Here is a 40,590-nt window from a genome sequence, read left to right on the forward strand (position 1 = left end):
ACCCCGGACAGGCACCCGGACAGGGCCCCGGATCCGGGCGCGGGGTCGAAGCCGCCGGGGTCGCGGCGGCGCTGGTGCGGCTGCCCGGCCGGGTCGCCGCCGACACGGCCCGGATCACGGTGCGCGGCGCGTCCGGCGGGGCCTGGACACCGCTGCCGGTGGCGCCCGGCCCGGCCGCACGCGGAGCCGCCACGCTGCTGATGTCGGTCGCGCCCGGCACCTACGTCGGCGGGATCGACCCCCGCCGCGGGCTGCTGCGCGTCCACCGCCTGGTCCCCGCCCCGTCCCCGTTCGAGCGGCGGCTGCGCGCCGCCGGGCTGGTCGGCGGCCCCGGGGAGGCGCCGTGACGCCCGACGTGCTGAACACCGCGGTCCCCGCCCTCGCCGTCATGGTCGGCGGGCTGCTGCCGGCGCTGTCGGCCATGCTGCGCGGCCGCCCCGCCGGGCGCCTGGCGGGCCTGATCGTCACCGGGCCGCTGGTCACCCTCGTGCTGGTGCTGCTGGCCGCCGCCTACGGCCGCCCCGCCTACCTGGACGTGGCGCTGGTGCTGGCGCTGCTGTCGTTCGCCGGGTCGCTGGTGTTCGCCCGGTTCCTGAGCCGGACCCTGTGAACCCTTCCGCGGAGGAGGACCCACGATGAGCCTGGACGTGCTGGCCGACGTGCTGACATGGGCCGGTGCCGCGGTCGCCGTCGCCGCCGGGCTGCGGCTGCCCTTCACCCGCGGCGCCGCCGCCCGCCTGCACGCCGTCGCGCCCGTCACCGTGCTCGCCGCGCCGCTGCTGATCGCCGGGACGGCGCTGCGGCCGTGGTCGTCCTGGCACGACGTCGCCAAACTCGCCGTCATCGCCGTGCTGCTCACCGCGACCGGCCCGCCCGCCGTGGTCACCGCCGGGCAGGCCGTCGAGCGCGCCGCCGGCGGATCGGAGTGACCCCGCCATGACCACCGTCTCCCTGGACGCCCTGTCCTTGAGTGCGCTGGCGGGGCCGCTCGCCGACGCGCTCATCGCCGCCGCCCTCGCGCTGGCCGCGCTGATGGCCACCGCGGTCGTGCTGACCCGCGGCACGGTCCGGCAGGCGATCGTGCTGTCGGGGTACGGGATGGTGCTGGGGCTGCTGTTCCTGATCCTGCAGGCCCCCGACGTCGCCATGTCCCAGATCGGTGTCGGGACCGTGCTGCTCCCGCTCATCGTCGTGCTGGCCCTGCACGCCACCCGCCGCTACCGCGACGGCGGCGAGGACGGCGCGGGCCGCGGCGAGGACGGCGACGGGGACGGCGACGGGGGCGAGCGCCGCCCCGGCGCCGGGGAGGGGGTGCGCCGGTGAAGCCGTCCCCCCGCATCCTGCTGTTCGCCGCGGGCGCCGCCGGAACCGCCGCGCTGTTCACCGCCGGCGTCCTCGGCCTGCCCGATTTCGGCGGCGGCCTGCACCCCTACGCCGACCGGGCCGTCCGGCACGCCGTCCAGCAGGGCACCCCCAACGCCGTCGCGTCGGTCACGTTCGACCAGCGCGCCTTCGACACCCTCGGCGAGGAGCTGATCCTGCTGTCGGCCGCGCTCGGCGCCGTGGTGCTGCTGCGCGTCGTGGACGGCGAGCGGGAGGACGAGGGCGGCGCGCACCGGCACGGGCCCGCCGAGGTGCCGGACGCGCTGCGGATCGCCGGGCTCCTGCTGCTGCCCCTGACCCTGCTCGCCGGCGTCTACATCGTCGCGCACGGCCACCAGTCCCCCGGCGGCGGCTTCCAGGGCGGCGTCGTCCTGGGCACCGCCGTCCACCTGCTCTACCTGGCCGGGGACTACCGCGCGCTGCAGCGGCTGCGGCCCATCCCGCTGCTGGAGTCCGCCGAGGCCGTCGCCGCCGCCGCGTTCGTGCTGCTGGCCCTGGCCGCCGCCGGGCAGGCCGCCGCCGGCCGCGTCCCCGCCCTCAACACCGCCGTCGGCGCCGAGGTCGGCTGCGCCCTGGTGCTGCTCCTCGGCAAGTTCTTCGACCAGGCCCTCCTCGTCCGCGGCACCGGCACCGACACCGGCTCCGGCGCCGGACGCGGCGGGGGCCGCACCGGGGAGTCCCCGTGAGCGCGCTGCCCTACCTCACCGCCGGCTGGATCATGCTCGCCGGCATCTACGGGATCGTCACCAGCCGCGACCTGATCCACGCCGTGGTGTGCCTGTCGGTCACCCAGTCGGGCACCTACGTGCTGCTCCTGGCCATCGGCCACCGGTACGGGGCCACCGCGCCGGTGTTCTCCGACCGGCCGCCGCCGCCCGCCGGGCGGCCCGTCACCGACCCCGTCGTGCAGGCCATGACCCTCACCGACATCGTCGTCGGCGCCACCGTCACCGCGCTGCTGCTCGCCCTGGCCGTGCAGGTCGCCAAGCGGCGCGGCACCCTGGACCCCGGCGCGCTGCGCTCTCTCGAGCCGTGATCCTGCAGGCCGCGATCGCGCTGCCGGTCCTGGTGGCGGCGCTGCTGGCCGCCGCCGGGCGGTGGCTGCCGCGGCGGGCCGTGGACACCGCCGCGCTGCTCACCGCCGCCGCCGTGACCGCCCTCACCGCGCTCACCCTCGCCCGCTCCGGCCGCGCCCCGCAGGTCGCCTGGCTCGGCGGCTGGGGGCCCGGCACCGGCGTCGGCATCCCGCTGGCCGCCGATCCCCTCGCCGCCGGGCTCGCCTGCGTCACCGCCGCGCTCACCCTGGCCGCGCTGGCGTTCTCCTGGCGGTACTTCACCGAGATCCAGGCGATCTTCCACGCGCTGATCCTGCTGTTCCTGGCGGCGATGTGCGGGTTCGTGTACACCGGGGACCTGTTCGACGCGTTCGTGTTCTTCGAGCTGATGAGCGTGGTGGCGTTCGCGCTGACCGGGTACCGGTCCGAGGAGCCCGCCACCGTCCACGGCGCCCTGAACTTCGGGATCGTCCAGTCGATCGGCGCGTACCTGGCCCTCGCCGGGATCGCGCTGCTGTACGGGCGCACCGGGCAGCTCGGCCTGGCCGCCATCGGACGCCACCTGGCCGGCACGCCCGCCGGGGACGGGCCGGGGGACGCGCTCGTCACCGCCGCGTTCGTGCTGGTGTGCACCGGCTACCTGGTCAAGGCCGCCGCCGTCCCCTTCCACTTCTGGCTCGCCGACGCCCACGCCGTCGCGCCCACCCCCGTGTGCGTGCTGTTCTCCGGCATCATGGTCGAGCTCGGCGTGTACGGGGTGGCGCGGACGTACTGGGCGGTGTTCGCCGGGCTCGTCCCGCTGCGCGCCGTCGCCGTCCTCGGCGCCGCCGCCGCGCTGCTCGGCGCCGTCATGTGCCTGCTGCAGCACCACATCAAGCGGCTGCTGGCCTATTCCACCGTCAGCCACGTCGGGCTGATGCTGGTCGGCGTCGCCGCCGGCACCCCCGGCGCGCTCGGCGGCACCGCCTACTACCTGGCCGGGCACGCCGGGGTGAAGGGCGCGCTGTTCCTGGCCGCCGGGGCGCTGCTGAACCGGCACGAGACCGTCGACGCCCGCGAGCTGCGCGGACGCGGCCGCGGCATGCCCGTCACCGGCGCCACGTTCCTGGCCGGGGCGCTGTGCCTGGCCGGGCTGCCGCCGTCGGGGCTGTTCGCCGGGCACGCGGTCACCGAGCACGCCGTCCTGGAGCTGGGCTGGTGGTGGTACACGCCGCTGTCGGTCGCGGCGTCCGCGCTCACCGCCGGCGCCGTCCTGCGGGTCTGGCTCACCGTGTGGCGCGGCACCCCCACCGAGCAGGGCTCCGGTTCGGGCGGGGACGGCGGGCACGAGGACCCCGAGACTCCCGGCGGGCTGCGGTCGGTGCCGTGGACGATGGTGCTGCCGGGGGCGGTGCTGCTCGCGGCCGGGGCCGTGGCCGGGCTGATGCCCGGCGGGTGGGTCGCCGCCGCCGCGCACGTGTTCGCCGACCGGGACGCCTACGCCGGGCTCGTCCTGGACGGTGTCGTCGCGCACCCGCACGCGCCGCCCGACGCCCCCTGGACCCTGCCCGGGTTCGCCGGATTCGCCGGCACGCTGCCGCTGGCCGCCCTGATCGCCGCGTCCGGGATCCGGCATCCCGCCGTCCTGTGCGTCCGCGCGGCGGTGCGGACCGGCGGCGGCCGGATAGTGGGACGGGCCGCCGGCGCCGTCACCGCGCGGCTGCACGCGCTGCACTCGGGGCACATCGGCGACTACGCGGCCTGGCTCACCGCCGGCGTCGCCGTCCTGGCCCTGCTCACCGCCCGGCTGTGACCCCGCCTCAGGTGCTCCACAGGCGGCGCTTGCGGTAGCGGGGCTCCCACATCACCCGGTTGCGCTCGCGGACCGGCCCCGGCAGCGAGGTCAGGAACCGGCTGCGCGCCACCGGCGCGATCCCGTCCACGACCCACGGGACGAACAGCGGCGCGCCCGCCTCGCAGCGGCGCTCGGCCTCGGCGGCCAGCTCCCGCCACTGCGCCGCGTCCAGCACCGACTCCGCCAGCGGCAGCGCCGTCGCCTCCTCGTGCCGCAGATGCGCCTCCAGCACGTCCCGCAGCGCCGCCACCGCCGCGACCGCCGCCCCGCCCGCCGCCGCGACCGCCGCCTGGGCCTTCGCCGGGGCCGCGCCGCCGGGGCCCGCCAGCGCCGCGTCGACGCGGGCGGACGGCGGCCCGATCCGGGCGTGCTCGGCGCGCATCTCCGCCAGCACCGCCAGCTCGGCCGGGCGGCCCGCCACCGCCCGCTCCACCCGCGGCCACAGCACCCGGTCCTCAAGGTCGTGGTGCATGCGCAGCTGGTCCTTGAGGTTGTCCCAGCCCGCGCGCACGTGCGCGGCGCCGCCCTTGCCCGCCGCCACCGCCGCTGCGAGCCGGTCCAGGTCCCGGCGGAACGCGTCGTGCGGGGCGTACAGGAGGGTGCGGCAGGTCGTGTCGCGTGCCCGTCCTACGGAAACTCCCATGCCCACAGGACGGCGCGGGCCGGGTCGGATGTGACGCGCCGGGACCGGGAAGAGACCGCTCTCACACCCCGGCGGGCCGCGCCTTGGCCAGGATCTCCAGGTAGTGGGGGTTGGACATCACGCCGAGGACGTTCCCGAACGGGTCGGCCACCGACGCCGTCACGAACCCCGTCCCCTCGCCCCGCTCGGTGGTCTCCTCGTGCACGCGGGCGCCCATCGCCAGCAGCCGCTGCACCGCCGCGTCCAGGTCGTCGACGTGCCAGTACACGATCGCGCCGCCCGGGCCGGCCTGGCCGCCCTCAGGGCCGCCGCCGGGGCGGAAGCGGGCGTCGATCAGGCCGAGCTCGTGCTCGTAGTCCCCGATGCGGAACTCGTAGTAGCCGGCGCGGCCGTCCGGGCCCGGGACGCTGAAGTAGGGCGCGACGCCCAGCAGCTCGGCGTACCAGTCCTTGGCGGCCTCCAGGTCGTCGGCCCACAGGCTGATGGTGGCGATTCCGCGCAGCATGTCCGTCCTCCGTTCGCGAGGCCCGGGACGTCCGGCCTCGTTTCCCGACGCTAGAGGGCCATTAGGTCACCCGAAGTCCTAAAAGGACGGCAGGATGCCGGTCATGCGCGATCCGTCCGGGCGGCTGCTCCGCCTGCTGTCCCTGCTGCAGACGCCCCGCGACTGGCAGGGCGGCGAACTCGCCGAGCGGCTCGGCGTCACCGCCCGCACCGTCCGCCGCGACATCGACCGGCTCCGCGGGCTCGGCTACCCCGTCCGCGCCACCCGCGGCGGCGCCGGCGGGTACCGGCTCACCGCCGGCGCGGCGATGCCGCCGCTGCTGCTGGACGACGACGAGGCCACCGCCATCGCCATCGGCCTGCGCACCGCCGCCGCCGGCGCCGTCACCGGCGCCGAGGACGCCTCGCTGCGCGCCCTGGCCAAACTCGAGCAGGTCCTCCCCCACCGGCTGCGGCCCCGCGTCGCCGCGCTCACCGAGGCCGCGGTGGCGCTGCCCGCGCAGGACCCCGCCCCGCCCGCCGCCGACCCCGGCGTGCTGGCGCTGCTCGCCGCCGCCTGCGTCACCCGCGAGCACGTCCGCTTCACCTACACCGCCGCCGGCGGCCGCGAGACCCGGCGGCTGGCGCAGCCGCACAAGCTCGTCGCCGCCGGCCGCCGCTGGTACCTGGTCGCCCACGACGAGGACCGCGGCGACTGGCGCACCTTCCGCGCCGACCGCATCACCGGCCCGCACCGCACCGGCGTGCGCGGCCCCGAACGGCGGCTGCCCGGCGGCGCCGACCCGGCGGCGTGGACGATGGACGCCCTCGCCGGCGGATCCGGGACGATCCGGGCGCGGCTGCTGCTGCACGCCCCCATCGCCGAGGCCGCCGCGCAGATCACCGCCTGGCACGGCGTCCTGGAACCGGACGGCGCGCACACCTGCGTCCTGCACACCCGGTCGGACTCGCTGCACCACCTCGCCCGCCGCGTGGCCCTGCTCCCGGTCGACTGCACGCTGCTGGACCCGCCGGAACTCGCCGGGCACCTGGCGGCCATCGCCGCCCGCCTCACCCGCGCCGTCCGGGACATCCCGTACTGACCCGGCGGGCGCGTCAGTCCAGGGAGGTGTCGCCGAGCGACTCCAGCAGCGCGCGCAGCGCCCCGGCCAGCCGCTCGCGGGCCGCCGGGTCCAGCGCGGCCAGCAGCCGGTCCTCGTTGGCGGCGTGCAGGCCGACCAGGTCGTCCACCGTCTCCAGGCCGAGCGGCGTCAGCCGGACCCGCACCGACCGGCGGTCGCCGGTGTCGCGGACCCGCTCGACCAGGCCCTTGGCCTCCATCCGGTCGATCCGGTTGGTGATCGCGCCCGAGGTCACCATCGCGGCGCGCAGCAGCGCCCCCGCCGTCAGCTCGTAGGGGGCGCCGTGGCGGCGCAGCGTCGCCAGGACGTCGAACTCCCAGCTCTCCAGCCCACGCTCGGCGAAGAACGCCTTCAGCCGCCGGGCCAGCAGCAGCTCCGCACGCGAGATCCGCCCGATGACGCCCATCGGGGACACGTCCACGTCGGGACGCTCCCGCCCCCACTGCGCCAGGATCGCGTCGACCGCGTCCGCCATCGCCCCTCCCCGCATCTCAACATTGAGATTATCAACGTCCAGCGTTCCCGGGCGGCGGACCGGGCGGCGCGCGGGTGCCGGGGCGGTGCGGCGGTATGGCACGATTCATCGGGTGAGCAGCAGATCGGGCGGGGCCGAGCACCTGCGCGACCTGGCGCGGCTGCGACGCGTCCGCGACCGGATCGACCGCGAGTACGCCCGGCCCCTGGACGTGGAGGCGCTGGCCCGCGGCGCGCACATGTCCGCCGGGCACCTCAGCCGCCAGTTCCGCCGCGCCTACGGCGAATCCCCCTACGGCTACCTCATGACCCGGCGCATCGAACGGGCCATGGCGCTGCTGCGCCGCGGCGACCTCAGCGTCACCGAGGTCTGCCACGCCGTCGGGTGCGCCTCCCCGGGCACCTTCGGCACCCGCTTCACCGAACTGGTCGGCATGCCGCCCGGCGCCTACCGCCGCCGCGCGGCCGCAGCCGCAGCCGCCGCCGCGTCCGACGCCTGTTCCGATGCCCCGTCCGGCACCCGGGCCGATGCCCCCTCGGGCATGCCGGCGGACGTCCCCTCCGGCGTCCCCTCGTGCATCGCCAAGCAGGTGACCAGACCGGTCAGGAATCAAGAAGCACCCGCCGGGCGGCCCCGGCTAGCCTGATCGCCACGGCCGCCTCCCCCGCCCGCCGGCACCGGCACGGCGCGGCGCCGGGGCGCCCGGCCGCACGGGGTGATCGCCGCGCAGACACGACACAGATGGAGTAGAGGATGAGCATGGCCACGGGGACCGACGCGCGACCGCCCGCGCCGCACGCCGCCGACAGCCACGACCTGATCCGCGTGCACGGGGCGCGCGAGAACAACCTCAAGGACGTCAGCATCGAGATCCCGAAACGCCGGCTGACGGTGTTCACCGGCGTCTCCGGCTCGGGCAAGAGCTCCCTGGTGTTCAACACGATCGCCGCCGAGTCGCAGCGGCTGATCAACGAGACCTACAGCACCTTCGTCCAGGGGTTCATGCCGACGCTCGCGCGGCCCGAGGTCGACGTCCTGGAGGGGCTGACCACCGCGATCATCGTCGACCAGCAGCGGATGGGCTCCGACCCCCGCTCCACCGTCGGCACCGCCACCGACGCCAACGCCATGCTGCGGATCCTGTTCAGCCGGCTCGGCGAGCCCTACATCGGCCCGGCCAAGGCGTTCTCCTTCAACGTCGCCTCGATCAGCGGGGCGGGCGCGGTCACCATCGAGCGCGGCGGCACGACGGTCAAGGAGAAGCGCGCCTTCAGCATCACCGGCGGCATGTGCCCGCGCTGCGAGGGCCGCGGCTCGGTCACCGACTTCGACCTGACCGCGCTCTACGACGACGCCAAGTCGCTGCGCGAGGGCGCCCTCACCATCCCCGGCTACAGCATGGACGGCTGGTACGGCCGCATCTTCATGGGCTCGGGCTTCCTGGACCCCGACAAGCCGATCCGCGAGTACACCGGCACCGAACTGCACGACCTGCTCCACAAGGAGGCGACGAAGATCAAGGTCGACGGCATCAACGTCACCTACGAGGGCCTGATCCCGCGGATCCGCAAGTCGTTCCTGGCCAAGGACCGGGAGGCGATGCAGCCGCACATCCGCGCGTTCGTGGACCGGGCGATCACCTTCACCTCCTGCCCCGACTGCGGCGGCACCCGGCTCACCGAGGCCGCCCGCTCCTCCAAGATCAAGGGGATCAGCATCGCCGACGCCTGCGCGATGCAGATCAGCGACCTCGCCGACTGGGTGCGGGAGCTGGACGAGCCGTCGGTCGCGCCGCTGCTGGCGACGCTGCAGCACACCCTCGACTCGTTCGTGGAGATCGGGCTCGGCTACCTCAGCCTGGAGCGCCCGTCGGGCACCCTGTCGGGCGGCGAGGCGCAGCGCACCAAGATGATCCGCCACCTCGGGTCCTCCCTCACCGACGTCACCTACGTCTTCGACGAGCCGACGATCGGGCTGCACCCGCACGACATCCAGCGGATGAACGGCATGCTGCGGCAGCTGCGCGACAAGGGCAACACCGTCCTGGTCGTCGAGCACAAGCCCGAGGCGATCGCCATCGCCGACCACGTCGTCGACCTCGGCCCCCACGCCGGCACCGGCGGCGGCGAGGTCGTGTTCGAGGGCACCGTCGACGGGCTCCGCGCCAGCGACACCCTCACCGGGCGGCACCTGGACGACCGCGCCTCCCTCAAAGCGTCCGTGCGGACCCCGTCCGGGACCCTGGAAGTGCGCGGCGCCTCCACCCACAACCTGCAGGACGTCGACGTCGACATCCCCCTCGGCGTGCTCGTCGTCGTCACCGGCGTCGCCGGGTCCGGCAAGAGCTCGCTGATCGGCGGGTCGGTCACCGGGCGGGACGGCGTGGTGTCGGTCGACCAGACCCCCATCAAGGGGTCGCGGCGCAGCAACCCCGCCACCTACACCGGGCTGCTCGACCCGATCCGCAAGGCGTTCGCCAAGGCCAACGGGGTCAAGCCCGCCCTGTTCAGCGCCAACTCCGAGGGCGCCTGCCCCGCCTGCAAGGGCGCCGGCGTCGTCTACATGGACCTGGCGATGATGGCGGGCGTCGCCACCACCTGCGAGGAGTGCGACGGCAAGCGGTTCCAGGCGGCGGTGCTGGAGCACCGCTTCGGCGGCCGCGACATCAGCGAGGTCCTGGCGATGCCGGTCGCCGAGGCCGAGGAGTTCTTCGGCTCCGGCGAGGCCCGGATCCCCGCCGCCCACAAGATCCTGCAGCGGATGTCCGACGTCGGGCTCGGCTACCTGCGGCTCGGCCAGCCGCTGACCACCCTGTCCGGCGGCGAGCGGCAGCGCCTCAAGCTGGCCACCGAGATGGGCGGCAAGGGCGGCGTCTACGTCCTGGACGAGCCCACCACCGGCCTGCACCTCGCCGACGTCGAGCAGCTCCTCGGCCTGCTCGACCGGCTCGTCGACTCCGGCAAGTCGGTCATCGTCATCGAGCACCACCAGGCCGTCATGGCGCACGCCGACTGGATCATCGACCTCGGCCCCGGCGCCGGCCACGACGGCGGCCGGATCGTGTTCCAGGGCAGCCCGGCCGACCTGGTCGCCGGCCGCTCCACCCTCACCGGCCGGCACCTGGCCGACTACGTCGCCACCTGACCGCCCCTGACCGACACCTGACCGCCCCTGACCGACACCTGGCCGACATCCGTCCCCCGGGCGCCGCGCACCGCCGCCCCCGGGGATCCGGCTGCCCGGCGGAGAAGGGGCCGGCGAACGCCCGCCCGCCTGCGCTTATCCGGACATATAGGGTTGGTTCGCATGGCGCTGCAGCTCGTACAGGTGAACGTCAAAGCCCGCGACGACGCGGCCCTCGGCCGGTTCTGGGGCGACGCGCTCGGCTGGGGCCTGTCCAGCGAGGGGCCCGGCGTCACCAACGTCGAACCCGTGGGGTTCGACTGGCCCGACCCCACCGCGGTGTGCATCGACGTCGTCGCCGTCCCCGACCCCGAGACGGTGAAGTACCGCACCCACCTCGACCTCGCCACCACCTCCGCGGACCACCACGCGGAACTGGTCGCGCGCCTGCAGGACCTCGGCGCGGTGCCCGCCGACATCGGCCAGGGCGACGTCCCCTGGACGGTCATGGCCGACCCCGAGGGCAATGTGTTCTGCGTGCTGGAGCCCCGGGAGATCTACCGGGACACCGGCCCGATCGCCGCGGTCGTGGTCGACTGCGACGATCCGCGGGCCATGGCCCGGTTCTGGCACGAGGCGATCGGCTGGACCCTGCACGAGGCGGCCGACGGCCACGCGCGGCTGCGCTCCCCCCAGGGCGTCGGGCCCTACCTGGAGTTCGTCCGCACGCCCGGCGCCGAGCCCGTGTGGAAGCGCGTCCACATCGACCTGCTGCCCGACCCCGTCGAGGACCAGGCCGCCGAGGCGGCCCGGCTGCGCGCCCTGGGCGCCCGCGACGCCGACGTCGGCCAGGGCGACGTGCCGTGGATGTGCCTCGCCGACCCCGAGGGCAACGAGTTCTGCGTCCTCGGACGGGGCTGACGCCGTCCCGGGTCCGGCCGGAAAACCCGTTGAGCCCGCCTCCCGCGCTCCCGTAGGTTGCCTGCGGCCCCCGCCACCACGAGGACAGAGGACGAGACCGCGTGACCCCGCCTGCTCTGCGGACCTGACACCTTCTTCCGCTCACCCGTAGCCGGCCCTCCCGCCGGCTCTGCCGGGCCGCCCTCGCGCGCCCGGTCACTCAGCGTTGGAGGCCGCGCGCAATCGGCCTCGTGTCAGGTCCAGAGGGATCATGTCCTCACAACCTCATACCGTGCTGCCCTGGGTCGTCCGCCGGACCAGGCTGCCAATGCTGTCGCTGCGCTGCGGCGACTGCCCGTCGGAGTCGGCCACCGCCGGCGCCGGCCGGTTCCGCGTCAACGCCAACGGCAAACAGCTGTCGGTGTGGCTGCTGGCCCGCTGCACCGCCTGCGACCGGACCGGCAAGCTCACCGTGCACGAGCGGGTCCCGGTCAGAGCCTTCGACCCCGCCCTGCTGGACGGCTACCGGGCCAACGACCCGGACCTGGTGGCGGCCGCGCTGCTGGATCCGCTGCTCGCCCGCCGCAACCGCTTCACCCTGGACTGGCGGGGAGCCTGGCGGCTGCACACGCCGCCGGGCACCCCGCCGGTGCGGCCCGACCGGGCGTGGCCCGTCCGGGTCGAGGTCGTCTTCGACGACCCGGTGCCGGTGCGTCCGGACCGGCTCATCGCCCGCGCACTCGAACTCAGCAGGAACGAGGTGCTCCGCCGGATCACATGCGACATCCCGCTGCGCCGCCCGACCAGTACCGGCTTCGCCTTCACCGTGATGCCCGGCGACTAGCGGCGGCGTGACCGCGGGCCGCGCCGCCCCGGCGAACCCGCCGGGGCGGCGCGGCCGGCGTCACGCGACGGCCGTCCCCTCCAGCTCGACCATCAGGGCGGGGATCGCCAGCCGCGTCACCCCCAGCATCGTGGTGGCCGGCGCCGCCCCGGCGGCCCCGAGCCGCGACGCCAGCACACCGTAGTGCCGGAAGAGCAGGTCGACGTCGGTGGTGTAGACGTTGAGCCGGACCAGGTCCGCCAGGGACATGCCGGCCTCGCCGAGGACGGCCTCCAGGTTGGCCAGGCTCAGCGCCAGCTGCGCCTCCATGTCACCGTCGTGCTGGGGCTCGCCGTCGCCGCTCATCGCGGTCTGCCCGGAGCAGTACAGGGTCCGGGTGTGCCCGGAGACGAGCTCGCCCTGGTTGAATCCCATCTCGACCGACCAGGTCACCGGGTTGACCGCCGTTCGTTCCATTGCCGTGTGCACTCCGTTCGATTCGTTCGGCAGGACGGGCGCCCGCCGGCACGGTGACCGCGCTCCCGGACGCCCTGGTGACGAGCCTCCCAGCGAATCACGACATCCTCTGTCGTGTATTTCAGTAGATTCCTCGCATGCGCGCCGACCGGCTGGTCTCACTCGTCCTGCTGCTGCGGCAGCACGGGCGGCTGACCGCGGCCGTGCTGGCCCGCGAACTGGAGGTGTCCACCCGCACCGTCCTGCGCGACATCGAGGCGCTGTCGGCGGCCGGCGTCCCGGTCTACGCCGAACGCGGCCGGCACGGCGGCTTCGCGCTGCTGCCCGGCTTCCGGACCGAGCTCACCGGCCTGAACCCCGACGAGGCCCTCGCCCTGCTGGTCGCCGGATCGCGGCGCGGCGCGCAGGCGTTCGGCCTCGGCTCCGCGCTCGCCTCGGCGATGCTCAAAGTGGTCGACGCGCTCCCGGACGGCTACCGGGACACCGCGGCCGGCGCGGCGGAGCGGCTGCTCATCGAACCCGAGACCGACCTGCTCTCGCGCCGGCCGAGCACCGAGGACGTCCCCGACGCCGTCGCCGCCGAAGTGCTGCGCGCGGTGCTCACCGGGCGCAGGCTGCGGATCCACTACGCGGCCTGGGACCAGGCCCCGAAATGGCGCACGGTGGACCCGGTCGGGCTGGTCACCATCCGCGACCGCGGCTACCTGCTGGCCACCAGGTCGGGCGAGGACCGCACCTACCGGCTGTCGCGCGTCCTGGACGCCGAGGCGCTCCCCGAACCCGCGCAGCGCCCGGACCGCGTCGACCTGGACCGGGCCTGGCAGGAACGCGGCACGCGGTTCCGGGCCGGCGGCGACCAGGTCGCCGTGCTGCTCCGGCTGTCCCCGGCGCGCCGGGAGGAACTGCTGGCCACCGCGCTGGCCGTCCTCGCCGAAGAACCCGACGCCGACGGCATGCTGCGGCTGGAGGCGACCTTCCAGGACGCCCGGCACGCGGTCTGGGCGCTCTGGCAGCTCGGCACGGACGCCGAAGCCCTGGCACCGGAGTGGCTGCGCACCTCCCTGCGCGACCGCGCCGCCGCGCTCGCCGCCCGCTACGACCCCCCGCTTTAACGACAGGCCGCCCACCGAGCGCGGCGCCCAGCCCTGCCCTGCGGTGCCCCGGAGACCTGGGCGGCGGCGTTGACGCCGCTCATGAAGTTCGGGAACCGGCCGCCGGTGCTCCACGGCGCGGTCGCCTCGAACACGCGCGCGTGCCCGGGCGGCTGTCAGGTGAGCGGCCAGGTGCGCAGGGCCGCGTCGGCCATGGCCTGGAGCTCGCCGGGGCCGACGCCGCCCGCGGCCTGCACGGCGATGCCGAACGCCAGGGTGGTGACGTAGCGGGCCAGGAGCCCCGGGTCGGTGCCGGGCGGCAGGTCGCCCTCGTCGACGGCCCGCTGGAACCGCTCCCGCAGGCGCGAGCAGCCGTCGTTGCGCCAGGCGGCGAGGAGGTCGCGGACTCCGCGTCCGGGATCACCGGTGGCCAGGGCGCCCTGGACGCCCAGGCAGCCGTGGGGACGGGACGGGCCGGTGGTGGTCCGGACGACGCCGGCCAGGATCGCGGTGGCCGTGCCGAGGGCGGTCGGTTCCGCGAGGGCGCGGGTCAGGTAGGCGCTGGGGCCTTCGGTGTAGCGCTCCAGGACCTTGCGGAACAGCTCCTCCTTGTTGCCGAAGGCCGCGTACATGCTGGTGGTGGAGATGCCCATGGCGCGGGTCAGGGCGGCCAGGCCGGCGCCTTCGTAGCCGTGCTCCCAGAAGACCAGCATGGCGCGCTCGAGGGCTTGGTCGGCGTCGAATCCGCGCGGCCGGCCGATGGGGCCGCTCTGTCCGGTCTGCACGCCGGCAGCCTACCGCATTCCGCATCGATCGCTACGGAAGTGCTATGGTCCATTTCTGCACTGATCGATACAGAAGTTTGCGGAGGTCGTTGGCCATGGGACTGCTTGAGGACAAGACCGCTCTGGTCACCGGGGGCGGCACCGGGATCGGCCTGGCCACCGCCGTCCGGCTGGCCGCGGAGGGCGCGCACGTGTTCGTCACCGGCCGGCGCAAGGCCGAACTGGACGCCGCCGCCGAAGCGATCGGTCCGGCGGCCACCCCGGTCGTCGGCGACATCTGCGACCTGGCCGACCTGGACCGGCTCTACGAGACGATCCGCGGCCGGGGGCGGGGTCTGGACGTCGTGTTCGCCAATGCCTCCGTCGCGGAGTTCGCGCCGCTCGAACAGGTCACCGAGGAGCACTTCGACACCCTCTTCGGCATCAACGTCCGCGGCACGGTGTTCACCGTCAAGAAGGCGCTGCCGCTGCTCAACGACGGCGCCTCGATCATCTTGAACGGCTCCACCAACGCCGGGGCCGGGGACGAGGCGTTCGGCGTGTACGCGGCGAGCAAGGCCGCCACCCGGTCGTTCGCCCGGACCTGGGCCAACGAGCTCAAGGGACGCGGCATCCGGGTCAACACCATCACCCCCGGCCCGACCGACACGCCCGGCCTGTCGGGGCTCGCTCCCGACGCGGTCCAGGCCGCCGACTTCAGGCGGCGACTGGCCGCGAACGTGCCGCTGGGCCGCCTCGGGCGCCCGGAGGAGATCGCCGCCGCCGTGGCGTTCCTCGCCTGCGAGCAGTCCAGCTTCATCACCGGTTCGAGCCTGTACGTCGACGGCGGCCTGCAGCAGATCTGAGTCTTCGCGGCCGGTGCCCGCACCCGCCCGCCATCCCAGTAGAGGTGAACACCCCATGACAGTGATCGGCATCATCGGCGCGGGCGAGGTCGGCGGCCAGATCGCGCGCGCCGCGATCGCGACCGGCTACGACGTCGTCATCGCCAACTCACGCGGACCCGAGACCCTGAAGGACCTCATCGACGAACTCGGCCCGTCGGCGCGCGCCGCGACCGCCGCCGGTGCCGCGGCCGCGGGTGACTTCGCGGTCGTGGCGGTCCCCTTGAAGGTGGTCAACGACATGCCCGCCGAGGAGCTGGCCGGCAAGGTCGTGCTGGACACCAACAACTACATGGTGTGGCGCGACGGCCATATCCCGGTCGTCGATTCGGGTGAGAAGACCGTCCACGAGCTGCGCCAGGAGCACCTTCCGCGGTCCAAGGTCGTCAAGGCGTTCACCCACATCCAGGCGCCGCGCATCACCACCGCGGGCCTCCCGGCGGGCGCCCCGGGCCGTCTGGCGCTGTCGGCGTCGAGTGATTTCCCCGAGGCCGTGGAACTGGTGACGCGGCTGTACGACCGGTTCGGATTCGACACCGTCGACAACAGCCCGCTCAGCGAGTCGTGGCGAAGCGGCCCCGGCCAGCCCGCGTGGCTCGCGCACGAGCACCAGACCCGTGCCGACCTGATCGCCAACCTCGCCGACGCCCGGCGGATCACCGTGAGCTGAGCCGCCCGGGCCCCGTACCGGTCAGCCAGACCGGTACGGACCCGGGGCGGACGTCGGCTAGCGCAGATGCCGGGCGAAGAACCGGGCCGCGGCATCCCCCGCGAACGGCGGGACGCCGGTGTGCCCGCCCATGTTGGCGTGCAGCGTCTTCTCCTTGCTGCCGAAGGCGTCGAACAGGTCCAGGGCCGCCTGCCGGTCGTTCCCCTCGTCGTCCCACTGCAGCAGCACGTGCAGCGGAATGGCGACCCGGCGGGCCTCCTGGAGAATGGTGCGAGGCACGAAACTCCCGGCGAACAGGACGGCGGCCGCGATGCGCGGCTCGACCACCGCCAGCCGGACGCCGATGGCGATCACCCCGCCCGAGTACCCGACCGGGCCGCCGATCCCGGGCAGGGCGAGGAGGGCGTCCAGCGCCTCCCGCCATTCCGGGACCGCCTTGTCCACCAGCGGGAGGACGAGCCGGTCGATGATCTCCTCGTCGACCGGCCCGCCTGCCGCCAGCGCCCGGCGCAGGTCGGCGCGGGCCTGTTCGGCGGCGGCCGAGCGGGGCCGGTCGCCGCCGCCGGGGAGTTCGATGGCGGCGGCGGCGAAACCCTGCTCGGCCGACTGCCGGGCGCGGGCGGCCAGCCGGGGGCGCATCCCGTCCAGTCCGCCCGGGTGGCCGAGAAGGATCAGCGGGGCCGGCGCGGAGGCGGCTCCGGGCGTCCACAGGACGCCGGGGATCTCACCGAGAGTGAAGTCGCGTTCGACAACGCCGCCGTCGAGGCGCTGCTCGGAGGTGAATCGCATGGTCGTGCCTTTCGGGAGTGCTGCTGGACGGCGCTCCCGGACGACCTATCGCCCGACCGTGACTCCCGAGGGGAGCACCCATGTCGATACTGCGTTCACGGGTACCACCTCCTCGTTCTCCGGCACGGCCTCCGGCAAGGTAGCAGCGCCCTCCGCGCCCTGCCAACGGGTTTTGCGGCGTCGGACGGGACGCCGGGGCCGTGCCGGAGGTCGCGCAAGGCAGGGCATCCGCGCGGCGATCGCACCGCCGGGCGGGGGCGTCCGCCTCGGCGTTCGGCCTCGCAGGGCGGTGACGGCCTTCTCGATGCGGCGCCGGCGCGTCTCGGGCTTCTTCGCGCTCTCGATGGCGCGGACGTGCCCGCGCTTGCGGCCGTCCGTCAGAGCGTCATAGGCGGCGCGGGCGGCTCGACGGTGGTGCGGAACTTCACGAGGTGCTCCTTGCCGGTCGGCGCGCGTTCGAGGGACGGGTCCGAGGGACGGGCGGTCGGGGCGGTGCGTGAGGCTCGTCCGGCACCGGGCGGGGGCCGGCGTCGGCGCGATCCCGCGTCGGCGCCGGACCCCGATGAGGCGCGCCGGTCATGTCTTGTGTGACCGGCGGTGACCGGGCCTCACGCACGCCCGATGCTTGCCGGGCGGTTACTCGGCGTAGGGCTGGTCGTTTCCGCGGGGGCTGTAGCTGAGGCTCCAAACGTAGCCGTCCGGGTCGGCGAAGGTGCCGCCGTACCCGCCCCACGGCAGGGCTCCGGCGGGCTTGAGGATCGTGGCGCCGGCCTTCCCGGCCTCGGCGATGATCTCGTCCACCCGCGCCTCGCTGCGGACGACGTAGGTGAGGACGAGTCCGCTGAAGCCGCCGCCCTCCGGGCTGGTGCCCACCTGGTCGGCCAGGCCGTCACGTCCGTAGAAGCCGACGGGCGAGGCCCCGTCGGATTCGAAGAACACCGAGATGCCGTAGTCGTCCTTGATCTTCCAGCCGAGCCCCTCGGTGTAGAACCGCTTGGACGCGTCCATGTCCTTGACGCCCAGGAGGATGGAACTGACGTGCGCTTTCATGGCTCGTCTCCTTGATGCTCGAAGTGGTCGCGCCGCCGGAGACCGGCAGCCGGGCCGGCCCGCGGCCGGGCCGGCCGGTCACATCGGCGGGGGTCCGCCGGTCAATCAGTAATGACCGGCTAGACGGAGGAATGTGACAGATGGTCGAGCAGGATTGGGTGGGCGAGCGGTTCACCGAGCACCGGGACCGCTTGCACGCGGTGGCCTACCGGATGCTCGGCTCGCCCGGTGAGGCCGAGGACGCGGTGCAGGAGGCATGGCTGCGGGTCAGCCGCGCCGGCACCGGCCGGGTGGAGAACCCGGGAGGGTGGCTGACCACGATCGTCGCCCGGGTCTGCCTGAACATGCTCGAAGCGCGCCGGAACCGGCGCGAGGAGCCGGCCGGGGCGCTGCCGGCCGAGCCGCGCGCGGGCGGCCGCCCGGCCGGGCAGGGCGGCCCGGAGGATGAGGCGCTGCTGGCCGACTCGGTCGGTGTCGCGCTGACGGTGGTGCTGGACGAGTTGGCTCCGGCCGAGCGGCTCGCGTTCGTCTTGCACGACGTCTTCGCCGTGTCGTTCGCCGAGATCGGGGCCATCCTCGACCGCTCCCCGGCGGCGGCGCGGCAGCTCGCCAGCCGGGCCCGGCGGCGGGTGCGCGGGGCGGCGGACGCGTCGGTCGCCGCGCGATCGGCGAAGCGGGAGATCGTCGAGGCCTTCCTGGCCGCCTCCCGCGGCGGGGATTTCGAGGCCCTGCTGGAGCTGCTCGATCCGGGCGCCGTGGTCGGCGACCTGCGCGGCAGCCGGGACGTGGCGACCTTCTTCACCGGGCGGGCGCAGGCCGCCCGGCTCGCGCTGGTGGACGGCGTCCCGGTGGCCGTCTGGTCGCACCTGGGCCGGCCCAGGGCGGTCATCTCCTTCACCGTCGACGACGACAGGATCACCCGGATCGACGTCGACACCGACCTCGACCGGATCCGGGGGCTCGACATCGTCGTCCTTCCCGCCGACGACGAGGAGCGGCGTTGAACCACGCGGACTTCAGGCTCTCGTCGTGCGCTCTGGCCGTCCACGACCTGGACGAGGCGGTCGGCTTCTACCGTGACGTGCTCGGCTTCGAGGTCCACGCCGATGCCGGCCCCGCGGGGACGCGGCGGGTGAGCGTGGGGCCGCCATCACAGCCGGACGTGCGGATCCTCCTCCAATCCCCCGGCGGCGTCCGCGACTGCGCCTTCCTCGACCCGTCCGGCAACCTTCTGCGTTTCACCGAGCCTTAGCCGCCCGCCCGCCGGGACCCCTCCAGCTGCCGCGGCCTCCGCCGGCCGCGGGCCGTGCGGTCGCGCCGGTATCCGTCATGGCCCGCGCAGTTCCCGGAGGCCGGCGGCGAGGAGCGCGGGGACGGCCTGCTCGGCCAGCACCGAGGTCGCGTCGGCCACCGCGCCCTGCCGCGCCCGGTAGCTGATCCCCTGCGCGATGACGGCCAGTTTGAAGTTGGCCAGGGCCAGGTAGAACGGCCAGTGGTCCAGGCTGACACCGCGGCGGCGGGCATAGGTCTCGGCGATCGCGTCACCGCCCGGCAGCCGGTCGCTCGCCCATGCCGCGTCGAACCCGAGGATCAGGTCGAGTTGCCGTTGGCGGTAGACGCACATGAGCGCGATGTCGGTCTGGACGTCGCCGACGGTGGCGAGTTCCCAGTCGACCACCGCGAGCACCTTGGTGATGTCCTCGCCGTCCAGCAGCGTGTTGTCGATCCGGTAGTCCCCGTGAACCACACCGATGTCCCCCGGCGTGCCCGGGAGCGCGGCGAGCAGCTGTGCGTGCAGGCGCGTCGCGTCGGTGAGGTCCCGGTCCTTGACCTCGTTCCACTGCCGCCACCAGAGGTGGACCTGGCGCGTCAGGAAACCGTCCGGCCTGCCCAGGTTTCCGAGCCCGACCTCGGCGGCGTCGACGGAGTGCAGGTCGGCCAGGATCCGTACGAGTTCGGTGACGCAGTCCTCCAGTTCGCGGGAGGTGTGGGCGTCGAGTTGCGCGCGGGTCCGCAGGACCTGGCCTGGTACGAAGCCCGTGACCGCGAACGGTGCGCCGATGACCGCCGGGTCCTCGCACAGGGCGACCGCCGCCGGGACCGGGACGGCGCTGTGCTGGAGAGCCTTGATGACCTGCCATTCCCGTGCGACGTCGTGCGCCGACGGGGTGAGGCCGGAGACCGGCGGCCGCCGGACGACCCACCGGCGGGCGCCGTCGCCGACGATGTAGGTGAGGTTGGACTTTCCACCGCTGACCAGCTCGCCGGTCAGCGGTCCGCTCACGTGCACGCCCCGGCGTTCGAGGAACGTGTGCACACCCCCGAGGTCGAGGGCGGATGGGTCGGGACTCATGCCCACCTTCCTGGAGAGGATCTGGTCGCGGTCATCGGGGCTGTTCCCGCGCGGTCGCCCCGCCGATCCCGACGATCGACCGCGCGATCGTCAGGTAGCGCTCGAGGAGCTCCTCGACCGGCAGTGCGCCGTCCGGCCGGTACCAGGAGGCGACGCCCACGCACAGCGAGGCGATCGCCCGGCTGGCGTCCTTGGGGAACGGCGTCGAGAAGTCGCCGTTCCGCACACCTTCGAGGATCACGTGGTCGAGCATGCGCTGCTGCTCGTCCCGTTTGGCGACGTAACGCTCCCGATTGCCGGGCTCAAGACTGCGCAGTTCCGCCGTCGACACCATGGCGCCGGTGCGCCGGTACATGTGGAACCGCAGCAGCGACTCGACCAGCGCGTCGAACTGCGAGCGGGTGTCGGGCGGTGCGGTCCGCAGCGCCTGGCCGCTGCGGGTCAGCAGTTCGTCGATGATCGACATCATGAGATCGACGAGGATGTCCTGCTTGGACGGGTAGTAGTGGTAGACACCCGGCACGGACAGGCCGGACCGGCGCGACAGGGTGCGCGTCGTGGTGCCGTGGTAACCGTTCTCGGAGAACGCTTGCAGGGCGGCGTCGAGGATACGCGGGAGCTTGAGGGGCCCATACTCCCGCCAGTCGGGCTCGGAGGACATCGGCTCGGTCGTCACCTCACTGATCGTGGGTCGGGGGGGATGCGCTGTTCATATGATCACGGACACGCCGCCGCGTCCGTGCGGACTCGATGAGCTCGTCGAGGGCCTCCGGGTCGTCGACGGCGCCGCGGTTGACCGCGCCGTCCGCGTCGGCGCCCTGCAGGATGCGTTTGACCGGGACCTCCAGGCGCTTGCCGGTCTTGGTGTGCGGCAGCCGGGCCAGCGGGATCACCTCGTCGGGCACGTGCCGCGGCGAGGCCCGCTCGGTGATGCGCCGGCGGATCAGGTCGGCGAGGCCGGCCGGGTCCTGCTCGCCGTGCGGGACGACGAAGAGCGGCATCCAGTAGCCGCCGTCCGGTTCCTCGACGCCCACGACGAGGGCGTCCTCGACCTGCGGCATATCGCTGATGGCGTCGTAGATCTCCGCCGAGCCCAGCCGGACCCCGTGCCGGTTCATCGTCGCGTCCGAGCGCCCGAGGATCACGACGGTGCCGCGCTCGGTGAGCACGGTCAGGTCCCCGTGGCGCCACACGCCGGGGAACATGTCGAAGTAGGTGTCCCGCAGTCTCGTGCCATCGGGGTCGTCCCAGAAGCGCAGCGGCATCGACGGCATCGGCTCGGTGATCACCAGTTCCCCCGGTGCGCCGGCGGGGACCTCCCTGCCCTCGGCGTCCCAGACCTGGACCGCCGCACCGAGTGCGGGTGCGCAGATCTCGCCGTCGTACACGGGGGTCGTGGGTGCGCTGGCGACGAAGATTCCGACGATGTCGGTGCCACCGCTCATCGACCCGAGCTGGACCTCGGCGCTGACATGGTCGCGGAACCACTCATTGGCGCCGGCGGGCAGGACCGATCCCGTCGCGCCGACGAGCCGCAGCGTCGAGAGGTCGAGATCCCTCCCCGGCTCGAGGCCCGCCCGCTGGGAGACTTCGAGATAGCCCGGGCTGGTGCCGAACACGGTGACGCCGAGGTCGGAGACGATCCGCCACAACGCGTCGGGGCCGGGCGACGTCGGCCGTCCGTCGTACAGGACGATGGTCGCGCCGTGGAGCAGCCCGCAGACCTGGGCGTTCCACATCATCCAGTTGGGCGTGGTGTACCAGAAGAAGACGTCGCCGCGGTCGATGTCCATGTGCAGGCCCGGCGACACCAACTGCTCCAGCAGCACTCCCCCGTGCCCGTGCACGATTCCCTTGGGCCTGCCGGTCGTACCGGAGGTGAACAGGACCCACAGCGGGTGGTCGAACCCCGCGGCCACACCGGTCGGATCGGGCTCGGCGGCGAGTGCGTCCGCCCAGGTGCTGACGTCCGGCCCGGCGGCGGGGGCGGCGAGCCCGGCGGTCTCGACGGTGATCGTGTGCCGCAACCCGGGAAGCAGGTCGCGCAGCCTCCGCGCGTCAGCGCGGCGGTCGTGCACCTTTCCGCCGAACCGGTAGCCGGTGCCGGCGATCAGCACGCGGGGCGACAGCTGCGCCATCCGGTCCGCGGCCGAGGGCGCCGCGTAGTCGAGGGCCGTCTGCGCCCATACGGCGCCGACCATCGCCGCCGCCACGAACGCGACGACCCCTTCCACGCAGTTCGGCAGGTATGCCGCGACGCGGTCGCCCGGCTCGACGCCGAGGGCGCGCAGGCGGCCCGCGACGGCGGCGGCCTGCGCGCGCAGCGCGGCGTAGGTGATCGACGACCGCTCGCCGGTCTCCGCGACCAGGATCACGGCGTCCTGGTCGTCGTCGCCGGCGCGCAGCATGTGCTGCCCGAAATTGAGCGTGCCGCCGGGGAACCAGACCGCGCCGGGCATCCGGCGTTCGGCGAGCGCAGCGCGCGGCCGGGTGACCCAGTCGACGGCGAAGAAGTCGGCGACCGCCGCCCAGAACTCCCCGGGATGGGCGGCCGACCATGCCTGGAGCGCGCGGTAGTCGGTCACATCGCCGAGGCTCGCGCGGCCCTCCGCCTCGAGCCACGTCGCGAACCGCACGATCCGGCTCTCCCGGACCCGTGCGGGGTCCGGCGCCCAACTGGGCTCGATGGCGGTCATGGTCGGCCTTCTTTCACGGTCGGTGCGTCTCGGAACGGCGGAACGCGGCTCAGCGCCGCCCGGGTAGGAGCGATCCGCGGGCGAGGACCACGTCGGCGGCGACGGCGACGATGAGGACGGACCCCGTCGCGAAGTACTGCACCTCCGTCGACAGCCCCAGCAGTTGGACGCCGTTGCTGATCGACCCGATGACCAGGGCGCCGAGCAGCGCCGACCAGATCGATCCGCGCCCGCCGAAGAGGCTGGTGCCGCCCACGACGGCCGCCGCGATCGCGTTGAGCATCAGCGGGCCGGATCCGGAGGTCACCGATACGCCGAGCTGGCGGGACGCGTCGACCATTCCGGCGACGGCCGCGCACGCCCCGAGCACCAGGAACGAGTACAGCACCATGCGGCGGACCGGGATGCCGGCGCGCTGGGCCGCCTCGCGGTCGCCGCCCACCGCGTACAGGTGGATGCCGTAGCGGGTCTGCGTCGTGGCGTACCAGGCGACCAGCAGCATCACCGCGAGGATCAGCAGCGGCATCGGCAGCCCCCGCTGCCGCGTCAGCGTGAAGACTCCCCCGAGGAGGGCGGCGCCGAGGACCAGGGAGGGCACCACGACGGCGGCCGGCGAAGCCGCCGAACCCGTGGACACCCGCTCCCGGTGCTGGAACAGCCGGTACGCCGCGAACGCCGCGGTCCCGGCCGCGGCCAGCGCGTAGCTCAGGCCCGCCGGAATCGTCGTACTCGCGATCTTGGCGAACGGGGTGGCCGCGACGCTGATCGTGAACTCGGGCGGCAGCACGACGAGGATGAGCCCCTGGAGGATGACCATCCCCCCCAGCGTCACGATCAGCGACGGCACGCCGAACATGATCACCTGGGCCTCGACGAACGTGACGGCCATGCCGGTGAGGACCGCGGCCGCGATGCCGACCGCCAGCGGCAGGCCGCTGTTGACGACCAGCCCGGCGGCCACCGCGGCGCACACCCCCGACAGCACGGCCGAGGACAGGTCGATCTCGCCGACCAGCAGGACGAAGACCACGCCGAGGGCGAGGATCGCGGTCGTCACGATCTGCAGGGTGAGGTTGGTGAGGTTCTGGAAGCTGAGATACGCCGAACTCTGGCTGTAGAAGATCGCCCAGATGATCGCCAGCACGACGAGTACCGGAACGCTGCGGTGCGTCGCCGACTCGAGCGCCCGGCCGAGCAGGGTGCGGCGGGCCGCCGGCGGGGCGCCGGCGGGGGACGTCGATACGGTCACAGGTCTTCCACCCTCAATCGTTCGTCGGCTCGGCCGCGCCGGTCATCGCGCTGACCAGGTCGGACGGCGTGTAGGCGCCGCGCTGGAACTCCGCGACCTTGGAGCCGAGCCGCAGGACCACGACCCGGTCGGCGACCTGCCGCACGTCCTTCATGTCGTGCGAGATCACGACCACGCCCCGGCCCTGCTCGCGGAGGCGGTGGATCAGGTCGAGGACCTCGCCGCGCTGCGAGACGCCGAGGGCCGCGGTCGGCTCGTCGAGCAGCACCACCGCGGGGTCGCTGATCAGCGCACGGCAGATCGCGATGCCCTGCCGCTGACCGCCCGAGAGCGCGGAGACGGGGGTGCTCAGCGAGCGGAGCCTGACCGAGAGCGACTCCAGCACGCGCAGGGCCTCCTCCTCCATGAGGTGGCGGCGCACCCGCCGCCCGGACCACACCCCGCCGCGGCGCTCCCTCCCCAGGAAGAGGTTCTGGACGGCGTCGAGGTTGTCGCACAGCGACAGGTCCTGGAACACGGTGTGGATCCCGGCCTCCGCCGCGTCCCGAGGCGAGTCCAGGCGCACGGCCTCGCCGCGCACCCGGACCTCGCCCGCGCTCGGCGACTCCACTCCGGACACGATCTTGACCAGGGTCGACTTCCCCGCGCCGTTGTCGCCGACGAGGGCCACGACCTCGCTTTCGCGTACCGAGATGTCGACTTCGTGCAGGGCCCGTACGCCACCGAAGTACTTCGAGACCTTCGTGAGTTCAAGCAGGGCGGTCCCCTGCGCTGATCCGCCGTGCGACGGATCGGAGAGCTGCGGTTCGCTGTCCAGGGCCATCTTTCCTCCGCGGGGCGGCCGGTGGCCGCCGGCCGCCCGATGGCCGCCGGCCGCCCGCTGCCGATGGGGTCGGGGTTACTTGTTCCTGGTCTTGCAGGTCTCGGTCTCCGCGGCCGGGCCCGTGCAGATCTGCTTCCAGGTGAACATCTCGAGGTCGACGGCCTTCTGCACAGCGTCGCCGGGGTCCTTGCCCTCTTCGAGGTGGATGAGCGTCGCGTCGAGCTTGGCCGTGGGCACCTTCATCGCGCCGTTGTCGATGGTGTCCTTGACGAGATCGGCCGGGGGCTGCTGGCCGGCGATCGCCGCGAGCGCGATCTTCGCCGCCGCCTCGGCCTCGACCTTGAACGGCTTGAGCACATTGTCCTGCTGGTCGCCGGTGAGCATGTACTGCAGACCCGTCAGCTCCGGGTTCTGGCCGCCGTACACGGGGATGTCGAGGTTCTTGCCCTTGAGCGCGGCGATGATGCCCGCCGTGATGCCGTCGTAGAACCCGAGGAACGCGCCGACCTTGTTCTGCGTCTTGGTCAGGCACTGCTCGGCGGCCTTGGTGGCGTTGTCGGGCGCCCAGTCCTTGACGTAGTCCTCGCAGACGACCTTGATGTCGCCGCTCTTGATCAGCGGGTCGAGGACCTGGTTCTGCCCGGTGAGCATCTGATCGGTGTACACGTCGCCCTTGTTGCCGTACTGGCGGGCGACCTGGACCGGCTTGGCGCCGAGCTCGCCGCTCGCGACCTGCTCGGCGAAGTAGGTGGCCTGCTGCGCGCCGACCTTCACCGGGTCGAAGATCGTCTGTGCGTACAGCGTGCCCTTGACCGGCGGGTTCTCGTACCCGATGACCGGGACCTTGGCCTGCTCGGCGGCCTGGAGCAGGCCGGCGCTGGTGTTGGGGTCGGCGGCGACGACCACCAGCGCCTTGGCGCCGGCGGCGATCGCCGCGTTGGCCTGCGAGAGCTGCTGGTTGGAGTCGCCTCCCGCGTTCACGAACTTGACCTCGACGCCGGGGTCCAGCGCCTTGATCGCCTTCTCGAACGCCGGGCCGTCCTGCTGGATGTAGCGGGTCGGGGTGGTGTTGGGGGCCATGAAGTAGACGAGCTTGGAGTCGCCGTCCTTACCGGCGCCGGCGCCACCGCAGGCCGCAGTGAGGAGGAGGCCGGCGCACGCACCTCCGGCGATGACGGTCCGTCGGATGGCGCCACGAGAACGCTTCACTGGGTACCTCTTCTGCTGGACATCCGCGCCGCCCGGCGCGGATGGTCTTGTGGGGGTGGATCAGAGCGGCTGAAGGCCCGCGTGCTTCGCGGTGATCTGCAGCGCGAGGTGCTTGGAGTAGATGCGGACCCAGGCGAGCGGTCCGCCCATGTACCAGAACCCCGGGTGGCCGGTGCGCCGGTAGAGTCCGCCGATCTCGCCGTCCTCGCCGATGCCGAGGACGAGCGGGAGGCGGTCGGCGACCTGGTCGCCGAAGAGCCGGCGGGCCGTCTCGCGCATGTTCTGGTAGCCGGTGGCGAGGACGACGAGGTCGGCCTCGATGGTCCGGCCGTCCTCGAGGCGGATGCCGTCGGGGGTGAACTCCGCGAGCCCGGAGCCCTGCGCGAGCTTGATCTTCCCGTCGGCGATGAGCCGCGAGCAGCCCACGTCGATGTAGTAGCCGCCGCCGTAGGCCAGCGCGTAGCCCATCAGCCCGGTGCCGTCGGGCCCGTTGTTGCGCTTGAAGCCGACCGCGTCGAGTGCGGCGAGCAGGTCCGCGTCCTTCTTCGCGGTCTCCTTGACGCCGTCCTTGGCCATCTCCAGGACGAGCGGCCACGGGGTGCCGCTGGCCAGCAGGTCGGCGTACGCGGTCGGCGGACCGCCCTCGACGAAGTTGCTGCCGAAGATGGCCGGAATGCCGTGCTCCTGGCTGATGATGTGGGTCGAGGAGCGCTGCACCAGTGTGACGTCCGCGCCGGCCTCGTAGAGGTCCTGCGCGATGTCGTGGCCGCTGTTGCAGGCGCCGACGACCACGGCCTTCTTCCCGGCCCAGCCGGTGACCGAATCGTGCCGGCTGGAGTGGTAGACCGTGCCCGCGAACCGGTCGCGTCCCGGGACATCGGGGATGTTCGGCTCGCCGGCGGCGCCCGTGGCGAGGACGACGTCGCGCGGACGCAGTTCCCGCTCCCCGTCCGGCGTACGGACGCGCAGCGTCCACCGCCCGGTCTCCTCGTCGTAGTCGCTCGCGGTCATCTCGGACGACGTCCAGACGTTGAGCTCCATCGCCGACGCGTACGACTCGAACCAGTCGGCGATCTTGTCCTTGGGGCAGTAGACCGGCCATGAGTCGGGATAGGGCATGTAGGGCAGGTGGTCGGCCCACACCGGGTCGTGCAGGACCAGCGAGTGGTAGCGCTTGCGCCACCCGTCGCCCACCCGCGCGCTCTTCTCGATGATCAGCGTGTCGACGCCCATGAGCCCGAGGTTCGCGGCGACGGTCAGACCGCCCTGACCAGCCCCGATGACGACCACGTCCGGGTCGGAGCCGGTGTAGCGCAGGTGCTCCTGCCGCTTCTGGAGCCAGTTGCGCCCGCCGTCTGCGGGGTCGTACCGCGGGCCCCTGGAGCGGTGCGGGCCGATCGCCCGCTCGTGACCGCGCAGGTCGTCGAGTTCGGTCAGCACGGTCCAGGCGACCCAGCCGCCGTCCTCCCGGACGAGCCGGACGGCCCCCCGCCCGAAGCCGACCGGCGTCTCGAAGGTGAGGAAGCCTTCGACGATCTCGCCGTCGCCCTGGTACCGCGGACCGAACTCGGTGACCATCCGGACGTTCGCGAACGATCCCGTCGCCAGGTGCTCGCCCAGCATCGCCGCGATGCGGTCCCGGCCGCGGTAGGTGCCCAGGTCCTGGGTGAGCGCGAGCAGGTCGCGCCACCAGCTGTCGTCGGCGAGCAGCGTGGCGGTTCCCGCGGCGTCGGCGGCCTCGAGCGCCGCCGTGAAACGTTCCAACCACGCGGCGAACGTGGCCTCCGCCGTGACCTCGACCACGCTGACCTGGCCTGTCTCCGTCGCCATGGACGCACCCTTCGGTCCGCGAAACTTCGATACAGTCCGAGCGATCGCTCGGTAGGCACAGAGTGTGCAGGTCAACAACCTGATAAGCAATACCTTCGTAAAACATTCATCTCGGCGGTGATTGCCGAGCCACGTGTCCGATCTGATGGAATCAAGGCTCCAGGGCCAGCCGATTCGACACCGCGCCGTGGGTGACCGAGCCTTCATCAACCCCTGCGCGGCCGGCTCTTCATCGTGATGGCCAGGGCCGGCAACAGACCGGACTCCCCCGACGGCACCGCACATGTTCCTCGTACCGGCGGGCGCGGTGGGCGAGGGGTTTCGCTACGCCCATGTCCAGTTCGGCCTGGGTGCCTGTCCTAGGTGATGCGCCGGCTCGGTGCGGCGGAACACGCCCGCGAAGTGCGGGTCGCATCGAGACGGTCGGCGAGGTTGCGGACACTCCGCGGGTGGGCCGGAGGCCCAGCCCGGCCAGGCGCGCGATGGCCGTCCGGGTGATGAACGCAGGACCTGCGCCGGTGATGCGGCTGGGACGGCCTCCTGCTCAGTCGGAGGCCGGGCGGGTCGGTCCCGCCGGTGGAAGTCGTGGATCACATCGCGGACGGTGCCCTCATGAGCGGCGACCATCCTGGGGATCGCCGGGGCCGGCGTGCTCGCCGTCGGGGCGGCCGGGCACTGTAGCGGCTTCGGCGCGGGCGGCGCGTTCGCGCTGCATGGCGGCTTCGGCGCGGGCGGCCACCAGGTCGCTCTCGAGCCGGTCGCAGAGGGCTTGACGGGAGGCGAGCGCGTTCTGTGCGGCGGCCAGTTGCCGAGCGGCCTGCTCGGCGGCGGACTCGAGGGCCGGTTGCCGGCGTTCCAGGGCCTCGGCACGGACGGCGGCCTCACGTCCGTGCCGGATCGCCTCGTCACGTGCCCGCTCGGCGGCTTCAGCCCTGGTCAGCTGGGCGCGTGTCTCCCCGTGGGCAGCGGCCAGCGCCTCCCGAGTGCCCGCAAGTGCCGCCGTAGTGTGGGCCAGTTCGTCCTGAAGGGCCTGCAGTTGCTCAGTCTGGGCCCGGGCGGTCGCTTCGAACCGGGTGCGTTCCTGCTCGTGGGCGTTGCGGGCGTCGCGGAGTTCGGCGGCCTTGGCGTCGCGGGCGGCCTCAGCGATGGCCTGGGCCTCACGGGCGGCGTCGCGGGCATCCCGGTGCGCGGCGATCGCCTCGGCGGTGTCGGCGCGGACGCGCTCTAGCTCCGCATGGTCGCGGGCCGCGGCCTGCTCGGCGGCCCGCTGCGCGGCTCGGGCGGCCTCGGCGGCCGTGACGGCTTCCTTGCGCGCCTTGTCGGCGGCCAGGGCACGGGCATCGGCGTCGGCTTCGGCCTGTGCGGCGGCCGTCGCCTCGGCCTCGGCCCGCTGCACCCGGGACAGCGCTCCGTCCTGCGCCTGGGTGAGGAAGTCCTGCAGTGCGGTCAACTGGGCCTGCAGGGCGCCGATGGCCGCCGGCACCTGCTGGGCGAGCGCTTCGGCCTGGTGCAGTGGTTCGTCGACCGCGGCGGCGTCGGCCGCGCGCCGGTCTCGGCTGGCCTGATCGGCGTGGGCCTTGCTGCAGTACTTGGCGGGCCGGCCGCGGCCGCGCATCGGGAGCGGTTCGGTGCAGCCGGCCAGGGCGCACTCCCCCGCCGATTCAGCCCCCGGGTTCCCGGCCGCAACCTGCCCGCCGGCTTGCCCGTCCGGCTCAGCGTCGTCGTCAACGGCGGGATCGGCTGGGGGCGCGGGCGGTGTGACGCCCGGCCCGATGGCCGGTGGAGTGACCGCCGCGGTGCTCGCGGTGTCCGCAGAGTCGTCAGTGGCGCCGTTCTTGCTGCCCGTCTCGCTGCTCACCCGCCCATCCTAGGGATTTTTTCGCTTCGCGACACGCTAAATGAATAACGCGACACGCAGAACGCGTAATGAGGATCAGGTTGGGGCTCCGGGATAATGACGGTTATCCTGGTGATCATGATCAACAGCGGCGACCGGCCCGCGATCGATGCCGCGCACGACCTCACGGGCGAGTCGTGCCCACCCTTCGAGGGGCAAGGGCCGGAAACGTCCGAGAGCGCCTACGCGCCGCACGCTCCAATGCGATTGCAAGCCGAGACAGTGGCGAACGGGCCCGAAACCGCTGGTGAGGGTGTCGTGGTGGAGCGCCCGGCGGCGCGCGCGTTGGCGGCGGGCGGCATGAGCGCCGTCCCGCGACCGACTCCGGAGGCACCGTTGGAAGCCGCCACGCTGTTGCCGGCGCCCGCAACGGCGACGCTTCCGCCAGCGACCTTGTCACCGGGGCCCGACCCGGCGCAGGATCCGGTCGGGGAGGCCGTCGCGCTGCTGCCCGCGCTGCCGGCGGACGACCCAGGCGACCGTTACGGCCTGCGGCTGCTGACCGCCGCCTGGCTGCGCAGCCAGCGCAGCGACGCCACCCGCCGCGGCTACTACCGTGATCTGGGCGACTGGCTGGGCCACTGCGCCCGCACCGGACTGGATCCGCGGGCGGCACGGCGCGCGGACATCGACGACTGGTCGGCGTCCATGACCGTCACCGTCGGCGGCCGGTCACGCCCGCCGAGCGCCGCGACCCATGCGCGGCGGCTCGCGGCGGTGTCGTCCTGGTACACCTACCTGCAGTCCAACGACGTCACCGACCGCAACCCGACCCGGCTGGTCAAGCGCCCGAGCAGCGCGCAGATCGCCGCGTCCGCCCGGAAGGCGCCCACCCTCAGCGTCGCCGAGACCGCGCGGCTGCTCGACACCGCGGAGGGCCGCGCCATCGAGCTGGGCACCGAGGCGGCCTGGCGCGATGCGGCCGTGGTCGCCCTGCTCTTCTACACCGCGCTGCGCGTATCGGCGTTCACCGGCGCCGACCTGGCCGACCTGGACACCGAAGCCGGGTACAGGGTGCTGCGGTACACCGCCAAGGGCAAGGGCCCCGACGGCCGTGACTACGTCCGCCTGGACGGCGAGCTCTGCCGAGTTCTGGACGCCTACCTCGCCGTCCGTGCCGGTCGGCATCCGGGCCGCGACTGCCCGCCCGGACCGCTGCTCGTCACCACCCCACATCCCTACGATCGGGCCAAGCGCGGCGACAAACGACTGACCCAACGAGATGTCACCAACATCCTGCGCCGGCAGGCGGGGCTGGCCGGGCTGCCGGCCGCGTCCCGGCTCAGCCCGCACAGCGGCCGCCGCACCGTCATCACCACCCTGCTCGGCAACGACGTCCCCCTCGCCAAGGTCCAGGACCTGGCCGGCCACGCCGATCCCCGCACCACCCGCGGTTACGACGACACCAATCACAAACTCGCCTCCTCCCCCGTCACCGACCTCACCCGCATCCTGGCTCGCCACCGCACCGCCTCGGACTAGGGCCCGGCATCCCGACAAGCCCGCGAGGCATTCACCAAGCCACCAGGCAGAGCGCACTGCCGACGATGCGGAGTCTGTGTCAAATCTCGCGTCCCCGTATTCACCTGGTCCCTGCCGAGTGATGCGGGGCTTCGGGTTGGTGACGCACGGTGCAGGGGCCCGCGCGATGCGGGCCGCCTCCCGATGCGGGGACAGGTGGTCAGCGGAAACTGATCGGCGTGGTGGACGGCCCAGTCGGCGTAGATGTACGGGGGCGCCCGGTGACGGGGTGTCGGTAACGAAGCTGTCATGAGGTGAACGCGTTGACGCTCGTCCAGGTCAGACGGTCCGGCGTCCGCCCCGGGTCGAGGAACGCCGTGTGCGAGGTGCCGACCGCAGCAGCGACCGCACGCCGGTCCGCGTCCGTCGCCGCCGGGTCGTCGTCGGTGACGGACGTGGGGCTAACGCCCCGGCCGTCGCTCCGCACGCACGCATCAACGACCGTGGCATCCGGCCAGGACAACAGCACCGTGCGTATCAGGTGACGGATGCTCAGCGATGGCTGGGCCCGCTTGGTCAGTCGATGCCTTCGACGATGCGGAAGTCGCGCTCGAAGCCGTCGGGGAGGGCGACCAGCGCCTTCTGGTATGCCTCGCTCTCGTATGCCGCGACGGCCTGTTCAAAGCTGTCGAACTCGATCAGAACGACGCGCTGCGTGATTCCAGCCTCGTGGGCGACGACTCGACCGCCACGGGACGGGAGGAGGGCCAGGTTGCGCCCGCCCCCGGCCTGGACAGCCGGACCGGCCAGCTTGTCGTAGGCGGCCAGCCTCTCAGGGTCGGAAATGGCGGGGTAGACACTGACCCAGTAGCCCTTAGCCATGGAAACCTCCAGCGTTCGGCCGGACACGTCCGACTTCGAATTGACATTCAGATCGATTGATCCCGGCGACCGGTAGTGCGGTCGGCTGAATCGCCATATGCGCAGGTTAGGGCTTGATGTGCGGTCGGGGGAAAGACCGGTACGGGATAGACTCAGAACGGATCGTTATCAATCGACAGGGAGGGCACGTGGCGCCGGATACGGTGAGTCTGCGGTACTTCCTGGTGCTGGCGCAGGAGTTGAACTTCACCCGCGCGGCCGCACGGATTGGTATCGCACAGCCCGCACTCAGCGCCCGGATGCGCCGATTGGAGGCGGAACTCGGCACGGCCCTGCTGGTCCGCAGTACGCGTAGCGTCGTATTGACCACAGCCGGTGCGGCTTTGGCGGAGTCCGCGCCGCCTGCGCTGGCGGCGCTGGACCGGGCCTGGGACACCGCCCGGAGCGCGGCGGCCGGGGAACTGGGCACGCTGAGCATCGGATACAGCCTCAGCACCGGGGCCGAGACGGCACCGGCCCTGGTGGACAGGCTGATTCGCGGCAACAGCGGTCTCGAGGTCGGCGCGGTCCCGATGGCGACACCGGAGATCTCCCCCGCGGTGGCCGAGGGCCGCATCGATGCCGGGATCACCCGCGGTGAACAGCCTGGCCGCGGCGTGCGCCGGTTCTTGCTGCGGCGTGAGCGCATCGGGGTTCAGCTGGCGCAGCACCATCCGCTGGCCGGACACCCGGAGATCGAGATCGCCGACGCGGCCGCGTATCCCCTGCGACTCGCCGACCGTGCGGCCAACCCCGTGGTTCACGATCAGCTGTCCGCGCTGTTCCAGGACACCCGGCCACACCCCCGATTCCACACCCCCGATTCCACACGCCCGCAGTCTCCTTCGACATGTCTCAGCGCTACCTGCTCGACGGGGTCACCCTCGCCCCGGCCGGAGAAGCCGCGGTCACAGCACAACCGGCCGGTCTCACCTGGCGACCGCTGCGGGGCGCGCCCAGCCTGACGATCCACCTGGTCCTCCCACGCGAGCAGTCGCCGCTGCACCGCCGCATCCGTACCGCCGCCAGAACCCTGGCGCACGAGCTGAACTGGCTGCCGGACTGACGCGCCGGAGGTCAGGCGAGACGGACGCCTGCGGTGGCGAGGCCGAGGAAGCCGTCGCCGTCCTCGAGCGGCACCCGACGTTCAACAGCTCTCTCCGTGCCGAGCGCCTCATCGACCTCGGCCGTATCGAAGACGCTGTACGAGCCCTCCAGCAGCCAAGGACCACACCGACCACACCCGCTTGGGACGGCGGCTACTCCACCGAACCGCCGTTCTGACAGCTCGGGCTGGTACGTGCCGCACGTTTCCTGCCACCGCACTCGCCCGCCACCAACTCCAACTCGTCATCCAGCACCGTCCGGTGCTCGGCGGAGTCGTCCATCCCCGCCGATTGCCACCCCATGGCTGGTCACGTCCAGCGGAGACCACGCGGGCGCGCTGGGCACGGACCTCCTCGGCCGCGGGCTGGTCGAAGACCGTGCGCACCAGCGTGGCCACCGACGGCTGCGCCGCCTTGGGGACGCGTGCTCGCACCGAGGCGCCGTCCGCTAGAACAGTCATCGCCTGCGGGGTGGCGGGGTTAGCGGTGTCGTGGTGAGGAGGTGAGGCCGGGGATCAGGACGGCGCCCACGAGTAGGTGCAGGGCGGTCAGGACGAGCAGGGACTCGGTGTCGGTGGCGCTGCCGAGGGGGCCGGTCAGTGACAGGGCGAGGACGGTGAGCGCGGTGATCGTCCAAGTGCGGCGGGGGCGGGCGGTGGTGCGTTCCAGGAGGGCTAGCAGCGCCCAGGCGGCCAGACCTACTGCGAGGGTCGCGGTCACGACGGCGGCCGCGCCGATCGGCTGGGACCGGCCGCCGGTCTCGGCGGACAGGTCGAGCCCGGCGACCGGGACGGTGAGTGCCCACAGCGTTAGGGCGGCGATGGTAGTGGCGGCGACGGTCGCCGCGCGGAGGATGCGGGTGCGCCGGGCCGACGTCGGCTGAGTCAGGGGCGTGCCGGACATGTCGGTCTCCTTCGTTCGTTGCGTGTCCGGTCACCGTCGCCGCAGCGGCGGGGTGGGCGCATCGGGCGCGGGGCCAGGTCCGATCCGTCCCGAGGTGGGGCGGGCACCTACTTTGGTCGGTGTCGGCGGCCCGGGGGCCGTGGCTAGCCTTGGCCGGTGGACGAGGTGACGTTCGGCCAGGTGGACGCCGGCCCGGCGGGGCGGCGCAGGCGCGTCGGCGCGGGGATCCTGCTCGCGGTGTCGGCCGCGCTGGTGGGGCTGACGGTCTGGGGCCGGTGGAGTTCGGGCGGCTCGCTGCCGCTGGACATCGCGGCCGGTGCGGCGGGCTGCGCGCTGGCACCGCTGCTGCTGTGGCGGCCGGTGCCGGCGGCGCTGGCGCTGAGCGTGCTGGCGGCGCTGTCCCCGGCGGCGACGCCGGTGGCGAGCATGGGGGTGCTGCACGTCGCGCAGCGGCGCCCGTTCCCGGTCGCGGTGGCGGTCGGCGCGGCGGCGCTCGCGGCGCACGTCGTGCAGGGGCTGTGGCAGCCGAGCGGCGGGATCTCCTTCGGCTGGTGGCTGCTGCTGGTGGCGCTCGGGGACGGGGCGCTGGTCGGCTGGGGCGCGCTGGTGCGGGCGCGCCGGGCGCTGCTGCTGTCGCTGCGCGAACGCGCGCGCCGCGCCGAGGCCGAGCAGGGCCGCCGGGTCGCCGAGGCGCGGATGGCCGAGCGGACGCGGATCGCGCGGGAGATGCACGACGTGCTGGCGCACCGGCTGTCGCTGCTGGCCACCTACGCCGGGGCGCTGGAGTACCGGCCGGACGCGCCGCCCGAGCGGCTGGCCGAGGCCGCCGGGGTGGTCCGCGCGGGGGTGCGGCAGGCCCTGGAGGAGCTCCGCGAGGTGATCCTGCTGCTGCGCGCCGACGACGCCGGCGAGAACGACCGGCCGCAGCCGGTCCTGGCCGACGTGCCCCGGCTGGTGGCCGAGTCGCGGGCCGCGGGCGGGCGGGTGGAGCTGAGCGACGGGACGTCCGGCGCGGAGGGCCTCCCGCCGGCCGCCGGCCGGACCGCGTACCGGGTGGTGCAGGAGGCGCTGACCAACGCCCGCAAGCACGCGGCGGGCCGTCCCGTCCGGGTGGTGCTGGAGGGCCGGCCCGGCGACGGGCTGGTCATCGACGTCCGCAACCCGCTGCGCGCGGACGGCGGGGACCCGCCGCCGGGCAGCGGGACGGGCCTGGTGGGGCTGACCGAGCGGGTCCGGCTGGCCGGGGGCAGGCTCGACCACGCGGCCGCCGGGGACGAGTTCCGCCTGCGCGCCTGGCTACCATGGCCCGCGTGAACCGCCCCCTGCGCGTGCTGATCGTGGACGACGACGCCCTCGTCCGCGCCGGGCTGTCGATGATGCTGGACGGAGCGGGCGGCATCGCGGTGGCCGGTGAGGCCGCCGACGGCGACGAGGTTCCCGCGGCCGCCGACGCGCACGCGCCCGACGTCGTGCTGATGGACCTGCGGATGCCGCGCGTGGACGGCATCACCGCGACCCGCCGGCTGCGGGCCAGGGCGAACCCGCCCGAGGTCATCGTGCTGACGACGTTCGACTCCGACGAGAACATCCTGCGGGCGCTGCGCGCCGGGGCCGGCGGGTTCCTGCTGAAGGACACCCCGCCGGACCGGATCGTCCAGGCCGTGCACCGGGTCGCCGCCGGGGAGCCGATGCTGTCGCCGGCGGTCACCCGGCGGCTGATGGACCGGGCGGCGACCGAGGCCGGCGCCCACCAGCGGGCCCGCGCCGCGCTGGCCCGGCTCAGCCCGCGCGAGAACGAGGTGGTCCTGGCGATCGCCCGGGGACGCTCCAACGCCGACATCGCGGCCGAGCTGTTCATGAGCGTGGCGACGGTGAAGGCGCACGTGTCCAGCGTCCTGACCAAGCTGGACATGGACAACCGCACCCAGATCGCGCTGCTGGCCCACGACGCCGGCCTCGCCTGACGGCCCCCGCGACGCGCATCTCCCGACACGCCCCGCCGGGCGCCCGCAGCCTGGCCGAGCAGCGCTATCCGCACGCCCGCGCCGCCCGGCCGCCGCCGGACTGACCCGCGGCGGCGCAGGTCACGGGGCCGGCGGCGGGACGAGGACGCCGGCGCGCGCGGCGGCGCAGGCCGCGGCGGCGGCGCGGTCGGCGGCGGCCTCGTCGACGGGCTCGCCGGTGATGAACGCCCGGTGGTACAGGGGCGCGACGGCGGCCCGGACGACTTCGGCGGGGTCGGTCCCGGCGGGGACCTCGCCGCGCCGGGCGGCGCGCTCGGTGATGGCGGCGGCCTGCTCGTGCCGGCGGGCGTAGAAGGCGTGCAGGGCGCGGGCCGCGGTGTCGCTGTGCGCGGCGGCCAGCACGAACGCGCGGGTGAGGGGCGCCTGCGCGGGGTCGGTGAGGCCGGTGAGCACGAGCCGGGCGAGGGCGCGCAGGTCGCCGGGGAGGGTGCCGGTGTCGGGGACGGGCCACGGTTCGGCGGCGGCGCGGGCGAGGGCGTCGGCGATGAGGCCGTCGGCGCCGCCCCAGCGCCGGTAGACGGTGGTCTTGTGCACGCCGCAGCGGGCCGCGACGCCCTCGACGGTGAGGCCGCGGTAGCCGTGCTCGGCCAGTTCGGCGAGCACGGCCTCCCGGACGGCCTCGCGCACCCGCGCGGTGCGGCCGCCGGGGCGGACGCTCCCGGGCTCCGGGCTGGTCATCGGCCGCCCCCGCGGCGCGGGTCGGTTCCCACACCGCCGATCCTAACGCGACACCGGTTGCGTTAACACTGCTGCCGGGAGGAGCTCGGGCAGTCCAGTCATGGACCGACCCGCCCAGCCAGAACAGACACGGTGACCACGCTGGCCGGCCATACCGCCGCGAGGGCGTGGTCCAGGGCCGCCGCGCGGTTGCGGCAGGTGGTCCCCGAGAGCCAGTCGATCTAGATCCGATCGGCGTGCCCGCCGAGGCCGGCGGGCCGCTCGGTCTGGACTGCGACATCCCGGGCGGCGCGCTGTGGGCGGCGCTGGAATCCGGTGCGCTCGCCCGCGTCTCCGCCGCCGGGTGACGGTTCGAGCCGCGCCGAAGCGTCGGCGGGCCACGGTGGAGGCATGAGCTCCGCGAACCCCGCCACCGGACGGGCCGCGGCCGGCGCACCGGGCCCGGTGCCGCGCCGCGGCGCGATGCTGGCGATCCTGTGCGCCGGGATGTTCCTGGTGCTGCTGGACGTGACGATCGTCAACGTCGCGCTCCCCGGCATCGGCCGGGCCCTGGACACGGGCCTGCCCGGCCTGCAGGGCGTCGTGGACGGCTACGCGGTCGCGATCGCGGGGCTGCTGCTCGGCGGCGGCGCCCTCGGCGACCGGATCGGGCACCGCCGCGTCACCGTGGCGGGGTTCGCCCTGTTCGGGGCGGCGTCGCTGGCCTGCGGCGCCGCGCCCGGCGCGGGGCCGCTGGTCGCGGCGCGGGTCGTGCAGGGCGCGGGCGCCGCGCTGCTGCTGCCCGGCAGCCTGGCGCTGATCACGGCGCTGTATCCGGGGCGGGCCGAGCAGGCGCGGGCGCTCGGGGTGTGGGCGGGCGTCTCCTCCACGGCGCTGCCGGCGGGTCCGCTGCTGGGCGGTCTGCTGGTCGACACCGCCGGGTGGCGGTGGATCTTCCTGCTGAACGTGCCGGTCACCGCGCTGGCGGCCGCGGGGGTGCTCGCGCCCGTCCGCGGGCCCCGCCCGCCGCGGCCGGACGTCCCGCTGGACCGCGCCGGGATGGTCCTGGCGCCGCTGGCCCTCGGCGGCCTGGCGTGGACGGTCATCGCGGCGGGCCACGGCCACCGGGGCGGCGCCGTGGCCGCCGCCGGGGTCACGGTCGCGGCCGGGGCGGCGTTCGCCGCCGCGGAGCGGCGCGCCGCGGCGCCCATGATCCCGGGCGGGCTGCTGCGGGCCCCGGCGTTCCTCGGCGCGAACGCCATCGCGTTCATCATGAACCTGGTCAGCAACGGGGTCCTGTTCGTGGCGACGCTGCGGCTGCAGCAGGCCGGGGGCCGCTCCGCGCTGGCCGCCGGGGCGATGCTGCTGCCGATGGCCGTCCCGCTGGCGCTGCTGGCGCCGGTCAGCGGCCGCCTCACCGCCCGGTTCGGCACGCGGGTGCCGCTCGCCGCGGGTACCGCGATCGCCGCCGCCGGGTCGCCGGCCCTGCTCGCGGCCGGGCCCGGCGGCGGCTACGCGGCGCTGCTCCCGGCCCTCCTGGCGATCGGGATCGGCGACGGCCTGATCGTCACCGCCGTGGTCGCCGCCGCGATGCGCGCCGCACCGCCCGCGCACGCGGGCCTCGCCGGCGGGTTCAACAACACCGCCCGGCAGGCCGGGACGGCGCTCGGCGTCGCGGTGTACGGGGCGGTCGCCGGCCCGGCCCTGCGCCCCGCGTTCGTCTCCGGCCTGCACGTCCTGGCGTGGGTGAGCGCCGCGCTGTGGCTGGTCGCGCTCGCGCTGACCCGCATCGTCCCGTCCCGCTGAGCCCTCGTCCGCCGGGGCCCGCCGGCCGGGCCCGGGACGAAAACCGGTTGGCGTGATCACCGGGGTCCGTTACAACGGACGGCATGCTCCGCAAGTACCCCCGGACCCGGCATATCGCGGGATCGCGGCTGCAGCCCGGCGACCACGACCTCGCCGCGGCGCCGTTCTCGGCGATCGCCGGGCGGCACCTGGTGGTGGAGGAGAAGCTCGACGGCGCCAACGCCGGCATCAGCTTCACCGCCGGCGGGGAGCTGCGGCTGCAGAGCCGCGGGCACTACCTGGCCGGCGGGCCGCGCGAGCGCCAGTTCGGGCCGTTCAAGGCGTGGGCGGCGTCGGTGCAGCATGTCCTGCGCGAGCGGCTGCGCGACCGGTACGTGCTGTACGGGGAATGGCTGTACGCCAAGCACACCGTCTACTACGACGCGCTCCCCCACTACTTCTGCGAGTTCGACGTCCTCGACCTGCGCGACGGGACGTTCCTGTCGACGCCGCGGCGCCGGGAGCTGCTGGAGGGGACGCCGGTGGTGCCGGTGCCCGTCCTGCACGAGGGGCCGCTGCCGGACCTGGCGGCGCTGACCGCGCTGGTCGGCCCGTCCACCTGCCGCACCCCCGCCTGGAGGGACGCGCTGCGCGCGGCGGCCGAGGCGGGCGGCGCCGATCCCGGCCGCGTCGCCGCCGAGACCGACTCCTCCGACGACATGGAGGGCCTCTACATCAAGGTGGAGGAGGACGGCCGCACCGTCGGCCGCTACAAGTGGGTCCGGGCCGGTTTCCTCACCGCGATCCTGGACGCGGGCACCCACTGGCTGGACCGGCCGATCGTCGCCAACGGCCTCGCCGACCCGGAGGCGCTGTATGCGGGTGTTTGAGGAGCTGTGCCCGGCCCCGCCGCGCTGGGAGGTGCCCTGGCGCGAGATCCGGGACGCGTTCGGCTGGGTCCGCGACCTGGCCGGCGTCCCGCAGGACGCGGTCTTCCACGGCGAGGGCGACGTCGAGGTCCACACCCGGATGGCGTGCGAGGCGCTGGCGTCGCTGCCGGCGTGGCGGGCCCGCCCGGCCGCCGAGCGGGTCCGGCTGTTCACCGCGGTGCTGATGCACGACGTCGCCAAGCCGCACTGCACCGCCACCGGCGACGACGGCCGCATCACCGCGCGCGGCCACTCCCGCCGCGGCGACCTGATGGCGCGGCGCATCCTGTGGGAGCTCGGCGCGCCGGTCGCCTGGCGCGAGCACGTGGCGGCGCTGATCCGCCACCACCAGGTGCCGTTCTGGGCGCTGGAACGCCCCGACCTCCAGCAGATCGCGTTCCGCGCGAGCCTGCTGGCCCGCAACGACGACCTGGTGCTGCTGGCGTCGGCCGACATCCTCGGCCGCGTCTGCCCCGACACCGCCGAGCTGCTGGACAACGTCGCCCTGTACGGGGAGTACTGCGCCGAGCAGGACTGCCTGGACGCGCCGCGGGCGTTCCCGTCCGACCACGCCCGGTTCTGGTACTTCCGCACGCCCGGCCGCGACCCCGCCTACGCCGCCCACGACGACACCCGCTGCACCGTCACCGTCCTGTCGGGGCTGCCCGGCGCCGGCAAGGACCACTGGATCGCCGCGAACCGCCCGGACCTGCCGGTCGTCAGCCTCGACCGGCTCCGCGCCGACCTGGGGGTGTCGCCCGCCGGGGACCAGCGCGCCGTGGCCGCCGCCGCCTACGAGCGGGCCCGCGCGCACCTGCGCGCCGGGCGCTCGTTCGTGTGGAACGCCACCAACGTGTCCCGGCAGCAGCGCGCGGCGTGCACGGGCCTGGCCGCCCGCTACCGGGCGCGGGTCGAGGTCGTCGCGCTGGAGGCGCCGCCGCGGGTGCTGCGCGACCGCAACCGGGCCCGCCCCGCGCCCGTCCCGGACGCGGTCGTCGACCGGCTGGTGCGCCGCTGGGAGACCCCCGACCCGACCGAGGCGCACCGGGTCGACTGGCTCACCACCGCCTAGCCGCCCGCCCCCGCCGCCGGCGGGACGATAATGGGGGCCGGCCGGGAGAAGGGGAGGCGGGCCATGGG

General features: G+C 74.1%; 44 protein-coding genes. 24 read left to right on the forward strand and 20 right to left on the reverse strand.

Annotated features, from left to right (window positions below; translation table 11 throughout):
- The 7 genes from E1284_RS41365 to E1284_RS11415 all read left to right on the forward strand — a co-directional run.
- The coding region (locus tag E1284_RS41365) for a hypothetical protein (protein WP_207923690.1) at nucleotides 1–347 on the forward strand (347 nt) is incomplete at its 5' end.
- A complete protein-coding gene (locus E1284_RS11390; protein ID WP_207923691.1) occupies nucleotides 344–610 on the forward strand; it encodes a monovalent cation/H+ antiporter complex subunit F in 267 nt (88 codons plus the stop codon). The genes E1284_RS41365 and E1284_RS11390, both read left to right, overlap by 4 nt.
- Before the next feature lie 25 nt (nucleotides 611–635).
- The gene (locus E1284_RS11395) at nucleotides 636–929 is read left to right on the forward strand and encodes a monovalent cation/H(+) antiporter subunit G (protein ID WP_131939004.1); all 294 of its coding nucleotides are present in this window, start codon (nucleotides 636–638) and stop codon (nucleotides 927–929) included.
- Nucleotides 930–936: 7 nt separating this feature from the next.
- Nucleotides 937–1,323 (forward strand): Na(+)/H(+) antiporter subunit B, encoded by a 387-nt coding sequence (locus E1284_RS11400; protein ID WP_131939005.1) that lies wholly within the window; start codon nucleotides 937–939, stop codon nucleotides 1,321–1,323.
- Nucleotides 1,320–2,069 (forward strand): MnhB domain-containing protein, encoded by a 750-nt coding sequence (locus E1284_RS11405; protein WP_131939006.1) that lies wholly within the window; start codon nucleotides 1,320–1,322, stop codon nucleotides 2,067–2,069. The genes E1284_RS11400 and E1284_RS11405 overlap by 4 nt, the downstream gene beginning before the upstream one ends.
- On the forward strand, nucleotides 2,066–2,419 hold the full coding sequence (locus tag E1284_RS11410) for a sodium:proton antiporter (RefSeq protein ID WP_131939007.1): 354 nt from the start codon (nucleotides 2,066–2,068) through the stop codon (nucleotides 2,417–2,419). The genes E1284_RS11405 and E1284_RS11410 overlap by 4 nt, the downstream gene beginning before the upstream one ends.
- Nucleotides 2,416–4,230 carry a complex I subunit 5 family protein gene (locus E1284_RS11415; protein ID WP_207923692.1) on the forward strand — a complete coding sequence of 605 codons (1,815 nt, stop codon included), beginning with the start codon at nucleotides 2,416–2,418 and terminating at the stop codon, nucleotides 4,228–4,230. Before E1284_RS11410 ends, E1284_RS11415 begins: the two co-directional genes overlap by 4 nt.
- 7 nt (nucleotides 4,231–4,237) lie before the next feature.
- On the opposite strand, the gene E1284_RS11420 is transcribed toward E1284_RS11415, so the two are convergent.
- Together E1284_RS11420 and E1284_RS11425 are read right to left on the reverse strand one after the other, a co-directional pair.
- Complete coding sequence (locus tag E1284_RS11420; RefSeq protein ID WP_131939008.1) at nucleotides 4,238–4,915, reverse strand: hemerythrin domain-containing protein; 678 nt, start codon at nucleotides 4,913–4,915, stop codon at nucleotides 4,238–4,240.
- Between the two features lie 61 nt (nucleotides 4,916–4,976).
- Entirely contained in the window at nucleotides 4,977–5,420 is a 444-nt protein-coding gene (locus E1284_RS11425; protein WP_131939009.1) for a VOC family protein, read from the reverse strand.
- A 103-nt stretch (nucleotides 5,421–5,523) separates the two neighbouring features.
- Here E1284_RS11425 and E1284_RS11430 point away from each other — a divergent pair, with 103 nt between their 5' ends.
- Nucleotides 5,524–6,501, forward strand: coding sequence for a helix-turn-helix transcriptional regulator (locus E1284_RS11430; RefSeq protein WP_131939010.1), 978 nt, complete (start codon nucleotides 5,524–5,526; stop codon nucleotides 6,499–6,501).
- A gap of 13 nt (nucleotides 6,502–6,514) precedes the next feature.
- On the opposite strand, the gene E1284_RS11435 is transcribed toward E1284_RS11430, so the two are convergent.
- Nucleotides 6,515–7,015 (reverse strand): MarR family winged helix-turn-helix transcriptional regulator, encoded by a 501-nt coding sequence (locus tag E1284_RS11435; RefSeq protein WP_131939011.1) that lies wholly within the window; start codon nucleotides 7,013–7,015, stop codon nucleotides 6,515–6,517.
- Nucleotides 7,016–7,127: 112 nt separating this feature from the next.
- On the opposite strand from E1284_RS11435, the gene E1284_RS11440 reads away from it, so the two are divergent.
- The 4 genes from E1284_RS11440 (at nucleotide 7,128) to E1284_RS11455 (ending at nucleotide 11,882) form a co-directional block, all read left to right on the forward strand.
- Nucleotides 7,128–7,661, forward strand: a complete 534-nt coding sequence (locus tag E1284_RS11440) for a helix-turn-helix transcriptional regulator (protein WP_131939012.1) — start codon at nucleotides 7,128–7,130, stop codon at nucleotides 7,659–7,661.
- Nucleotides 7,662–7,768: 107 nt separating this feature from the next.
- Nucleotides 7,769–10,159 carry an ATP-binding cassette domain-containing protein gene (locus E1284_RS11445; RefSeq protein WP_131939013.1) on the forward strand — a complete coding sequence of 797 codons (2,391 nt, stop codon included), beginning with the start codon at nucleotides 7,769–7,771 and terminating at the stop codon, nucleotides 10,157–10,159.
- A gap of 162 nt (nucleotides 10,160–10,321) precedes the next feature.
- The gene (locus E1284_RS11450; RefSeq protein ID WP_131939014.1) at nucleotides 10,322–11,059 is read left to right on the forward strand and encodes a VOC family protein; all 738 of its coding nucleotides are present in this window, start codon (nucleotides 10,322–10,324) and stop codon (nucleotides 11,057–11,059) included.
- Between the two features lie 271 nt (nucleotides 11,060–11,330).
- On the forward strand, nucleotides 11,331–11,882 hold the full coding sequence (locus E1284_RS11455) for a DUF1062 domain-containing protein (protein ID WP_243714412.1): 552 nt from the start codon (nucleotides 11,331–11,333) through the stop codon (nucleotides 11,880–11,882).
- 60 nt (nucleotides 11,883–11,942) lie between these two features.
- On the opposite strand, the gene E1284_RS11460 is transcribed toward E1284_RS11455, so the two are convergent.
- Nucleotides 11,943–12,338, reverse strand: a complete 396-nt coding sequence (locus tag E1284_RS11460) for a RidA family protein (protein ID WP_131939016.1) — start codon at nucleotides 12,336–12,338, stop codon at nucleotides 11,943–11,945.
- A 137-nt stretch (nucleotides 12,339–12,475) separates the two neighbouring features.
- Between E1284_RS11460 and E1284_RS11465 the strand changes: the two genes are divergently transcribed.
- On the forward strand, nucleotides 12,476–13,450 hold the full coding sequence (locus E1284_RS11465; protein WP_131939017.1) for a helix-turn-helix transcriptional regulator: 975 nt from the start codon (nucleotides 12,476–12,478) through the stop codon (nucleotides 13,448–13,450).
- 155 nt (nucleotides 13,451–13,605) lie between these two features.
- Here E1284_RS11465 and E1284_RS11470 read toward each other — a convergent pair whose 3' ends face one another.
- On the reverse strand, nucleotides 13,606–14,214 hold the full coding sequence (locus E1284_RS11470; RefSeq protein ID WP_131939018.1) for a TetR/AcrR family transcriptional regulator: 609 nt from the start codon (nucleotides 14,212–14,214) through the stop codon (nucleotides 13,606–13,608).
- Nucleotides 14,215–14,309: 95 nt separating this feature from the next.
- Here E1284_RS11470 and E1284_RS11475 point away from each other — a divergent pair, with 95 nt between their 5' ends.
- Both E1284_RS11475 and E1284_RS11480 read left to right on the forward strand, forming a co-directional pair.
- Nucleotides 14,310–15,059: an SDR family oxidoreductase gene (locus E1284_RS11475; protein WP_131939019.1), complete on the forward strand. Its 750-nt coding sequence runs from the start codon at nucleotides 14,310–14,312 to the stop codon at nucleotides 15,057–15,059.
- Between the two features lie 55 nt (nucleotides 15,060–15,114).
- A complete protein-coding gene (locus E1284_RS11480; protein ID WP_131939020.1) occupies nucleotides 15,115–15,768 on the forward strand; it encodes an NADPH-dependent F420 reductase in 654 nt (217 codons plus the stop codon).
- 57 nt (nucleotides 15,769–15,825) lie between these two features.
- Here E1284_RS11480 and E1284_RS11485 read toward each other — a convergent pair whose 3' ends face one another.
- From E1284_RS11485 to E1284_RS11500, 3 genes are all read right to left on the reverse strand, one after another.
- Nucleotides 15,826–16,557 (reverse strand): dienelactone hydrolase family protein, encoded by a 732-nt coding sequence (locus tag E1284_RS11485; RefSeq protein WP_131939021.1) that lies wholly within the window; start codon nucleotides 16,555–16,557, stop codon nucleotides 15,826–15,828.
- Nucleotides 16,558–16,602: 45 nt separating this feature from the next.
- A complete protein-coding gene (locus E1284_RS44015) occupies nucleotides 16,603–17,121 on the reverse strand; it encodes a YdeI/OmpD-associated family protein (RefSeq protein ID WP_207923695.1) in 519 nt (172 codons plus the stop codon).
- A gap of 72 nt (nucleotides 17,122–17,193) precedes the next feature.
- Nucleotides 17,194–17,607: a VOC family protein gene (locus E1284_RS11500; RefSeq protein ID WP_131939023.1), complete on the reverse strand. Its 414-nt coding sequence runs from the start codon at nucleotides 17,605–17,607 to the stop codon at nucleotides 17,194–17,196.
- Between the two features lie 140 nt (nucleotides 17,608–17,747).
- Here E1284_RS11500 and E1284_RS11505 point away from each other — a divergent pair, with 140 nt between their 5' ends.
- Both E1284_RS11505 and E1284_RS11510 read left to right on the forward strand, forming a co-directional pair.
- Nucleotides 17,748–18,611: a sigma-70 family RNA polymerase sigma factor gene (locus E1284_RS11505; protein WP_131939024.1), complete on the forward strand. Its 864-nt coding sequence runs from the start codon at nucleotides 17,748–17,750 to the stop codon at nucleotides 18,609–18,611.
- Nucleotides 18,608–18,859: a VOC family protein gene (locus E1284_RS11510; protein ID WP_131939025.1), complete on the forward strand. Its 252-nt coding sequence runs from the start codon at nucleotides 18,608–18,610 to the stop codon at nucleotides 18,857–18,859. The genes E1284_RS11505 and E1284_RS11510 overlap by 4 nt, the downstream gene beginning before the upstream one ends.
- 75 nt (nucleotides 18,860–18,934) lie before the next feature.
- On the opposite strand, the gene E1284_RS11515 is transcribed toward E1284_RS11510, so the two are convergent.
- The 8 genes from E1284_RS11515 to E1284_RS11550 all read right to left on the reverse strand — a co-directional run bounded on the left by E1284_RS11515 (nucleotide 18,935) and on the right by E1284_RS11550 (nucleotide 29,625).
- On the reverse strand, nucleotides 18,935–19,960 hold the full coding sequence (locus tag E1284_RS11515; RefSeq protein ID WP_131939026.1) for a phosphotransferase family protein: 1,026 nt from the start codon (nucleotides 19,958–19,960) through the stop codon (nucleotides 18,935–18,937).
- Between the two features lie 31 nt (nucleotides 19,961–19,991).
- Nucleotides 19,992–20,636 (reverse strand): TetR/AcrR family transcriptional regulator, encoded by a 645-nt coding sequence (locus E1284_RS11520; RefSeq protein WP_243714413.1) that lies wholly within the window; start codon nucleotides 20,634–20,636, stop codon nucleotides 19,992–19,994.
- Nucleotide 20,637: 1 nt separating this feature from the next.
- On the reverse strand, nucleotides 20,638–22,656 hold the full coding sequence (locus tag E1284_RS11525) for an acetoacetate--CoA ligase (RefSeq protein ID WP_131939027.1): 2,019 nt from the start codon (nucleotides 22,654–22,656) through the stop codon (nucleotides 20,638–20,640).
- A 49-nt stretch (nucleotides 22,657–22,705) separates the two neighbouring features.
- Nucleotides 22,706–23,905, reverse strand: a complete 1,200-nt coding sequence (locus E1284_RS11530) for a sugar ABC transporter permease (protein ID WP_131939028.1) — start codon at nucleotides 23,903–23,905, stop codon at nucleotides 22,706–22,708.
- Between the two features lie 13 nt (nucleotides 23,906–23,918).
- Entirely contained in the window at nucleotides 23,919–24,728 is an 810-nt protein-coding gene (locus E1284_RS11535; protein WP_131939029.1) for an ATP-binding cassette domain-containing protein, read from the reverse strand.
- 75 nt (nucleotides 24,729–24,803) lie between these two features.
- The gene (locus E1284_RS11540; RefSeq protein ID WP_131939030.1) at nucleotides 24,804–25,937 is read right to left on the reverse strand and encodes a substrate-binding domain-containing protein; all 1,134 of its coding nucleotides are present in this window, start codon (nucleotides 25,935–25,937) and stop codon (nucleotides 24,804–24,806) included.
- Nucleotides 25,938–25,997: 60 nt separating this feature from the next.
- Nucleotides 25,998–27,767: a flavin-containing monooxygenase gene (locus E1284_RS11545; RefSeq protein ID WP_131939031.1), complete on the reverse strand. Its 1,770-nt coding sequence runs from the start codon at nucleotides 27,765–27,767 to the stop codon at nucleotides 25,998–26,000.
- A 610-nt stretch (nucleotides 27,768–28,377) separates the two neighbouring features.
- A complete protein-coding gene (locus E1284_RS11550) occupies nucleotides 28,378–29,625 on the reverse strand; it encodes a coiled-coil domain-containing protein (RefSeq protein ID WP_131939032.1) in 1,248 nt (415 codons plus the stop codon).
- Nucleotides 29,626–30,057: 432 nt separating this feature from the next.
- Here E1284_RS11550 and E1284_RS11555 point away from each other — a divergent pair, with 432 nt between their 5' ends.
- Nucleotides 30,058–31,146, forward strand: coding sequence for a tyrosine-type recombinase/integrase (locus E1284_RS11555; protein WP_165965216.1), 1,089 nt, complete (start codon nucleotides 30,058–30,060; stop codon nucleotides 31,144–31,146).
- A 286-nt stretch (nucleotides 31,147–31,432) separates the two neighbouring features.
- Here the strand turns inward: E1284_RS11555 and E1284_RS11560 are convergent, their stop codons facing one another.
- Together E1284_RS11560 and E1284_RS11565 are read right to left on the reverse strand one after the other, a co-directional pair.
- Complete coding sequence (locus tag E1284_RS11560) at nucleotides 31,433–31,612, reverse strand: hypothetical protein (RefSeq protein ID WP_207923693.1); 180 nt, start codon at nucleotides 31,610–31,612, stop codon at nucleotides 31,433–31,435.
- 89 nt (nucleotides 31,613–31,701) lie between these two features.
- Nucleotides 31,702–32,007 (reverse strand): DUF1330 domain-containing protein, encoded by a 306-nt coding sequence (locus E1284_RS11565; protein WP_131939034.1) that lies wholly within the window; start codon nucleotides 32,005–32,007, stop codon nucleotides 31,702–31,704.
- 188 nt (nucleotides 32,008–32,195) lie between these two features.
- Here E1284_RS11565 and E1284_RS11570 point away from each other — a divergent pair, with 188 nt between their 5' ends.
- Entirely contained in the window at nucleotides 32,196–33,011 is an 816-nt protein-coding gene (locus E1284_RS11570; RefSeq protein ID WP_207923694.1) for a LysR family transcriptional regulator, read from the forward strand.
- A 621-nt stretch (nucleotides 33,012–33,632) separates the two neighbouring features.
- Here E1284_RS11570 and E1284_RS11575 read toward each other — a convergent pair.
- Nucleotides 33,633–34,055, reverse strand: a complete 423-nt coding sequence (locus tag E1284_RS11575; RefSeq protein WP_243714414.1) for a DUF6069 family protein — start codon at nucleotides 34,053–34,055, stop codon at nucleotides 33,633–33,635.
- A gap of 156 nt (nucleotides 34,056–34,211) precedes the next feature.
- Here E1284_RS11575 and E1284_RS11580 point away from each other — a divergent pair, with 156 nt between their 5' ends.
- Nucleotides 34,212–35,369: a sensor histidine kinase gene (locus tag E1284_RS11580; protein WP_243714415.1), complete on the forward strand. Its 1,158-nt coding sequence runs from the start codon at nucleotides 34,212–34,214 to the stop codon at nucleotides 35,367–35,369.
- Entirely contained in the window at nucleotides 35,357–36,019 is a 663-nt protein-coding gene (locus E1284_RS11585; protein ID WP_131939035.1) for a response regulator, read from the forward strand. The genes E1284_RS11580 and E1284_RS11585 overlap by 13 nt, the downstream gene beginning before the upstream one ends.
- Before the next feature lie 120 nt (nucleotides 36,020–36,139).
- Here the strand turns inward: E1284_RS11585 and E1284_RS11590 are convergent, their stop codons facing one another.
- Nucleotides 36,140–36,757, reverse strand: coding sequence for a TetR/AcrR family transcriptional regulator (locus E1284_RS11590; protein WP_131939036.1), 618 nt, complete (start codon nucleotides 36,755–36,757; stop codon nucleotides 36,140–36,142).
- Between the two features lie 390 nt (nucleotides 36,758–37,147).
- Between E1284_RS11590 and E1284_RS11595 the strand changes: the two genes are divergently transcribed.
- The 3 genes from E1284_RS11595 to E1284_RS11605 all read left to right on the forward strand — a co-directional run bounded on the left by E1284_RS11595 (nucleotide 37,148) and on the right by E1284_RS11605 (nucleotide 40,522).
- Nucleotides 37,148–38,542: an MFS transporter gene (locus E1284_RS11595; protein WP_243714416.1), complete on the forward strand. Its 1,395-nt coding sequence runs from the start codon at nucleotides 37,148–37,150 to the stop codon at nucleotides 38,540–38,542.
- 83 nt (nucleotides 38,543–38,625) lie between these two features.
- Nucleotides 38,626–39,411 carry an RNA ligase family protein gene (locus E1284_RS11600; RefSeq protein WP_131939037.1) on the forward strand — a complete coding sequence of 262 codons (786 nt, stop codon included), beginning with the start codon at nucleotides 38,626–38,628 and terminating at the stop codon, nucleotides 39,409–39,411.
- Complete coding sequence (locus tag E1284_RS11605) at nucleotides 39,398–40,522, forward strand: AAA family ATPase (RefSeq protein WP_131939038.1); 1,125 nt, start codon at nucleotides 39,398–39,400, stop codon at nucleotides 40,520–40,522. Before E1284_RS11600 ends, E1284_RS11605 begins: the two co-directional genes overlap by 14 nt.
- Nucleotides 40,523–40,590 lie beyond the last annotated feature (68 nt).

This window comes from Actinomadura bangladeshensis (assembly GCF_004348335.1).
Classification (GTDB): domain Bacteria; phylum Actinomycetota; class Actinomycetes; order Streptosporangiales; family Streptosporangiaceae; genus Spirillospora; species Spirillospora bangladeshensis.

What these genes read in the sequence shown, in the direction of transcription:
- E1284_RS11585 (WP_131939035.1), top strand. Translation starts at nt 35,357, where the DNA reads ATGGCCCGCGTGAACCGCCCCCTGCGCGTGCTGATCGTGGACGACGAC.
- E1284_RS11395 (WP_131939004.1), top strand. Translation starts at nt 636, where the DNA reads ATGAGCCTGGACGTGCTGGCCGACGTGCTGACATGGGCCGGTGCCGCG.
- E1284_RS11525 (WP_131939027.1), bottom strand. Translation starts at nt 22,656, where the DNA reads ATGACCGCCATCGAGCCCAGTTGGGCGCCGGACCCCGCACGGGTCCGG.
- E1284_RS11575 (WP_243714414.1), bottom strand. Translation starts at nt 34,055, where the DNA reads ATGTCCGGCACGCCCCTGACTCAGCCGACGTCGGCCCGGCGCACCCGC.
- E1284_RS11565 (WP_131939034.1), bottom strand. Translation starts at nt 32,007, where the DNA reads ATGGCTAAGGGCTACTGGGTCAGTGTCTACCCCGCCATTTCCGACCCT.
- E1284_RS11420 (WP_131939008.1), bottom strand. Translation starts at nt 4,915, where the DNA reads ATGGGAGTTTCCGTAGGACGGGCACGCGACACGACCTGCCGCACCCTC.
- E1284_RS11605 (WP_131939038.1), top strand. Translation starts at nt 39,398, where the DNA reads ATGCGGGTGTTTGAGGAGCTGTGCCCGGCCCCGCCGCGCTGGGAGGTG.
- E1284_RS11595 (WP_243714416.1), top strand. Translation starts at nt 37,148, where the DNA reads ATGAGCTCCGCGAACCCCGCCACCGGACGGGCCGCGGCCGGCGCACCG.
- E1284_RS11465 (WP_131939017.1), top strand. Translation starts at nt 12,476, where the DNA reads ATGCGCGCCGACCGGCTGGTCTCACTCGTCCTGCTGCTGCGGCAGCAC.
- E1284_RS11425 (WP_131939009.1), bottom strand. Translation starts at nt 5,420, where the DNA reads ATGCTGCGCGGAATCGCCACCATCAGCCTGTGGGCCGACGACCTGGAG.
- E1284_RS11430 (WP_131939010.1), top strand. Translation starts at nt 5,524, where the DNA reads ATGCGCGATCCGTCCGGGCGGCTGCTCCGCCTGCTGTCCCTGCTGCAG.
- E1284_RS11500 (WP_131939023.1), bottom strand. Translation starts at nt 17,607, where the DNA reads ATGAAAGCGCACGTCAGTTCCATCCTCCTGGGCGTCAAGGACATGGAC.
- E1284_RS11475 (WP_131939019.1), top strand. Translation starts at nt 14,310, where the DNA reads ATGGGACTGCTTGAGGACAAGACCGCTCTGGTCACCGGGGGCGGCACC.
- E1284_RS11515 (WP_131939026.1), bottom strand. Translation starts at nt 19,960, where the DNA reads ATGAGTCCCGACCCATCCGCCCTCGACCTCGGGGGTGTGCACACGTTC.
- E1284_RS11600 (WP_131939037.1), top strand. Translation starts at nt 38,626, where the DNA reads ATGCTCCGCAAGTACCCCCGGACCCGGCATATCGCGGGATCGCGGCTG.
- E1284_RS11590 (WP_131939036.1), bottom strand. Translation starts at nt 36,757, where the DNA reads ATGACCAGCCCGGAGCCCGGGAGCGTCCGCCCCGGCGGCCGCACCGCG.
- E1284_RS11450 (WP_131939014.1), top strand. Translation starts at nt 10,322, where the DNA reads ATGGCGCTGCAGCTCGTACAGGTGAACGTCAAAGCCCGCGACGACGCG.
- E1284_RS11400 (WP_131939005.1), top strand. Translation starts at nt 937, where the DNA reads ATGACCACCGTCTCCCTGGACGCCCTGTCCTTGAGTGCGCTGGCGGGG.
- E1284_RS11460 (WP_131939016.1), bottom strand. Translation starts at nt 12,338, where the DNA reads ATGGAACGAACGGCGGTCAACCCGGTGACCTGGTCGGTCGAGATGGGA.
- E1284_RS11480 (WP_131939020.1), top strand. Translation starts at nt 15,115, where the DNA reads ATGACAGTGATCGGCATCATCGGCGCGGGCGAGGTCGGCGGCCAGATC.
- E1284_RS11435 (WP_131939011.1), bottom strand. Translation starts at nt 7,015, where the DNA reads ATGGCGGACGCGGTCGACGCGATCCTGGCGCAGTGGGGGCGGGAGCGT.
- E1284_RS11545 (WP_131939031.1), bottom strand. Translation starts at nt 27,767, where the DNA reads ATGGCGACGGAGACAGGCCAGGTCAGCGTGGTCGAGGTCACGGCGGAG.
- E1284_RS11485 (WP_131939021.1), bottom strand. Translation starts at nt 16,557, where the DNA reads ATGCGATTCACCTCCGAGCAGCGCCTCGACGGCGGCGTTGTCGAACGC.
- E1284_RS11445 (WP_131939013.1), top strand. Translation starts at nt 7,769, where the DNA reads ATGAGCATGGCCACGGGGACCGACGCGCGACCGCCCGCGCCGCACGCC.
- E1284_RS11535 (WP_131939029.1), bottom strand. Translation starts at nt 24,728, where the DNA reads ATGGCCCTGGACAGCGAACCGCAGCTCTCCGATCCGTCGCACGGCGGA.
- E1284_RS11505 (WP_131939024.1), top strand. Translation starts at nt 17,748, where the DNA reads ATGGTCGAGCAGGATTGGGTGGGCGAGCGGTTCACCGAGCACCGGGAC.